The organism is Micromonospora sp. NPDC005215, assembly GCF_040607915.1.
In the GTDB taxonomy this organism is placed as follows: domain Bacteria; phylum Actinomycetota; class Actinomycetes; order Mycobacteriales; family Micromonosporaceae; genus Micromonospora.
This window is the reverse complement of record NZ_JBEXHQ010000058.1, coordinates 1-44,338: the sequence shown is the minus strand read 5'-3', so window position 1 is coordinate 44,338 and position 44,338 is coordinate 1. Positions and strand designations below refer to the sequence as shown.

The following is a 44,338-nucleotide window of genomic DNA, read 5'->3' as shown; positions in this document are numbered from 1 at the left end:
ACGCGACCGTTGCCGGCGGCGGTGGTGAAGGTGCCGGCGGCCCTGGTGGGAATCTCCGCGTCGGTCGGGATGCCCACTCCGGGCGGTCAGGCTTGATCCCTGCGTGGGCACGGTCGGCCGCAGCCCCGTGCGTGGGGACCTGGCTGACTTCCCGCCGGCTTGAGGAATCTCAGGGGTGACCGCCTCGGCATAGGCGCTGATGAGGGCGGCGGCTGCCGCATGCGGGTCTTCGGCTCGCATGAGGGAGCCCAGTACGGCTACTCCGGCGGCTCCTGCGTGGACGCAGGCGGTTACCTGTTCCGGGGTCTCAACCCCGCCCAGGGCCAGCACGGGCACCGGGCTCACCTCGATCAAACTGCGCAGCCCCGCGACCCCCAGCGCCGGGCCGTAACCCGGTTTGGTCTTCGTCGGCCAGACCGGGGAGAGGGTGGCGTAGTGCTCGGTGGTCAGGTGGTTCAGCTCGGTCTGGTGGTGGCAGGAGCGGCCGACCAAGCCGTGGGTCGGCGGCGGGTACGGGCCGGCGGCGGGCAGGTGGACGGCGTCGCCGCCGAGCGGGTCGGGGCCGGCCACGATGAGGGTTCCGCCGACGTCGGCGAGGATCGCGCGCAGGTCGGCGGCGAGGGCGGCGCGCTCGACGCGGGGCAGGTCCTTCTCCCGCAGCACCACCCAGCGCACTCCCCCGGCCACCACCCCCGCCACGACCTGGTCGAGCGCGCCGCGCGCGACAAGCCGGTCGGTCAACACGACAACACCGGACGGCGGCGTCACAGTTCCGGTCTCCCCTCGTCGGGAGTGGATGCGAGCGCGTGGAAGCGCCGGGCGATCCGGCCGGCGCCGGCCGCGAGCCGGCCCGCCTCGACCGCGTACCGCATCGCGGTGGCCATCGCCACCGGGTCCGCGGCCCGGGTAACCGCGCTGGCCAGCAGCACCCCGTCGCAGCCCAGCTCCATGGCCAGGGCCGCGTCGGAGGCGGTGCCGATGCCGGCGTCGAGGATCACCGGCACGTCGACGCCCTGCCGGATGAGCCGGATGTGGTGCGGGTTGCCGATGCCGAGCCCCGAACCGATCGGGGAGCCGGCCGGCATCACCGCGGCACAGCCCACGTCGGCGAGTCGGCGGGCGAGCACCGGGTCGTCGCTTGTGTACGGCAGCACGGTGAAGCCGTCGGCGACCAGTTCCTCGGCGGCGCGGAGCAACTCCACCCCGTCGGGCAGCAGGGTCCGCTCGTCGCCGATCACCTCCAGCTTGACCCAGTCGGTGTCGAACGCGTCCCGGGCCAGCCGGGCCACCTTCACCGCCTCGGTCGCGGTGTGGCAGCCGGCGGTGTTGGGCAGCAGCCGTACCCCGCAGCGGTCCAGCAGGTCCAGCAGCCCGCCAGCCGTGCCCGGGGCGGTGTCCACCCGGCGCAGGGCCACTGTGACAAGCTCGGTGCCGGACGCCCGGATCGCCTGTTCCAGTACGTGCAGATTGGCGGCACCACCGGTGCCGAGGATCAGCCGCGAGGTGAACGTCTCCCCACCCAGCTCGAACGACACGCCGCTCACCCGCCCTGCGCCGCGGTGAGCACCTCGACGCGGTCACCGTCGCGCAGCGCGGTGGTCGCCCAGCCCGCCCGGGGCACCACCTCGCCGTTGACCGCGACGGCCACCCCGCGCGGTTGCGGGGCGACGGCCCGGACCAGGTCGGCCACCGACACCTCACCCGGGACGCTTCGTCCGGCCCCGTTCACCGTCAACTCCACAGGTCCCCCTTCGTCGTCGGTTCGGGCTCGCCGCCGGCCGCCGCGCCGGCGAACCGGTCCGGTCGGAAGGGCGCGAGCAGCGGATCGGGTCCGCCGGTGCACACCAGGTCCGCGATCAGGTCGGCGGTGATCGGGGTGAGCACGATGCCGTGCCGGTGGTGACCGGTGGCGGCCAGCACGTCCGGCCGGCCCGGCAGCGGTCCGAGGATCGGTGCGTTGTCCGGGGTTCCTGGGCGCAGCCCGGCGACCGCCTCGACCAGGTCGTACTCGGCCAGCTCGGGCAGCAGGTCCACGCCGGCGCGGAGCAGACGCTGCACGGCACCGGCGGTGACAGTGGTGTCCGACCGTTCCTCGACCGTCGCGCCGAGCACGACCTCGCCGTCGGCTCGGGGCACCAGGTAGACGTGCTCGCCGTCGGCGTACCCCCGGATCACGTGCCGGAAGCCCGGCGAGCCGCCGTCGGGCGCGCGGAGCCGGAGGATCTGGCCCTTCACCGGCCGCACGGGCAGGCCGGTGAGTGTGGCGGCCCCGCAGCCGGCGGCGACGACTGTGACGTGCGCGTCCACATCGGACAGGCGCGCGACCGCCTGCGGCACCAGCACCGCGCCGGCCCGCTGCGCGGCAGTGCGCAGCGCCGGCACCAGCAGTCGAGGATCGACCTGGTGGTCGGTGGGCGCGAGCGCGCCGCCACGCACCCGCGGGGCGAGCGCCGGCTCGCGGTCGCGCAGCTCGCTGGGGCGCAGCGGGGTCACCGGCAGGCCCAACCCCTGCTGGTACGCCCAGAGCCGACGCGCCTCGGCCAGGTCGTCGCCGGTCAACCCGACAAGCAGGGTGCCCTCGGTCCGGTAACCGATGTCGACGCCTGTCGCTTCGGCCAGCTCGTCGGCGAACGTGGGCCAGCGGGCGGCGGACGCCAACAACAGCTCGGTCAGCTGCCGCTCACCGAAGTACGCCTCGGCGACCGGGGCGAGCATGCCGGCGGCCACCGCCGACGCCCCCGAGCCGGGTGCCGGATCGTGCACCACCACCCGCAGCCCCCGGGCGGCGCAGCGCCAGGCGATCGCCAGCCCGATCGGTCCCGCACCGACCACCGCCACGTCCGGCCGGGGCCGGTCGATCGACGGGGACCGGTCGGTCAGCACGTCAGGGCCTGGATCAGCGTGGCGGTCGCCTGCGCCGGGTCGGCGGCGGCGGACACCGCACCGACCACCGCCACCCCGTACGCCCCGGCGGCCCGCAGCTCCGGCACCCGGGCGGCGGTCACGCCGCCGATCGCGATGACCGGCACGTCGACGGCGTCGACGACAGCGCGGACGCCGGCCGGTCCGATCGGGTCCGGCAGGCCGGGCTTGGTGCTGGTGGGGTGGCATGGGCCGACGCCCAGGTAGTTGGCTCCCGCCGCGACGGCCTCGGTCGCTGTCTCCGGCGCGCGGGCGGTGGCTCCCAGCACACCGGTGGGGCCGAGCACCCGACGGGCGGCGGCGACCGGCAGGTCGTCCGCTCCGATGTGCCCGCCGGCCGCGCCCACCGCCAGCGCCACGTGCAGCCGGTCGTTGACCAGGCAGGTCGCGTCGTACGACACGCAGAGCGCCAGCACCCGCCGGGCCAGGTCGTACGCCTCGCGGTCGGTGGCGGAGTCCTCGACCCGGACCTGCACCACCAGGTCGGCGCGGGCCACCGTGAGGGCGGCCCGGACCACTGTGAGCGGGTCCCGACCGGGTCGGGTGTCGGTGATCAGATGCAGTCGCCCCAGGGACGGCACGGCAACGCTCCTCCCTGCGCCGGCATTATCCGGATCAGGTTCGACGGTCGGGGGCTGTCAGCCCCCCTCTCAGCCCGGTACACCGGGCTCCCGTGGGTTACTTGCGTGTCACCGTACGACAGATCCGCCGGTCTGCCAAGGCGAGATTCGGCGGTGACCGTCGGGCCGGAACGCACCGAATCGAGCTAGATCTGTGGGGCGGTTCATACGGTCCTGTTCGGAATGTCGCCTGCCGTTGCAGAACCGTTACCCGCCGGCATCTTGCCGGACATTGAACCAGCCGAATTAATTTGTTCAGCGATTCGACAAAATGTCGGTGGGGGCACCCTGGCACGGTGTGACCACCGGCTCCATCAGGGACGGCCTTCGGCGAGCCGACTCCCCCGAGCTCTGTCACTACGACACAGGAGGCGGCGTGTCCCGTTCTCGTCGTGCCCGCGTACCCATCACCGCAACCCTCATCTCCCTGGCCCTCGCCTCGACGACCCTGTTCGGCACGCCCGCGCAAGCCGCGCCGGCCGCCGCACAGGTCCCCCCGCGGGAGGCGGCGGCCGGAACCCCGGTCACCCAGGTGGCGCCGAAGGCGCCCCGAAAGGCCGCCGACGATCCCTTCTCGGTCCTGGTCTTCTCCAAGACCGCCGGCTTCCGGCACGACTCCATCCCCACCGGTGTCGCCGCCATCCAACAGCTCGGCGCCAGCAACGGATTCACAGTGGACACTTCCGAGGACGGCGCCGCATTCAGCGACGCCAACCTGGCGAAGTACAAGGCCGTGATCTGGCTCTCCACCACCGGTGACGTCCTCAACGCCGAGCAGCAGGCGGCGTTCGAGCGCTACGTGAAGGCCGGCGGCGGTTACGTCGGCATCCACGCCGCGTCGGACACCGAGTACAGCTGGGCCTGGTACGGCGACCTGGTCGGCGCGTACTTCGCCAACCACCCGCAGAACCAGCAGGCCACGGTCAAGGTGGAGGATCACGCCCACCCGTCCACGGCCGAACTGCCGGACCGCTGGTCCCGGTTCGACGAGTGGTACAACTTCCAGACCAACCCGCGGCCGGACGTGCACGTGCTGGCCAGCCTGGACGAGAAGAGCTACACCCCGGGCGCGGGCGCGATGGGCGCCGACCACCCGACCTCCTGGTGTCAGGACTTCGACGGTGGCCGCTCCTGGTACACCGGCGGTGGGCACACCCGGGAGTCGTACGCCGAGCCCGAGTTCCTGTCCCACCTGCTCGGCGGCATCCGGACCGCGGCCGGTGTCGCGGACGCCGACTGCGGCGCCTCCAAGACCTCGAACTTCGAGAAGGTCTCGCTGGACAGCAACACCAGCAACCCGATGGAGCTGGACATCGCCGGAGACGGGCGGGTCTTCTACATCGAGCGCGACGGCCGGGTGCAGATCATCAAGCCGGACACCGGCAGCACCGTCACCGCCGTCGACCTGGACGTCTTCACCGGCAACGAGGACGGTCTGATCGGCATCCGGCTCGACCCGGACTTCGCCACCAACAAGTGGGTGTATCTCTACTACGCCCCGAACGACAACGTCACTCGCAACCTGCTCTCCCGCTTCACTGTGACCGGCGACACCATCGACCCGGCCAGCGAGAAGCAGGTCCTGCGGGTCGACACGCAGCGCAACACGTGCTGCCACGCCGGTGGCAGCATGACCTTCGACAGCGCCGGCAACCTCTACCTGGCCACCGGTGACAACACCAACCCGTTCGAGTCGAACTCGTACGCGCCGCTCGACGAGCGGGCGGGCCGCCAGGACTACGACTCGCAGCGCACCTCGGCGAACACCAACGACCTGCGCGGCAAGGTGATCCGGATCCACCCGGAGGACAACGGGACGTACACCGTTCCGACGGGCAACCTGTTCGCGCCGGGCACCGAGAAGACCCGTCCCGAGATCTACGCGATGGGCTTCCGCAACCCGTTCCGGATCGGCACCGACCCGAAGACCGACACGCTCTTCGTCGGGGACTACGGACCGGACGCCAACACTGACAACCCGAACCGGGGCCCGCGGGGCCTTGTCGAGTGGAACATCGTGACCCCGGGCAACTACGGCTGGCCGTACTGCACGGGAACGAACGAGGCGTACAACGACTACACGTTCCCGTCCGGCCCGAGCGGCGCGAAGTTCGACTGCGCCGCGCCGGTCAACAACTCGCCAAACAACACCGGCCTGACCAACCTCCCACCGGTCGTCCCGGCCACCGTCGACTACGGCTACGCCGGTGACGCGCGGTACCCGGAGATCGGTGGCGGTGGCGCGCCGATGGGCGGCCCGGCCTACCGGTACGACGCCAACCTCAACTCCACCCGCAAGTGGCCGGCGTACTACGACGGCAAGGCGCTGCTCGGCGAGTGGAACCAGAACAAGATGTACACGATGCAGGTGACCGCCGACGGCAAGTCGCTTGTGGACATCAACCAGTTGCTCACCGGCATGAGCATGATCCGGCCGATGGACTTCGAGTTCGGCCCGGACGGCGCGTTGTACCTGATCGAGTGGGGCAGCGGCTTCGGCGGCAACAACGACAACTCCGGCATCTACCGGATCGACTACACCGCCGGTGACCGCGCGCCGATCGCGGCGGCGTCCGCCAACCCCACCTCGGGGCCGGCACCGTTGACCGTCACCTTCTCCAGCGCCGGCTCCCGGGACCCGGACGGTGGCGCGCTCACCTACGCCTGGGCCTTCGGCGACGGGCAGACCTCCACCGAGGCGAACCCGACGCACACCTACGCGACGGCGGGCAACTACACCGCCCAGCTCACCGTGACCAACCCGAAGGGCCGTACCGCGGTGGCCAACGTGCCGGTCACCGTGGGCAACACCGCACCGACGGTGACCATCGAGTTCCCGCCGGACGGTGGCTTCTTCAACTGGGGTGACCAGGTCCGTTACACGGTCAAGGTGACCGACCCGGAGGACGGGCAGATCGACTGCGCCAAGGTGAACCTCCAGGTGCTGCTCGGTCACGACGAGCACGCCCACCCGCTGGAGCAGCACACCGGCTGCACCGGCACCGTCCAGACGTCGCTCGCCTCCGGGCACGGCGCCGAGGCGAACGTCTTCGCGGTCTTCGAGGCCACCTACACCGACGAGGGTGGTGCCGGCGGCGCCGGCGCGCTCACCGGCCGGCAGATCGAGGTCCTCCAGCCCAAGCAGAAGCAGGCCGAGTACTTCACCGCCACCGGACGGGCATCGGTGAGCACCGGCGGCGGAGACGCCGGCGTGCAGCGGGAGGCCGGGGCCGACACCGCCGGTGGCGGCCAGAGCATCGCGTTCATCGAGGACGGTGACTGGTGGTCGGTCGCTCCGGCGGACCTGACCAACATCACCGAGATCCGGTTCCGGGCCGCCTCGGCCGCCGCTGGCGGTCGGATCGAGGTCCACGCCGGTGCGGTTGACGGACCGGTGGTCGCCACGGCCGTCGTGCCGTCGACCGGGGCGTGGCAGACGTACACGGACGTGAGCGCGCCGGTCACCGGTGCCGCGAGCGGCTCGCTGTACTTCGTTGCCCGCGATCCGAACGGCGGAACGGGTTCGCTGTTCAACGTCAACTGGATGGACTTCGTCGGCCGCGGTGTCACCGAGAACGCGCCGCCGGTGGTCAGTGCCACGGCCACCCCGGCCACCGGCACCGCACCGGTCACCGTCGCCTTCGACGGCACGGCCACCGACGCCGAGGGCGACACCCCGCTGACGTACGCCTGGGACTTCGGTGACGGCGGCACGGCGACCACAGTGGACGCCAGCCACACCTACACCAACCCGGGCACCTTCACGGCCACCCTCACGGTGACCGACAGCAAGGGCGCCAAGGCGTATGCCACGGTGCCGGTGCGGGCGAACGCTCCGGACACGTCCTGCCTCGGGGCGCGTTCGGACGACTTCAACGGCAACAGCCTCGACAAGGCCCGCTGGACGAGCGTGGTCCGGGAGAACCAGCTCTACTCGCAGAGTGGCGGCGCACTGCGGCTGCCCACCGGGGTCGGTGACCTCTACGGGGCTCGCAACGACGCCACCAACCTGGTGCTCCAGGCGGCCCCGACCGGCGCCTGGGAGATGACCACCAAGGTCACCCTCCCGGTGACTGCCAACTACCAGCAGGCCGGCCTGCTGGTCTACGGCGACGACGACAACTACGCCAAGGTGGACCTGCTCTACAACGGCAGCCGTCGGGTGGAGTTCATCCGGGAGACGGCGGCCACGCCGCGCAACGACGCCGCCGATGCCACCAACGCACCTGCCGGTGACACCGTGTACCTGCGGATCACCAGCGACGGGACGAACCTGACCGCGTCCGCCTCGGGCGACGGGCAGACCTTCACCCCGGTCGGCCGTTCGGCCGCGCTCGCCGGCATCACCAACCCGCGGATCGGGGTCTTCGCCCTCAACGGCGGCACCGAGGCGCCGGTTGTCGACGCCGCGTTCGACTCGTTCCAGGTCACGCCGGACGCCCCGGCCGGCCCGGTCGACCCGTCGGACGAGTTCACCGGCAGCTCGCTGGACAAGTGCCGGTGGGACGCCATCACCCGGGAGGACCCGAACGGTTACCGGGTCACCGACGGCGCGCTGCGGATCGACGTGCCCAACGGTGACATCTACGGCACCGACAACACCGGGCCGAAGAACTTCATCCTCCAGACCGCGCCGTCGGGCGACTGGACCCTGGAGACGAAGGTCGACGGCAGCCTGCTGAACGAGCAGTACCAGCAGGCCGGTCTGCTCGTGCAGGCGGACGACGACAACTACCTGAAGTTCGACTTCATCGCGGACAACCAGGCCGGCTCGGCGGTGACGCGGCGGATCGAGTTCCGCAGCGAGATCGCCGGGACGGTACAGCAACCGCAGCCCGACGTGACCAACCTGACCGATGCGGTGTGGCACCTGCGGCTGGCCCGCACCGGCGACACGTTCACCGCGTCGTACTCGGCGGACGGGACGACCTGGACCGCGCTGGAGGCACTGACCAACAGCGCGGTGGGGGCCACCCCGAAGGTCGGGCTGTTCACCCTCGGCGCCAACCAGACGGCGTCGAAGACCGCCTCGTTCGACTACTTCCGGCTCAGCACGGAGGTAGCCGACGAGACCGCGCCGGTCACCACGGCGGCGGTTTCCGGCACCCCGACCGACGGGTGGTACACCGGGCCGGTGACGGTGACGCTCACCGGCGCCGACGAGGCTGGCGGTAGCGGGCTCGCCGGTACGGAGTACCAACTCGACGGGGCCACCACCTGGACGGCGTACACCGCTCCGGTGGTCGTCACCGGAGACGGCGAGCACGAGCTTCGGTTCCGCTCGACGGACAAGGCCGGCAACGTGGAGGAGACGAAGACCGTCTCGGCCAAGATCGACGCAACCGCGCCGGTGACCTCGGCGACGTTCGCTCCGGCGAACGACGCCGGCTGGCACAACGGGACGATCCCGGTCGTGCTGACCTCGACCGACGCCGGTTCCGGCGTGAAGACGGTGGAGTGGTCGCTGGACGGTGGCGCGTGGACGCCGTACACGACGCCGGTCGCGGTGACCGGTGACGGGCAGCACGAGCTGCTGTACCGCTCCACCGACAAGGCGGGCAACGCCGAGACGCTCAAGTCGGCGATCCTGAAGATCGACGGCACCAAGCCGACGCTGCTCGTGTCCGGAATCGCCGACGGCCAGCTCTACGGAGACAGCCAGGATGTTCGGGTGTCCTGGCAGGCTGTCGACCCGACCTCGGGCATCGCGACAGTGGTCGGCAAGTTGGACGGCCAGGCGTACGCCAGCGGCACCTTGCAGGCCATGTACGAGCTGCCGCTCGGCCTGCACGAGTTGACAGTGACCGCGACCGACAAGGCGGGCAACGAGACCACCTCGGCGGTACGGTTCTTCGTCACCACCTCGTTCCGGGACATGCAGAACCTGCTGGACCGGTTCAAGGCGACGGGTCGGCTCTCGGCCAAGGCGCACAAGCAGTTGACGGCGAAGCTCGACGCGGCCCGTCAGGCCGAGGCGGCCGGCAACGACAACAAGGCGATCAAGCAGTTGACCGCGTTCCGCACGCTCGCCGCCGACGCCACACTGGTGGCTGAGGCGGAGGTCCGGGATGTCCTGGTCCGGGACACCGACGCGATGATCGTTCGGCTTGGCGGCGCGGCCAGCAAGGCCGGCGTCAAGGCGAACGACGGCGAACCGGTCAAGGGCACCGGGCGGCTCGGTGGCGATGCCACCCGGCTGGCACCCGGTCGCCAGCTCTGATCCGACGAGGCCCCTTCCCGACGCTGCGGCGTCGGGGAGGGGCCTCCCTCATTCGTAGTTGAGGAGATGTCCGTGACGGTTATCCGCAAGGTGTTGGCCGCCGTGTTCGCCGGACTGGCCCTGACCCTGTTCTCCGCTGCCCCGGCGGCCGCCCAGGCCGAAAAGATCAAGCTGACGGTGGCCGGCGACGGGGCGGTGGGGGTCACCATCCAGGCCACCTACGCCGATGGCCGGCGGCTGGACCGGGTGGTGCGGTTGGTGCTCACCGGCACCGGCCCGGACGGGCAGAAGGTCGGGCCGGTGCAGTTGGAGCCGCAGCCGGAGGGGCAGGGCTTCTACAGCAGCGGCCCGGTGCTCACCGCCGGTACGTGGAAGGTGACTGTGAACTCCCCCGCTCCACTGCCGGGCGAGGCCACCGCCACGGTGCAGGCCCGTGCCGCGCAGTCTCCGCCGGCACCGAAGCCGGTCGCGGTGACCAGGCCCACGGACGGAGGCGGGGCGGGCGGCTGGTGGCCGTTCGCGGCGGCCGGCCTGGTCCTCGTCGCCGCGGCGATGGGGGTGGCCATGCTGTTCGGCCGCCGCCGCACCACTACCTGATCGACCGGCGTTTCACCAACCGGGCCGGGCCGCGACGAGCGGCCCGGCCCGGTGTCGTCTGATCAGGAGGCAGTGTCATCGCGGCTCAGAGGATGGCGCGCAGTGCCGCCAGGTCCTCGTCGCTGGGCTCCCAGGTGCCGGCAGCGGCGTTGGCGTGCACCTGCTCGGGCGTGGTGGCACCGGCGATCACCGAGGTCACCGCTGGCTGGGCGGCCAGCCCACCGATCGCTACCTGGAGCATGGTCACACCCCGTTCGGCCGCGTACGCCTCGATCGCCTCGATGGTGTCCCAGTCGGCTGCGGCGAGCCGCTCCGCGTACCGGCCACCGCCGGAGAGCCGGCTGCCGGCCGGCGGCTGACCCGAGCGCTTGTACTTGCCGGTGAGCAGCCCGTTGGCGAGCGGGAAGAACGGCAGCATGCCGAGGCCGAACCGCTCGCAGGCCGGGATGATCTCGGTCTCCACCGAACGCTCCAGCAGGCTGTAGTGGTTCTGCGCGCTGATGAAGCGGGCCCGGCCGTTGGACGAGGCGACCCAGTCCGCGTCGGCGATCTGCCAGCCGGCGAAGTTGGAGTTGCCCAGGTAACGCACCTTGCCGTCGCGGACCAGATCGTCCAGGGCGGCCAGGGTCTCGTCGATCGGGGTGCCCGGGTCGGGCTCGTGCATCTGGTAGAGGTCGATGTGGTCGGTGCCGAGCCGGCGCAGCGACGCCTCCACCGCGCGGGCGATGTAGCGCCGCGAACCGCGGGCCCCGAAGTCCGGCCCGTTGAGGCCGTTCATGTCCATGCCGAACTTGGTGGCCACCACCACGTCGTCGCGGCGACCCTTGAGGGCCTGCCCGAGCAGCTCCTCGGAGCCGCCCTGCGGTTCGCCGTAGATGTCGGCGGTGTCGAACAGGGTGATCCCGGCGTCCAATGCGGCGTCCACCACCGCTCGGGTGCCGTCGAGGTCCAGCTTGCGGCCGAAGTTGTTGCAGCCGATGCCGACCACGGACACCACGAGCCCGGAGTCGCCCAACCGGCGATAGGTCATGTCAGTCACGCGATCCACCCTATGCCGGTCTGGCGCGCCGTCGTCGAGGACCGGTCAGCCGACGTCCCAGACCGGCTCCGGGGTCTCCACCACCTCGCTGTCGCCTCGGAACAGCACGAACCGGTCAAAGGAGCGGGTGAACCAGCGGTCGTGGGTGACGGCGACGACCGTCCCCTCGAACGCGTTCAGGCCCGCCTCCAACGCCTCCGCGCTGGCCAGGTCGAGGTTGTCGGTGGGCTCGTCGAGCAGCAGCAGCGTCGCGCCGGACAGCTCCAGCAGCAGCACCAGGAAGCGGGCCTGCTGACCACCGGAGAGCGTGCCGAAGCGCTGGTCGCCCTGTGCGGCCAGCTCGTAGCGGCTGAGCACCCCCATCGCCGCGTGCCGGTCCATCCCGGTGCGGTGCTCGTCGCCCCGCCAGAGGATCTCGACAAGCGTCTTCGACATCAGCTCCGGCCGGTCGTGGGTCTGGGAGAAGTGCCCGGGGCGGACCCGGGCGCCCAGCCGGGCCGTACCGTCGTGGGCCACCGGCGCGAGCGCGCCGGCCCCGTCGACCGGCCCGTTGGCCGGGTCGGGGTCGGTGCCACCGCGGGCCAGCAGCCGCAGGAAGTGCGACTTGCCGGTGCCGTTGGCACCGAGCACCGCGACCCGGTCGCCGTACCAGATCTCCAGGTCGAAGGGGTAGGTCAGGCCGTCGAGCTCCAGCTGCTCGCAGATGACCGCACGCTTGCCGGTCCGCCCGCCACTCAGCCGCATCCGGATGTCCTGGTCCTTCGGGGGTACGGGCGGCGGCCCGGCCTCCTCGAACTTGCGCAGCCGGGTCTGCGCGGCCTGGTAGCGCGAGGCCAACCCGTCGTTGTACGCGGCTTTCTGCTTGTACATGAGCATCAGCTCGCGCAGTTTCTGGTGCTCCTCGTCCCAGCGTCGACGCAGCTCGTCGAGGCGGGCGTGCCGGGCCACCCGCGCGGAGTGCCAGCTCGCGAAGCCGCCCGGGTGCACCCAGGCGCTGCCACCCTCGACGGCCACCACCCGGTCGGCGCTCTGGGCCAGCAACTCCCGGTCGTGCGAGACGTAGAGCACCGACTTCGTCGACTCGCGCAGTCGTGCCTCCAGCCAGCGTTTGCCGGGCACGTCGAGGAAGTTGTCCGGCTCGTCGAGCAGCAGCACCTCGTCGGGGCCGCGCAGCAGCAGCTCCAACGCGAAGCGCTTCTGCTGACCTCCGGAGAGGGTGCGCACCGGCCGGTCCCGCACCGCGTCCCAGGTTCGGTCGAGCACGATGGTCGCCACGGTGTCGAAGAGCACCTCGGCGTCGTACCCGCCGGCCTCGCCCCAGGCCGCCAGCGCGTCGGCGTACGCCAGCTGGGCCTTGGCCGCGGCGTTGCTGAACTTGCCGTGGGCCTCGGTCGCCCGCATGGCCGCCTCGGTCTCGGCGAGCCGGCGGCCGGCGTCCCGCAGCGACGGCGGGGCCAGTGACAACGCCAGGTCGGCGAGCGTCGACTCGTCGCCGATCATGCCGATGAACTGCCGCATCACGCCCAGACCGCCGGACCGGGCGACCGCGCCGGTGTGCACCGGCAGGTCACCGGCGACCATCCGCAACAGTGTCGTCTTTCCCGCGCCGTTCGGCCCGACCAGGGCGACCTTGCTGCCCTCGCCCACCCGGAACGACACATCGGCGAAGAGTTCCCGACCGTCGGGCAGGATGTGCCCGACCGCTGCCACATCCACGTATCCCACGCCGGGATCCTGCCCCAGCGGGGGCGGGAGGGACATCCAATTACCGGGTGACCCGCAGCACCCGGAAGCCCTTCTGGCTGGCGTACCGCTCGACCTGCCAGCCCTGTTCGGTGATCCAGCGTTGCAGCGAGTCGCCGCCGAGGTGCCGGGCGACGACCAGCCAGCCGACGCCGTCGGGTGCGAGTCGGGGCAGCCAGCGCAGCAGCAGCTCGTGCAACTCGTCCTTGCCGATCCGAATGGGTGGGTTGGACCAGATCTGGGCGAACCGGGTGTCTGCCGGCACGTCGTCCGGCGCGCGAACCCGGACCCGGTCGGCGGCATCGACCCGGGCCGCGTTGGCGGCGGTCAGCTCGCGGGCGCGGGCGTTGACGTCGACCGCCCACACCGTGCTCGCCGGCGCCAGGTCGGCCAGCACGCAGGCGATCGGGCCGAACCCGCAGCCGAGGTCGAGCAGGTCACCGGCGGTGTCGGCGGCGGGCAGCTCGGCCTTGCGCAGGAGTACGGCGGTGCCGGGGTCGAGGCGGCTGGCGGAGAAGACGCCGCCGGCCGAGACGAGCCGGTAGTCGCGGTCGGCGACGGAGAACTCGACCTCGCGCGGCGGAGCGTCGCTGGCGGGCTGAGCGGTGAAGTAGTGGTCGCCGGTCACGCCGGCAATTCTCGCACCGGCCCGGGCCGACCATGACGCGACCCACGCGCACATTTCCCCGATATTACCCCCTAAAGGGACAATCACTCCTACTCTGGGCGACATGGTGTATCGGTACGAGTCCGATGAGGACGCTTTCGAGGAGTACCCGGAGCCCGGGTCCGACCTGTCGGTGTTCGGCGCTGGTCCGCCCCCGCCGGCCGGGCCCTCTCCGTCACGCTTCCCCACGCCGTCGCTGCCCCGGGCGAACCAGCTCGCACTGCCGTCGACGCAGCCAGCACCGACCCGTGCCGACACTCCGCCCGCCGCTCCCCGCAGCCAGGTCTACACCTCCGCCACCGCGGCGCAGCCCAGGGCCCGACGCGGCGGCGGCCGGCTGTGGCAGGTGCTGATCGGCGGCGCGGCCGTCCTGGTGCTGCTCGCCCTCTGCGGCCTCGGCGCCGCCGCGCTGCTCGACGAGCGCGACGGGCAACCGACGGCCGACCCGACATACCAGCCGAACGCCGCGCCGACGTCCGCCGCGGCGGAACGGCTGGCCCTCGATTCCCGAGAATCCGACCAGGCCCCGCTCACCGCCAAGGAACTCTTCCCCGGCAAGGAGCTGAAAGTCACCGACGGCCAGCCGAGCTACCAGGTGCTCAAGACACAGTCCAGCGGCAGCTGCGCCGTCGCCGCCACCGGCGAGGTCGCCGACCTGCTGACCCTCCTCGGCTGCAACCAGGTCGTCCGAGCCACACTGCGTACGCCCGACGGCGGCCACCTGGTCACCGCCGGGTTGTTCAACCTCACCGACAAGGTCAGCGCGGAACGGGCCCGGGACCGGGTCCGCCCACTCCTCGACGAGCGGCAGGGCCGGTTCCGTGGCCTCACCGCCGGCGACGGCGACGGCACCGGCGTGCTGACCAGCGCCCCCGCCCGGGTCGGCTGGCAGGTGCGCGGTCACTACCTGGCGTACGCGCTTGTCGTCCGCGAGGACGGGGCGACGATCAAGGCGGGCGACACCACGGTCCGCGAGATCCTGTTCGACATGATCGAGCTGCACCTCAGCCGGGGCGTCCTGCAACAGCGGGCCGACGGTGGCACCGCCGCCCAGCCGACACCGGAGCCCACCGCCAGCAGCGGCGACGGCGACCTGCCCGGCGAGTGAGCCCTCGCCACACCGTCGGCGGTCAGCCCTCGACCGGAACCCGCAGTCGACGGGTGAGGTTGGCCCGGCGGGCGTACTCCGACGGATCCGCGGGGTAGCCGACGGCGACCAGGGTCAACCCGTGCGCGGGCGCCACTGTCACCTCGCTGGAGCGCTCCTGTCGGGCGAGCAGGCTGCCCGGCCACTCGACCGGGCGGCGACCGTCCCCGGCCACCAGCATCGCCCCCACCAGGCTGCGCACCATCGCCTGGCAGAACGCGTCGGCCTGCACTGTCGCGACCAGGATGCCGTCCGGGTCGCGGCGCCAGTCCAGCCGGGTCACCTCGCGCCACGTGGTCGCGTTCTCCTTGCGCCGGCAGTACGCGGCGAAGTCGTGCTCACCGACCAGGCCGGTCGCGGCGGCATTCAGCGCGGCCAGGTCCAGCGGCTTCGGCCAGGCCAGCACCTCGTGCCGGCGTAACGGCTCCGCGCCGAAGGGCGCATCGGTGACCCGGTACTCGTAGCGCCGGAAGGTCGCCGAGAACCGGGCGTCGAAGTCGGCAGGCATCTCGGTCATCGCCCGTACGCGCACGTCGGTGGGGAGCAGCCGGGCCAGGCGACGCAGCAGCCGCCCCTCGTGCTGCCGCCACACGTCGACGGGCAGATCCAGGTGGCAGACCTGCCCGGTGGCGTGGACTCCCGCGTCGGTTCGCCCGGCGACCGTCAGCCCGGTGACAGTACCGGCACCGAGGACCAGGTCCAGGGTCTCGACGAGCACACCCGCGACGGTGCGGCGGGTCGGCTGGGCGGCCCAGCCGGAGAAGCTCGTGCCGTCGTACGAGACGTCCAGCCGCAGCCGGATCCGCTCGTCCACCTCGTACCTCCTGTTACGGATCGAGCCCGGCACCCCGTGAGGGGTGCCGGGCCCGAAACGACGCCCGAAATCAGGCCTTGTTCTCCTCGGTCGCGAGGTCGCTGTCCTCGCGCGCCGCAGCGCTGTCACCGGACGCCGACACCGGCGCCTCGGAGTCCTGGTCGGCCGAGGCCGACTGCGGGGTCTCCTCGGCCGGGGCCAGGGCCTCGACCTTGTCCTGCTGCGCGGCCTTGCGGGCCACGGTCTTCTTGTTCACCTTCGGCTCGGCGACCTGAAGCTCTTCCACCAGCTCGATGATCGCCATCGGCGCGTTGTCACCCTTGCGCGGACCGGTCTTCACGATCCGGGTGTAACCGCCGGGGCGGTTGGAGTACCGGGGCGCGATCTGGTCGAACAGGGCGTAGACGACGTCCTTGTCCTTGACGACACCCAGCACCCGCCGCCGCGAGGCGAGGTCGCCGCGCTTGGCCTTGGTGATGAGCTGCTCGGCCAGCGGACGCAGCCGCCGGGCCTTCGTCTCGGTGGTCTGGATCTTGCCGTGCTGGAACAGCGCGGTCGCCAGGTTGGCGAGCATCAGCCGCTCGTGCGAGGGGCTGCCGCCGAGGCGGGGGCCCTTGGTGGGCGTGGGCATTTTTGGTGCTCCTCAGTTGTGGCGGCAGCGCGGACTAGAGCTGCTCGGTCTCGCGGTAGTCGTCGGTGTCGTAGTCGGCCTCGCCGAAGGTGTCCACGACGTGCGCCGGGTCGAAGTTCGGAGCCGAGTCCTTCAGCCCGAGACCCATCCCGGCGAGCTTCATCTTGACCTCGTCGATCGACTTCTGACCGAAGTTGCGGATGTCGAGGAGGTCGGCCTCGGTACGCCCGATGAGCTCACCAACGGAGTTGATGCCCTCGCGCTTGAGGCAGTTGTAGGAGCGGACGGTGAGGTCCAACTCCTCGATCGGCAGGGCCAGGTCCGCCGCCAGCTGGGCGTCCTGCGGGGACGGCCCGATGTCGATGCCCTCGGCGGTCTCGTCCAGCTCCCGGGCCAGCCCGAACAGCTCGACCAGCGTCGAACCGGCGGAGGCCAGCGCGGTACGCGGACCCATCGACGGCTTGGTCTCGACGTCGATGATCAGCCGGTCGAAGTCGGTGCGCTGCTCGACACGGGTCGCCTCGACGCGGTAGGTCACCTTCAGCACCGGCGAGTAGATCGAGTCGACCGGGATGCGGCCGATCTCGGCGCCGGACTGCTTGTTCTGTGCCGCCGTCACGTAGCCCCGGCCCCGCTCGACGGTCAGCTCCATGTCGAGCCGGCCCTTGCCGTTGAGGGTCGCGAGCTTGAGGTCCGGGTTGTGCACCGAGACGCCGGCCGGCGGCTGGATGTCGCCCGCGGTCACGTCGCCCGGGCCCTGCTTGCGCAGGTACATGCTGACCGGCTCGTCGTGCTCGGAGCTGACGCACAGCTCCTTGATGTTCATGACGAGCTCGACCACGTCCTCCTTGACACCGGGGATCGTGGTGAACTCGTGCAGCACGCCGTCGATCTTGATCGAGGTGACCGCCGCACCCGGGATCGACGACAGCAGCGTGCGCCGCAGCGAGTTGCCCAGGGTGTAGCCGAAGCCCGGCTCGAGCGGCTCGATGGCGAACCGCGACCGGGTCTCGTTGATCGACTCCTCGGAGAGGGAGGGTCGCTGGCTGATGAGCATCTTTTCTCTTCTCTTCCGGGGCGCCCGCTATTTGACGCCCGCGACACAAACTGTTCCGGTGGCCCGCCCCGAAGGGCGGGCCACCGCAACGAGCCCGACTACTTGGAGTAGAGCTCGACGATCAACTGCTCCTGGACCTGCGTGTCGATGACCTGCCGGGCCGGGAGGGAGTGCACGAGCACCTTCATCTGGCTCGGGATGGCCTCAAGCCACGCCGGAACCGTCTTCGAGCCGGCCTGAGCCTGCGCGACGATGAACGGGGTGAGCTCCTTGCTCTTGCCCCGAACCTCGATGATGTCGTGCTCCTTGACGCGGTACGACGGGATGTCGACCTTCTTGCCGTTCACCGTGAAGTGACCGTGCTTGACCAGCTGGCGGGCCATGTCCCGCGAGTGGGCGTAGCCGGCCCGGTAAACGACGTTGTCCAGCCGCGACTCGAGGATCTGCAGGAGGACCTCACCGGTCTTCGCCTGCTTGCCAACGGCTTCCTCGTAGTAACCGCGGAACTGCTTCTCCAGCACGCCGTAGACGCGGCGGGCCTTCTGCTTCTCGCGGAGCTGGAGCAGGTACTCCGTCTCCTTGGTGCGGCCGCGGCCGTGCTGCCCGGGCGGGAACGGCCGGGACTCGAACGGGCACTTCGGACCATCGCACTTGCTGCCCTTGAGGAACAGCTTCATCTTCTCCCGCCGGCAACGGCGGCAGTCAGCACCGGTGTAACGAGCCATCTCTCTCTACCTCTCAGACCCGGCGACGCTTGGGCGGACGGCATCCGTTGTGCGGCTGCGGGGTGACGTCGGCGATCTGCCCGACCTCGAGGCCCACGGCCTGCAACGAACGGATGGCGGTCTCCCGGCCGGAGCCGGGGCCCTTGACGAACACGTCGACCTTGCGCATGCCGTGCTCCATGGCGCGACGCGCGGCAGCCTCGGCGGCCAGCTGCGCGGCGAACGGAGTCGACTTGCGGGAGCCCTTGAAGCCCACCTGGCCAGCGGAGGCCCAGGAGATGACCGCACCGGTCGGGTCCGTGATGGACACGATGGTGTTGTTGAACGTGCTCTTGATGTGCGCCTGCCCGTGGGCGACGTTCTTGCGTTCCTTGCGCCGGACCTTCTTGACAGCGGCTCCGGCACGAGCCTTCGGTGGCATAAGTCTGTGCGCTCCTAGTTGACTTTCCGGACTGGGTTGCGGCCTGGCCCACCTCGGCGGCGGCCGACCCCGTCATCCGGTTAAGAACTACTTACTTCTTGCCGGGCTTCTTCTTGCCGGCGACGGTCCGCTTCGGGCCCTTGCGGGTCCGTGCATTGGTCTTGGTCCGCTGGCCACGCACTGGCAGGCCCCGGCGGTGCCGGATGCCGGCGTAGCAGCCGATCTCAACCTTGCGGCGGATGTCAGCGGCGACCTCGCGGCGCAGGTCGCCTTCAACCTTGTAGTTGCCCTCGATGTGGTCGCGGAGCTGCACGAGCTCCTCGTCCGTGAGGTCCCGAGCGCGCTTGTCCGGCGAGATGCCGGTGGCGGCGAGTGTCTCCTGGGCACGGGTGCGACCGAGCCCGAAGATGTAGGTGAGCGCGATTTCCATCCGCTTCTCGCGGGGGAGATCCACGCCGGCTAGACGTGCCATGTGCGGGCGTACTCCTCGTGATGTGTGGCGGAGGTGTGGACCCGTCCCATCCCGCTACCGGCCGTCCCGTCTTTCCGACGCGGTGAGCGCCGGCGACCGGGATCGGTCGCTGCCCGAGCGGGCCCCGGCCTCCGACCGGGGGTCAACCACGATTGAGTACGCGCTGCGTACCGCTCGTGGCTGGAACGAGCTGGTGTTGTGCTGCCTGGATCTGCGGCCGGGACCGATCCGACCGGCCGTGTCACGGCCGGTGGGACTGAGTCAGCCCTGGCGCTGCTTGTGGCGCGGGTCGCTGCAGATGACCATGACCCGGCCGTGCCGGCGGATAACCCGGCACTTCTGGCAGATCCTCTTGACGCTCGGCTTGACCTTCACGGTTGCCTTACTTCCCATCTGGCCCGGGGACGCGCCATGCGCGAAGCCGGACGTCGAAGACGGACACGGACTTCCCGGCCGTCGTCAGGACTACTTGTAGCGGTAGACGATGCGCCCGCGGGTCAGGTCGTACGGCGAGAGTTCGACGACGACCCGGTCCTCCGGAAGGATGCGGATGTAGTGCTGCCGCATCTTGCCGCTGATGTGAGCCAACACCTTGTGGCCGTTCGCGAGCTCTACCCGGAACATGGCGTTCGGCAGAGGCTCGATGACCCGACCCTCGATCTCAATGGCTCCGTCTTTTTTCGGCATGTCCTCCGCTGTCCTGACGTCGATTGCTCCGGGCGACCCACAACGTCTTACACGGAAATCTGATCAGAATCAGAAGTCCGCGCCAGCCGCGGCTCCAGGTCCCACCGAAGCGCAGGGTGGGCATGCCGGAGTGGACGCTGTGCGCCGATCTGAAAGTCTACGCCGACCTGCACTCGCACGCCAAACCGGCCACCCACCCACCTCACCGACTCATGTCGATCATGAAGTTGTCGTCACGACACGCCGCTTGAGACGACGCTAACTTCATGATCAACGCGCGGCGTGGCGCGTCGGGGCGGGGTGGATCAGCCGACCGAGGGTGGGTTGTCCGGTTCGTTGGCGCGGAGCTCGCGTTTGCGCTCCCGCTTCACCCGCTTGCGCTCCCGCCGGCGCTCCCGCTCGATCGCCTGGCGCCGGGGCTCTCCCCCGGCCAACCCGCCCACCGTCCGGAGCAGCAGCACCACCCCCCACGGCCCGGCCACCCAGGCCGGCCAGAAGTAGAGCAGTTCCTGACTCAGCAGCGAGGTCACGCCCCAGACGGTCACCACGATAGCGAGCACCCTCAGGTACGGCCACCACACCTCGCCCAGCCAACGATTGGTGTCGCCGAGCGCGAACGAGGCGAGCCGACCGGTGGGCGGCTGGGCCGTCGGGCTGGCCGACCGCAGGGCCGGCTGCGACGGGGGCGGCATCGGTGGCAGGTCGATCAGCAGCGTGTCCAGCTCGGCGTACGTCCGCGCGGCGTAGGCCCGTTGCAACCGCTCGTCGTACTCGTGCAGGTCCACACGGCCCTCGTTGAGGGCGGCCCGCAGCCGTTCGGCCACCGCCTCGCGGTCCGCGTCTGCCGCTCGCATCCTGTCGCGCCCGTCCATGCCGGCAAGCATGCCACCGGCACGCCAGCCACGCCCTACCCCAGGGCTCGATCGATCAGGAAGCTACCGACCACAACCTCGTGACCCACGGCGGTGCGGGGCGGAGAACCTAGGGGGTGGTGGAGGCGGCGGGTTGGCGGGCGGTCACCAGGTCGCCCAGGCGGGCGCGGCCTCCGTCGAAGGCCGTGAGCACCCACACGCCGTCGGGCAGCAGCGCCATCGAGTGCTCGACGTGCGCCGCGATCGAGCCGTCCCGGGTGACGACCGTCCAGCCGTCGGCCAACTCGACAGTACGGGGAGACGCCATCGTGATCATCGGCTCGATGGCCAACGCCATGCCGGGCACCAGACGCGGGCCCTTGCCCGGCCGACCGTGGTTGAGCACGTGCGGGTCCTGGTGCATCTCAGTGCCGATGCCGTGCCCGCCGTAGCCGTCGACGATGCCGTACCGGCCGCCCTTGCGAACCGCGCTCTCCACGGCGTGCGAGATATCGGTGAGGCGGCCCTTGCCGCTGGCCGCGCCGCGGGCGGCGGCGGTGATGCCGGCCCACATCGCGTCCTCGGCGACCTGGGCCATTTTCAGCAGTGCCGGGTCGACGTCGCCGACCCCGACGGTGATGGCGGAGTCGCCGTGCCACCCGTCCAGCACCGCGCCGCAGTCGATGGAGATCAGATCACCGGCCTGAAGCACCTGCTTCGGCGACGGGATGGCGTGCACGATCTGCTCGTTGACCGAGGAGCAGATCGACGCCGGGAAACCGTGGTAGCCCTTGAACGACGGGACGCCGCCCGCGTCGCGGATTGTCGATTCGGCGATGGCGTCCAGGTCGGCGGTGCTCACACCGGGCGCGACAGCCTCCCGCATCCGGCGGAGCGCCTCGGCGACCACCAGACCGGCGGCCCGCATCTTATCGATCTGGTCAGGGGTCTTCAGCTGGATGTCCAGCTGGGGACGACGCATGGAGCGATTACCTTTCGTTGCCGAACAGCGGGGCACGTCATGCGTACCCCGCTGTTCGCACTCTATCCGCCGTGGTGCGGCGGGACCTCAGCCGCCGTACGACCGCAGTGCGTCGATGGCCCGGGTCGTGACGTCCTCCACCGGGCCGGTGGCGTCGATCCCGACCAGCTTGCCCTGAGCGCCGTAGTAGTCGACAAGGGGCGCGGTCTTCTCGCTGTACTCACGAAGCCGGGTGGCGATCGTCTCCGGCTTGTCGTCGTCGCGCTGGAACAGCTCGGCGCCACACCTGTCGCAGATGCCCTGGCGGGTGGTGGCGTCGAACTCGACGTGCCAGATCTTGCCGCAGCCCCGGCAGGTACGCCGACCGGAGAGGCGCCGGATCACCTCGTCGTCGTCGACCACCAGCTCCAGGACCAGATCCAGCGCGGTGCCCAGGTCGGCGAGGAGCTTGTCCAGGGCGGCCGCCTGCGGAGTGGTCCGCGGGAAGCCGTCGAGCAGGAAGCCCTCGCTGGCGTCGGGCTCGGCCAGCCGGTCCCGGACCATGTTGATGGTGACCTCGTCCGGGACCAGCTCGCCTGCGTCCATGTACCGCTTCGCCTCGATGCCGAGCGGCGTGCCCTGGGTGACGTTCGAGCGGAAGATGTCTCCGGTCGAGATCTTGGGTACCGACAGGTGCGCGGCGACGAACTCCGCCTGCGTGCCCTTACCCGCACCCGGCGGGCCAACCAGAACGAGTCTCATCTACCGCAGGAACCCTTCGTAGTTCCGCTGCATGAGTTGGCTCTCGATCTGCTTCACGGTCTCCAGACCGACGCCGACCATGATGAGCACAGCGGTGCCACCGAACGGGAAGTTCTGGTACTGCTGGCTGTCCAGCCAGATGAAGAAGAAGTTCGGCAGGATCGAGATGACGCCGAGGTAGAGCGCGCCCGGCAGGGTGATCCGGCTGAGGATGAAGTCCAGGTAGTCGGCCGTCGGCTTGCCCGGCCGGATGCCCGGCACGAACCCGCCGTACTTCTTCATGTTGTCCGCGACCTCGGTCGGGTTGAACGTGATCGAGACGTAGAAGTACGTGAAGAAGATGATCAGCAGGAAGTACACCGAGATGTAGATCGGGCTGTTCGGGGCGACCAGGTTGTTCTGGATCCACGCCTGGACCTTGCCCGGATCGTTCTGGTCGAAGAACTGCAGGGCCAGCTGCGGCAGGTAGAGCAGCGACGAGCCGAAGATGACCGGGATCACACCCGCCTGGTTGACCTTCAGCGGGATGTAGGTCGAGGTCCCGCCGTACATCCGCCGGCCGATCATCCGCTTGGCGTACTGCACGGGAATCCGGCGCTGCGCCTGCTCGATGAAGGTGACAGCGGTGATGACCACCAGGACCAGCGCGATGACCAGGGCGAACTTGCCCCAACCCTGGCTGGTCTTGATCTGCCAGCCCTCGCCGGGCAGCCGGGCCGCGATCGAGGTGAAGATCAGAACGGACATGCCGTTGCCGACGCCCCGGTCGGTGATCAGCTCACCGAGCCACATGACCATGCCGGTGCCGGCGGTCATGGTGATCACCAGGATGGCCAGGGTCAGCCAGTCCGGGATGCCGGTGCCGGTCGGGATGATCGGGAACTGGTCGCAGCGGTTCTGGAACAGCTGCCCCGAGCGGGCCAGGGCAACGAACGCCGAGGCCTGCAGCACACCGAGGCCGAGGGTCAGGTAGCGGGTGTACTGCGTGATCTTCGCCTGGCCGGCCTGGCCCTCCTTGCGGAGCTGCTCCAGCCGTGGGATCACGACGGTCAGCAGCTGCAGGATGATCGACGCGGTGATGTAGGGCATGATGCCCAGCGCGAAGACCGAGAGCTGTAGCAGCGCTCCGCCGGAGAAGAGGTTGAGCAGATTCAGCGGGCCCGTCGTGTCACCCGAGATGGAGTCGAGGCACTTCTGCACGTTGCCGTACGAGACGCCCGGGCTGGGGAGCGTTGCACCCAGCCGGTAGACCGCGATGATGCCTACTGTGAACAGCAGCTTCTTGCGCAGGTCAGGCGTACGGAACGCACTGAGAAAGGCGGACAGCAACTTCTTCCTCCTGCGCGAGGCGGGCCGCCGGTGATCCCTGGCGGGTGAGGGTGGATCACGAGCGAGTGCCCGCAATCCATGGCTGGGATGGGACTCTAACAGCCCGACCCCGGTCCGGGCAGATGCGCCCGACTACATAAATCGATTCCGATGTTACCGGGCGTTTGAGGCCCAGGCAGACCATGGCGCCCGTCAGTTGCTCACAACTGGACGGGCGCCATGGGCGGTACGCCTTACAGCTCGGTGGCGGAGCCACCGGCGGCAGCGATCTTCTCCTTGGCCGACGCACTGAACGCGTGCGCAGACACCTGGAGCGCCACACCGCCGAGGTCCCCGGTGCCGAGGACCTTGACCGGGTGACCCTTGCGGACCGCGCCGGACTCGACGAGCTCCAGCGGGCCGACCTGACCACCATTCGGGAACAGCTCAGCGAGTCGGTCCAGGTTGACCACCTGGAAGACCACCTTGAACCTGTTCTTGAAGCCCTTCATCTTCGGCAGTCGCATGTGGATGGGCATCTGCCCACCCTCGAACGCCGCCGAGATGTTCTTCCGAGCCTTGGAACCCTTGGTACCGCGACCAGCGGTCTTGCCCTTGGAACCCTCACCGCGACCCACACGGGTCTTCGCGGTCTTGGAACCTGGCGCCGGGCGCAGGTGATGCACCTTGATCGTCATTACTCGACCTCCTCGACCTTCACGAGGTGGCTCACAGTGAAGATCATGCCGCGGATCTCGGGCCGGTCCTCCTTGACCACCACGTCGTTGATCCGCTTGAGACCGAGCGAACGCAGCGACTCACGCTGGTTGTGCTTGGTCCCGATACCGGACCGGAGCTGGGTGACCTTCAGACGTGCCATCAGCGCGCCACCCCCGCACGCGACGCCAGCATGGCGGCCGGCGCGACGTCCTCCACCGGCAGGCCACGACGCGCCGCGACCTGCTCGGGGGACTCAAGCCCCTTCAGGGCCGCCACGGTGGCGTGCACGATGTTGATCGGGTTCGACGAGCCGAGGCTCTTGGAGAGCACGTCGTGGATCCCGGCGCACTCCAGCACGGCACGCACCGGACCACCGGCGATGACACCCGTACCGGCCGAGGCCGGCTTGAGCAGCACGACGCCAGCGGCGTCCTCACCCGTCACCGGGTGCGGGATCGACTGACCGATCCGCGGAACCTTGAAGAAGTGCTTCTTGGCCTCCTCGACACCCTTGGCGATGGCCGCGGGCACCTCCTTGGCCTTTCCGTAGCCCACGCCGACCGTGCCGTCGCCGTCGCCCACGATCACCAGGGCGGTGAAGCTGAAGCGACGACCACCCTTCACGACCTTGGCGACGCGGTTGATCGCGACGACCCGCTCAAGGTGCGGGGTCTTCTCGACGGGCGCGTTTCCGCGGCCGCCCTCACGGCGGTTGTCGCGGCGACCACCCTCGTTGCCACCGGACCCGCCGCCACGGCGCTGTTGACCTGGCATCAGCAGCCTTCCTTATCTCTCGTGACGGGGTTGTTAGAACTCGAGCCCGGCTTCGCGGGCGGCGTCGGCAAGCGCGGCGACTCGCCCCGCGTACCGGTTGCCGCCGCGGTCGAAGACGACCTTGGAGACGCCGGCGGCCTTGGCCCGCTCGGCGAGCAGTGCGCCCACCTTGCCGGCGAGGGCGCTCTTGTCGCCCTCCGCACCGCGCAGCGAGGCGTCCAGGGTCGACGCCGACGCCAGGGTGTGGCCCTTGGTGTCGTCGACGATCTGGGCGACCATGTGCCGCAGCGAACGGGTGACGACCAGGCGCGGACGCTCGGACGTACCGCTGACGTTCTTGCGGACGCGGAAGTGCCGACGCGCACGCCCAACGGCGCGCTTGGCGGCGACACCGCGGCGGCGCTTGAGCAGCGTGGCGCTCACTTCTTACCTGCCTTTCCGGCCTTGCGGCGGATGACCTCGCCCTGGTACTTCACGCCCTTGCCCTTGTAGGGCTCCGGCGGGCGGATCTTCCGGATGTTGGCGGCGACCTCACCGACCTGCTGCTTGTCGATGCCAGCCACGTGGAACAGGGTCGGCCGCTCCACCGTGAAGGTGATGCCCGCCGGGGCGGGGACGACCACCGGGTGCGAGAACCCGAGCGCGAACTCGAGGTCCGAACCCTTGGCGGTGACCCGGTAACCGGTGCCGGCGATCTCCAGGCTCTTGCGGTAGCCCTCGGTGACCCCGACGATCATGTTGGCAACCAGCGTACGGCTCAGGCCATGGAGTTCCTTGGCCTTGCGCTCGTCGTTCGGCCGGTTGACGCTCAGCTGCCCATCCTCAACCCGCTCGACCGTGATCGGCTCGGCGAGGGTGTGCTGAAGCTGGCCCTTGGGGCCCTTGACCTTGACGGTCTGCCCGTCGATCGTGATGTCGACGCCGGCTGGCACCGGGATCGACTTACGTCCAATTCGCGACATTTCTACCTGTCTCCCGTTACCAGACGAAGGCGAGGACTTCCCCGCCAACACTCCGCTTGCGGGCCTGCCGGTCGGTCAGCAGCCCCTGGGACGTCGAAATGATCGCCACGCCCAGCCCACCGAGCACCCGGGGGAGCCCGTCCGACTTGGCGTACACCCGGAGACCGGGCTTGGACACGCGCTTGATGCCGGCCAGGCTCCGCTCGCGGCTCTGGCCGTACTTCAGCTCGACGACCAGTCGCTTGCCGACGGCGCCCTCCTCGGGCTCCTCGACCGACCAGGTGGAGATGTAACCCTCTGCCTTCAGGACCTCGGCGATGTTCGCCTTGATCTTGGAGTAGGGCATCTTCACCTGATCGTGGTACGCCTGGTTGGCGTTACGCAGACGCGTGAGCATGTCTGCGATCGGGTCGGTCATCGTCATGGATTTCGTCAGCCTTTCTCGCCGGGGTTCCCGGGGCATCAGCCCCGGGCCTACGGCGAAGAGCAATACCTAATCGGTGCAGGAGTTCCCGGCCGACGGCCGGGACGCGGTCGCCCTTACCAGGAAGCCTTGGACACGCCCGGCAGCTCACCGCGGTGGGCCATCTCCCGGATGCAGATCCGGCAGAGCCCGAACTTGCGGTAGACCGCCTTCGGACGCCCGCACCGCTGGCAGCGGGTGTAGGCGCGAACCGAGAACTTCGGCTTCGCGGCCGCCTTGATGATCAGCGCCTTCTTGGCCATCTCAGTTCTCCTTGAACGGGAAGCCCAGGAGCTTGAGCAGCGCCCGTCCCTCGTCATCGGTCGTGGCGGTCGTGACCACCGTGATGTCCATGCCCCGCTGGCGATCGATCCGGTCCTGGTCGATCTCGTGGAACACCGACTGCTCGGTCAGACCGAACGTGTAGTTGCCGTGCCCGTCCAGCTTGCGCCCGTCCAGGCCGCGGAAGTCGCGGATACGCGGCAGCGAGATGGACAGCAGCCGGTCCAGGAACTCCCACATCCGGTCGCCGCGAAGGGTCACCTTCGCACCGATCGGCATGCCCTCGCGCAGCTTGAACTGCGCGATGGACTTGGTCGCCCGCCGCACCTGCGGCTTCTGGCCGGTGATCGTGGCGAGGTCGCGGACCGCGCCGTCGATCAGCTTGGCGTCGCGAGCAGCCTCGCCGACACCCATGTTGACGACGATCTTGACCAGCCGCGGCACCTGCATGGGGTTGCCGTAGCTGCGCTGCTCGCGCAGCTGGGCCACGATCTCGTTGCGGTACCGCTCCTTGAGGCGCGGCAGGGTCTTTTCGGTAGCCGTGGTCATCACAGGTCCTTACCGGTGCTACGCGCGATGCGGACCTTCTGGCCGTTGTCGTCGATCCGGTAACCGACGCGGGTCGGCTTGCCGTCGGAGTCCAGGACCTGCACGTTCGAGACGTGGATCGGGGCCTCCTGAGTGACGATGCCGCCGGTCTTGGCGCCACGCTGGGTGGTGCTGATGCGGGTGTGCTTCTTGACCCGGTTCACGCCCTCGACCAGGATCTTGTCCTGCCGCGGGTAGGCCTGAATGACCTTGCCCTTGGCACCCTTGTCCTTGCCGGCGATGACGACGACCGTGTCGCCCTTCTTGACCTTCACGGTCACAACACCTCCGGCGCGAGGGAAATAATCTTCATGAACCGCTTGTCCCGCAGCTCCCGGCCCACCGGGCCGAAGATGCGGGTACCACGCGGGTCCCCGCCGTCCTTGATGATGACGGCGGCGTTCTCGTCGAAGCGGATGTACGAGCCGTCCGGCCGACGCCTCTCCTTGGCCGTGCGAACGACGACCGCCTTGACGACGTCGCCCTTCTTCACACCGGCACCCGGGATCGCGTCCTTGACCGTGGCCACGATGACGTCGCCGATGCTCGCGTAGCGCCGACCCGAGCCACCGAGAACCCGGATGCACAGGATCTCCCGTGCACCCGTGTTGTCGGCGACGCGCAGTCGCGACTCCTGCTGAATCACGTCTATCTCCTATGTCTGCCGGTTCTCCGGCCGCCGTAGCGGCCGGAGCCTGGCGGAACCTACGCCCGACGCAACGCCGGGCGAACTCGAGCCTTCGCTACTTGGCCTTTTCCAGGATCTCCACGATCCGCCAACGCTTGGTGGCGCTCAGCGGCCGGGTCTCCATGATGAGAACCCGGTCACCGGTGCCAGCGGCGTTCTGCTCGTCGTGCACCTTCAGCTTGGCCGTACGGCGCATGATCTTGCCATACAGCGCGTGCCGAACCCGGTCCTCGACCTCGACGACGACGGTCTTGTCCATCTTGTCGCTGATCACCAGGCCCTCGCGGACCTTGCGGCGCGACCGCGCGGCGGCGGTGGCGGTCTCTTCGGTCATGATGCAGTCACCTCAGTCGGCGCGGCCGAGAGCCCCAGCTCGCGCTCACGCATGATCGTGTAGATCCGGGCGATCTCCCGACGGATGACCTGCAACCGCCGGTTGTTGTCCAGCTGCCCGGTTGCGGCCTGCACGCGGAGGTTGAACAGCTCCGCCTTGGCCTCCCGCAGCTTCGTGACCAGCTCCTCTTCGGAGAGCTCACGCAGCTCGGTCGCCTTAACGCCCGCTGCCATCAGGATTCACCCACTTCGCGCGTAACAATGCGGCACTTCATCGGGAGCTTGTGGATCGCGCGACGCATGGCCTCGCGCGCGGTCTGCTCGTTGGGGAAGGACATCTCGAAGAGAACCCGCCCCGGCTTGACGTTGGCGACCCACCACTCGGGAGAACCCTTACCGGAACCCATCCGGGTCTCGGCAGGCTTCTTGGTGAGGGCCTGGTCCGGGAAGATCGTGATCCAGACCTTGCCACCACGCTTGATGTGGCGAGTCATCGCGATACGTGCCGACTCGATCTGCCGGTTCGTCACGTACGCCGGCTCGAGAGCCTGGATCCCGAACTCGCCGAACACCACCCGGTTACCACCCTTGGACGCGCCACTGCGGTCCGGGTGGTGCGGCTTGCGGAAGCCCTTCGGGGGCTTGCGCGGCATCAGCATCTGTCAGCCCTCCTGCTGCGTTTCTGCCGGAGCAGCCACGGCGGCGACAGCTGCGCTGTCCACCGGCTCGCCGCTCGGCGTCTCGGCCTGCTGCGCGATGGTGGTCGCAGCAGCCCGCCCGGCCTCGGTGCCACCGGCCGTGGTGCCGGACGAACCCGACCGGCCACGACGCGGACGCTCGGGACGGTCGCCACGCTCACCACGACGCGGGCGGGACGGACCGGCCTCGGCCGGAGCCTCCCGGCCCGGGACGGCGTCGCCCTTGTAGATCCAGACCTTCACACCGATCCGACCGAACGTCGTGCGGGCCTCGAAGAAGCCGTACTCGATGTTGGCCCGCAGCGTGTGCAGCGGAACCCGGCCCTCACGGTAGAACTCGGTCCGGCTCATCTCGGCGCCGCCGAGGCGGCCCGAGACCTGAACCCGGATGCCCTTGCAGACCGGGTTCTTCATCGCCGACTGCATGGCCTTGCGCATCGCCCGACGGAAGCTGACCCGGCTGGACAACTGCTCGGCCACGCCCTGCGCGACAAGCTGGGCGTCCGACTCGGGGTTCTTCACCTCGATGATGTTCAGCTGAACCTGCTTGCCGGTGAGCTTCTCAAGCTCGCCGCGGATCCGGTCGGCCTCCGCACCCTTACGGCCGATGACGATGCCCGGCCGGGCGGTGTGGATGTCGACCCGGACCCGGTCGCGGGTGCGCTCGATGTCGACCTTGGAAATCCCGGCACGCTCGAGGCCCTTGGACATCATGCGGCGAATCTTGACATCTTCGCCGATGTAGTCCTTGTAGAGCTTGTCCGCGAACCAGCGAGACTTCCAGTCGGTCGAGATGCCGAGCCGGAACCCAGTGGGGTGAACCTTCTGACCCATTACTCGGCGTCCTCCGTCTTGCTCTGCGCTTCGGCCGGTGCGGCCTCCGTGGCCGGGGCGGCCTTCTTCGCCGCGGCCTTCCTCGGCGCTGCCGGCGCGACCGCTTCGACCGCCACGGTGATGTGGCAGGTGCGCTTGCGGATTCGGTACGCCCGACCCTGCGCCCGCGGCTGGAACCGCTTCATCGTCGGGCCCTCGTCCACGAAGGCCTCGCTGACGAGCAGCGCGTCGGGGTCCAGCCGCTCGTTGTTCTCCGCGTTGGCGATCGCGCTAGCGAGCACCTTGTACACCTGCTCGCTCGCAGCCTGCGGCGCGAACTGCAGCACCGTGAGCGCCTCCTTCGCGGGCAGGCCGCGGACGAGGTTGACCACCCGGCGCGCCTTCATCGGCGAGATGCGCACGTGCCGCGCAACCGCCCGCGCGCCCGGAAGCACCGGAGCGTCGCCCTTTCCTGGCATCGCTGTAACCCCTTGTTCCCTCTATCCGTATGCCCGCGGCGTCAGCGCCGACGGCTCTTCCGGTCGTCCTTCTCGTGACCCTTGAAAGTGCGGGTCAGCGCGAACTCGCCGAGCTTGTGCCCGACCATCGCCTCGGTCACGAACACCGGGACGTGCTTGCGTCCGTCATGAACGGCGATCGTGTGCCCCAGCATCTCGGGGATGATCGTCGAACGCCGCGACCAGGTCTTGATCACGTTCTTGGAGCCCTTGTCGTTCTGTACTTCCACCTTCTTGAGCAGGTGGTCGTCGACGAACGGGCCCTTCTTCAGGCTGCGAGGCATGTCTTATCTCCCTCAGCCGCGCTTACGCGTGGCGTAGCGGCGGCGGACGATCAGCCGGTCACTCGGCTGGCCCTTACGGCGGGTGCGGCCCTCGGGCTTACCCTGCGGGTTGACCGGGTGGCGACCACCGGAGGTCTTACCCTCACCACCACCGTGCGGGTGGTCGACCGGGTTCATGGCGACACCACGGACGGTCGGGCGCTTGCCCTTCCACCGCATCCGGCCGGCCTTGCCCCAGTTGATGTTCGACTGGTCGGCGTTGCCGATCTCGCCGACGCTGGCGCGGCAGCGCACATCCACCCGCCGGATCTCGCCGGACGGCATACGCAGGGTCGCGTACGCGCCCTCGCGGCCGAGCAGCTGGATACCGACGCCGGCGGACCGGGCCAGCTTGGCCCCGCCACCCGGACGCAGCTCGACATTGTGGATCGTGGTACCGACCGGGATGTTGCGCAGCGGCAGGTTGTTACCCGGCTTGATGTCGGCGCCCGGCCCGGACTCGACGCGGTCGCCCTGCTTCAGGTCCTTCGGCGCGATGATGTACCGCTTCTCGCCGTCGGCGTAGTGCAGCAGCGCGATGCGCGCCGTGCGGTTCGGGTCGTACTCGATGTGAGCGACCTTCGCCGGCACGCCGTCCTTGTCGACCCGCTTGAAGTCGATCAGACGGTACTGGCGCTTGTGACCGCCGCCGTGGTGCCGCGTGGTGATCCGGCCGTGGGCGTTACGCCCGCCCTTCTTCGGCAGCGGAACCAGCAGCGACTTCTCCGGCGTGGACCGGGTGATCTCGGCGAAGTCAGCGACACTCGAGCCACGTCGGCCCGGCGTCGTCGGCTTGTACTTACGGATAGCCATTGTCTACACCCCTCAGCTGACCGGGCCGCCGAAGGCCTCGATGCGGTCACCGTCAGCCAGCTTCACGATCGCCCGCTTGGTCGCCTTGCGCTGACCGAAGCCGGTCTTGGTGCGCTTGCGCTTACCCTGGCGGTTGAGCGTGTTGACCGTCAGGACGCGGACGTTGAAGATCTGCTGGATAGCGATCTTGATCTCGGTCTTGTTCGCGTCCGGGTGCACCAGGAAGGTGTACCAGTTCCGGTTCAGCTCGCTGTAGCTCTTCTCCGAGACGACCGGCGCCACGATGATGTCGCGCGGGTCGGCGATCGTGCTCACTTGCCACCCTCCTCGGTGGTCTCGGCGGGCACGCCCAGGAACTCGTCCAGGGCGTCCTTGGTGAAGACCACGTCGTCGGCCACCAGCACGTCGTACGTGTTCAGCTGGCCGGACTCGATCAGGTGCACGCGCGGCTCGTTGCGCAGCGACACCCAGTTCAGCTCGTCGGTGCTGCTCAGCACGACCAGGACCCGACGGGCCTCGGTGAGCTTGGTCAGCGTGGTCAGGGCCGCCTTGGTCGACGGCTTCTCGCCCGAGACGAACGCCTCGACGACGTGCACCTGCCCGGCGCGGGCCCGGTCGGAGAGGGCACCCCGCAGAGCGGCGGCCTTCATCTTCTTCGGGGTCCGCTGGCTGTAGTCGCGCGGCACGGGACCGTGCACGACGCCACCGCCGGCGAACTGCGGCGCGCGGATCGAGCCCTGCCGGGCGCGACCGGTGCCCTTCTGCTTGTACGGCTTCTTGCCGCCACCAGATACCTCGGCGCGGGTCTTGGTCTTGTGCGTGCCCTGTCGGGCCGCCGCGAGCTGGGCCACCACGACCTGGTGCATCAGCGCGACGTTGGCCTGCACGTCGAAGATGTCCGCCGGCAGCTCGACGGAGCTGCTGGTGGTGCCTTCGACGGTGCGCACGTCAACGGTGGTCACTTGGCCGCACCGCCCTTCTTCACCTTGATCTTGGCCGCGGTACGGACCAGAACCAGCGCGCCCTTGGGACCAGGAATGGCACCACGAACGAGCAGGAGGTTGTTCTCGGTGTCGATCGCCTGGATGGTCAGGTTCTGCACGGTGTAGCGAACGCCACCCATCCGACCGGCCATCCGGGTGCCCTTGAAGACACGACCGGGGGTCGCGCAGGCACCGATGGAACCGGGCGAACGGTGCTTGCGCTCGACACCGTGGCTGCTACCCAGACCGTGGAAGCCGTGCCGCTTCATCGGGCCGGCGTAACCCTTGCCCTTGGTCTTGCCGGTGACGTCGATGGTGACGCCGGCCGGGAACTCCTCGACCGTGACTTCCTGGCCGAGCGAGTATTCCCCCGCGTCCGTGGTGCGCAGCTCGACGATGTGCCGGCGCGGCGCCACGTCCGCCTTGGCGTAGTGCCCGCTGATCGGCTTCTTGACCTTGCGCGGGTCGATGGTGCCGTAGGCCAGCTGGACCGCGGAGTAACCGTCCTTCTCGGCGCTACGAACCTGGCTGATGACGCACGGGCCGGCCTCGACCACGGTCACGGGAACAACACGGTTGTTGTCCCAGACCTGGGTCATGCCGAGCTTGGCGCCCAGGATCCCCTTGACTTGCCTGTCCATTGTCCGGTCCCTACAGCTTGATCTCGATGTCGACGCCAGCCGGCAGGTCGAGGCGCATGAGCGAGTCGACCGTCTTCGGGGTCGGGTCGATGATGTCGATCAGCCGCTTGTGCGTGCGCATCTCGAAGTGCTCGCGCGAGTCCTTGTACTTGTGCGGCGAGCGGATAACGCAGAAACGGTTGATCTCCGTGGGCAGCGGCACCGGGCCCGCGACCTGCGCCCCGGTGCGCGTCACCGTCTCGACGATCTTCCGAGCCGAGGAGTCGACGACCTCGTGGTCATAGGCCTTGAGCCGGATGCGGATCTTCTGTCCCGCCATGGTGGCTTCTGTTCCTTCTCTCGATGCCGCTGTGTTGCGGGCGCCTGTGCCGGCTGGCACAGGCCCACTTCGCCGACCCCCGCGGTCGGGCGTGTCGCGCCCTCGGGCCGAGCTCCGCCCCGTGGTTCCGGAGTGGTGCTGACCGCGCGGAGAGTCAAGGCGCAGATCGCGTTACCGCGACCTGAACGCCGTGCGAGGGTGGTTGGCGACTGGGCCGCCAACCACCCCACGCTCGACTGTCTCGCCACCCGGAGGTTCAGCGAAAGCCGAACACAGGCGACGAACTGTCGTTACGCAACCTGACTAGTATGCCGCACGACCGGCGGCGGGTCTAATCGGGGTTACCTAGTTCACTTCATGATCTTGGTGACGAACCCGGCGCCGACGGTACGGCCACCCTCGCGGATCGCGAACTTGAGGTTCTCCTCCATGGCGATGGGCTGGATCAGCTTCACCGACATGGACGTGTTGTCGCCCGGCATGACCATCTCGGTGCCCTCGGGGAGGGTGACGACACCGGTGACGTCCGTGGTCCGGAAGTAGAACTGCGGGCGGTAGTTCTGGAAGAACGGGGTGTGCCGGCCGCCCTCCTCCTTGGAGAGGATGTAGACCGTCGCCTCGAACTCCGTGTGCGGGGTGTTCGAGCCCGGCTTCACGACGACCATGCCGCGCTCGACCTCGTCGCGCTTGGTGCCACGCAGCAGCAGGCCGACGTTCTCGCCTGCGCGGGCGTCGTCCAGGGTCTTCCGGAACATCTCGATCGCGGTGACCTTGGTCTTGAAGCTCTTCTCCTTGATACCGACGAGCTCAACATCCTCGTTCGGCAGGAGAACGCCGCGCTCCACGCGACCGGTGACGACGGTGCCACGACCGGTGATCGTGAAGACGTCCTCAACCGGCATCAGGAACGGCATGTCGATCTCGCGCTCCGGCTGCGGGATCGAGGTGTCGACAGCGGTCATCAGGTCCAGCAGCTTGCCGGTCCACTCGGGGTCACCCTCGAGGGCCTTCAGCGCCGAAACCCGAACGACCGGCAGGTCGTCACCCGGGTACTCCTGCGAGGAGAGCAGCTCACGGACCTCGAGCTCGACGAGCTCCAGGAGCTCCTCGTCATCGACCATGTCGCTCTTGTTGAGCGCCACGACGATGTACGGCACACCAACCTGACGGGCCAGCAGCACGTGCTCGCGGGTCTGCGGCATCGGGCCGTCGGTCGCCGCGACCACCAGGATCGCGCCGTCCATCTGCGCGGCACCGGTGATCATGTTCTTGATGTAGTCCGCGTGGCCGGGGCAGTCGACGTGCGCGTAGTGCCGCGCCTCGGTCTGGTACTCGACGTGCGCGATCGAGATCGTGATGCCGCGGGCCTTCTCCTCCGGCGCCTTGTCGATCTCGTCGAACGGCGTGTAGGGGTTCAGGTCCGGGAACTGGTCGTGCAGGACCTTGGTGATGGCCGCCGTCAGCGTCGTCTTACCGTGGTCGATGTGACCAATGGTGCCGATGTTGACGTGCGGCTTAGTCCGCTCGAACTTAGCCTTCGCCACTGGTGTCCTCCTGTGGACTTCTTGGTTCGTACGCCCGGCGCGCCGGTCGGCGCTTAGGACTCTGTCGACAGCCTTTCCGACCTGACGGTCGGAGAGCCTTTGTGGGTTCTGCGGCGATGAAGCCTACAGACCCGGTCTCACGCGATCCGATCGTGGTGGCCGCGGGCGGGTGAACCCTCCCGCGACCAACCACGAATCACCTGCTCAGGGCGTTACTCGCCCGTTGCCTTGGCGATGATCTCCTTCGCGACGCTCTGCGGAACCTCGGCGTAGGAGTCGAACTGCATGCTGTAGCTAGCCCGGCCCTGGGTCTTCGACCGCAGGTCGCCGACGTAGCCGAACATCTCCGACAACGGCACCAGAGCCCTGACGATGCGGGCGCCACTGCGCTCCTCCATCGCCTGGATGAGGCCGCGGCGGGAGTTGAGGTCACCGATGACGTCACCCATGTTCTCCTCAGGAGTGGTGACTTCAACGGCCATCATCGGCTCGAGCAACGCGGGATCGGCCTTGCGGGCCGCGTCCTTCATCACCATCGAGCCGGCGATCTTGAATGCCATTTCCGACGAGTCGACCTCGTGGTACTGGCCGTCCAGCAGGGTCAGCTTCACGCCGACCAGCGGGAAGCCCGCCAGGATGCCGTACTGCAGCGCATCCTGCGCTCCGGCGTCCACCGACGGGATGAACTCCCGAGGGATGCGGCCACCGCTGACGCCGTTGGCGAACTCGTAGGTCGGCGAGTCGTTGTCCAGCGGCAGCGGCTCGACGCTCACGATCACGCGGGCGTACTGGCCGGAACCACCGGTCTGCTTCTTGTGGGTGTACTCGACCTTGTCCACCTTGCGGCGGATGGTCTCGCGGTACGCCACCTGCGGCTTGCCGACGTTGGCCTCGACGTTGAACTCGCGGCGCATCCGGTCAACCAGGATGTCCAGGTGCAGCTCGCCCATGCCGGAGATGACCGTCTGACCGGTCTCCTCGTCCAGACGGACGCGGAAGGTCGGGTCCTCCTCGGCCAGCCGCTGGATGGCGGTGCCGAGCTTCTCCTGGTCGGACTTGGTCTTCGGCTCGATCGCCACCGAGATGACCGGCTCCGGGAACGTCATCGACTCCAGGATCACCGGGTTCGCCGGGTCGGAGAGCGTGTCGCCGGTGGTGGTCTGCTTGAGACCCTGCACCGCGATGATGTCGCCGGCCTGCGCCGACGGACGCTCTTCCCGCTTGTTGGCGTGCATCTGGTAGATCTTGCCGATCCGCTCCTTGCGGTCCTTTGTGGAGTTGACCACCTGGGAACCGGAATCGAGCGTGCCGGAGTAGACCCGGACGTAGGTGAGCTTGCCGAGGTGCTTGTCCGTCTGGATCTTGAAGGCCAGCCCGGAGAACGGCTCCGTCTTGGACGGCTTCCGCACCACCGGGGTCTCGCCGTCGGTGGCCGTGCCCTCGATCGCCGGAACATCCAGCGGCGACGGCAGGAAATCGACAACGGCGTCGAGCATGGGCTGAACGCCCTTGTTCTTGAACGCCGAGCCGCAGAGCACCGGGTTGGCCTTGCCAGCGATGGTGGCGCGCCGGATGGCGGCCTTGATCTCCTCGACGGAGACCTCTTCGCCTTCCAGGTACTTCTCCATCACCGCGTCGTCGACGTCGGCCAGGGTCTCCATCAGCTTCTCGCGCCACTCGGCCGCGGAGTCGGCCAGGTCGGCCGGGACCTCCTCGATCGCGTAGTCGTCACCCTTCTGGGTCTCCCCACGCCAGGTGAGCGCACGCATGCCGATCAGATCGACGACGCCGATGTGGTCGCCCTCGAGCCCGATCGGGATCTGGAGCACCAACGGGGTGGCGTTGAGCCGGTCGATCATCATCTGCACGCAGCGGAAGAAGTCGGCACCGGTCCGGTCGAGCTTGTTGACGAAGCACATCCGCGGGACGTTGTACTTGTCGGCCTGCCGCCAGACGTTCTCCGTCTGCGGCTCCACACCGGCAACGCCATCGTAGACCGCGACCGCACCATCCAGGACACGCAGCGACCGCTCGACCTCGACCGTGAAGTCGACGTGACCGGGCGTGTCGATGATCTGGATCGTGTGGTCTTTCCACTCACACTTGGTAGCAGCGGAGGTGATGGTGATACCACGCTCCTGCTCCTGCTCCATCCAGTCCATGACGGCAGCGCCCTCGTGGACCTCACCGATCTTGTACGTGATGCCGGTGTAGAACAGGATCCGCTCGGTGGTCGTGGTCTTACCGGCATCGATGTGCGCCATGATGCCGATGTTGCGTACCTTGGCGAGCGCGTCTGCGGCGGCCACTTCAATCCCTACTTATCGTCGTCTCGACACAACTGGTGGCGGTTCCGGCGCCCGGAGGCGCCGGAACCAGGGTGTTACCAGCGGTAGTGCGCGAAGGCCTTGTTCGACTCGGCCATCTTGTGCGTGTCCTCGCGCCGCTTGACGGCGGCACCGAGGCCGTTGCTCGCGTCCAGCAGCTCGTTCATCAGCCGCTCGACCATGGTCTTCTCGCGCCGGGCGCGCGAGTAGGTGACCAGCCAACGCAGGCCCAGCGTGGTCGCCCGGGTCGGGCGGACCTCGACCGGAACCTGGTAGGTGGCGCCACCGACGCGACGGCTGCGCACCTCGAGGGTCGGCTTGACGTTGTCCATCGCCCGCTTGAGGGTGACGACCGGGTCGGTGCCGGACTTCTCGCGGCAGCCCTCCAGGGCCGCGTACACGATGGACTCGGCGAGCTGACGCTTACCGCGGAGCAGGATCTTGTTCACCAGCTGGGTGACCAGCGGCGAGTTGTACACCGGGTCAGCGACCAGTGGCCGCCGCGGAGCGGGTCCTTTACGCGGCATGTCAGCTCTTCTCCTTCTTCGCGCCGTAACGGCTGCGCGCCTGCTTGCGGTTGCGGACACCCTGGGTGTCCAGCGAACCGCGAACGATCTTGTAACGCACGCCGGGGAGGTCCTTCACCCGGCCACCGCGCACGAGCACGATCGAGTGCTCCTGGAGGTTGTGACCGACGCCCGGGATGTAGGCGGTCACCTCGATCTGACTGCTGAGCTTCACGCGAGCGACCTTGCGCAGCGCCGAGTTCGGCTTCTTCGGGGTGGTGGTGTACACGCGGGTGCACACGCCGCGCCGCTGAGGGGAACCCTTCAGCGCCGGGGTCTTGGTCTTGGTCGTCTTCGCCTGGCGGCCCTTTCGGACCAGCTGCTGGATCGTGGGCACCGGGTTTCTCCGCTCCCTTCGGCCGCATTCGCGGCCGCGCCGTCGCTCGTTAGCCGGCCTGCTGACCGGCTCTCCTACATTCCGACCTGGGCCACCTCACGGAGGCCCCGGCACCCGCGGTCGGGCGTGTCGCCCGCTCCACGGTCCCGTTGCGGACGCTTACGCGTGCGATCGGGTTTGTGTCACCGGCGCGCGGGTCGCCCCGCCCCGGATCCTTGGCTTGTCGTGCCGCCGTCCGGAATCCGGAAACAGCGCACGCACGAGTTGCCCGGGCATGCCCGGGCACAAGGGGAAAGAGTACCTACCACAACCGCCCAGGTCAAAACGGAAGGGCCCGCCGACTGTCGCACACCCGCCGGCCGAATCTCGTCCTGCCCCGTCGCCCGCGATGGGCACCTACTGACACAAGTGTACCGGCTTCCCCGCGGGACCACCCGTCGCCCCCGGGCCGGACAGCGGCAAGGGGGTGCGAAAGCGGGTCAGGTGCCGGAGCCGACGGTGACCAGCCTCACGTCAGGGCGAGCAGCAGCGCCAGGCCGAGACCCAGGAGGCTGAGCAGGGCCCCCGCCGCGCCACAGCTGATTCCGGCCATCGCGAGCCCTCGGCCGGTGAACCGGACCGCAGGCGGCGCGGCCGGACGGCGGATCTGCCGCCGGCCGAGCAGACCGGTCACGACCGCCCCCACGCCGGCCAGCAACCCGAGCGCGGTGAACGCTCCGGAAGCCCAGGCCCCGCCCTCGTTCGCGAAGGCCACCCCGAAGCAGATGACCAGCAACGACACCAGGACCGACGCGATCCCGGCCACCAGGGCCCCGATGGCCAGCCCCGACGTGACCGGAGCCACATCCAGGTGTACGACGCCGAACGGGGTGCCCGGCACCGCCTCCACCCGTTTCGGCGGCCGGTGCTGGGCGTCGGTGGGTGGCGGAACCGGATGGCCCGGCATCCCAGCCCAAGCGGGCGCCGGACCGGACGGCGGACCCCAACCCGGCGGCACACCAGGCCCGGACGACGGCGGACCCCAACCCGGCGGCACACCAGGCCCGGACTGCTGCGGACCCCACCCGTAAGGCACACCAGGCCCAGACTGCGGCGGACCCCAACCCGGCGGCACACCAGGTCCAGACTGCTGCGGACCCCACCCGTCCGGCACACCAGGCCCAGACTGCGGCGGGCCCCACCCTGGCGGTGTCGGGGTGGGCACCCCGGAGGGCGGACCTGAGCCGGGCGGACTGGTCGTACCCCCGGCGGGGTGCGGCGCGGCAGAGGTCGGCGCGCCCCAACCCGGCGTGGACGCGGGTGGGTGCGGCTCGCTGCTCGGGTCCGGTTGCGGCCAGCCGGTGGGCTCGGACGGAGTCAGCTCGGACGGAGCCGGCGCAGCCGGCTGGCCGGCCGGCTCGTCCGCAGGGGGCCGCGCCGGATCCGTCACGAGGTCCTCCTGTCGAAAGGCCGCCGCCGCCGCACGGCGGACATCGGCCAGGCTACCGCCGGAGGTGCCGGCGCCATCGCCGGGCGCGGCGGCTCAGTCCATGTTCGCCGGGTAGTCGTGACCGAACGGCGCACCAGCCAACCGCACCACGCCGATCACCACCAAGGTCACCACGCTGACCGCGACCAGCACCAGGCCGGTCCAGGCCATCCGCTCCCCCCGCCGCAGCCAGCTGCCGCCGGTCAGGAAACCCCCCGAGGAGTACGCCTCACGGCGCGCCTGCCGGGCCAGTTGCAGTGCCACCGTCGCCGGCACCACCCCGCCGATGAACAACCCGGTCAACAGGCCGAGCAGCCCGAGGGCGAAGACCGCCCGAGCCTTCGTGGCGCGGGCCGGATCCGGGTCCAACGGGTGGCGCAGGCCCTGCTGCGCGACGGACACCTGCCCGGGTGCGGTCGTCATCCCCCCATCATGCCGAACTCGGACCGGAGGTGGGTGGGTCCGGACACGACGAGGCCCCCGGCGGATACCGGGGGCCTCGTCGTGTGCTTGGTGTTTAGCGGTACGACCCGAAGTCGAAGTCGTCCAGCGGCACAGCCTGCCCGCTGGCCGGTCCGAAGCCGTAGTCGGTCTCCGGGTACCCGGTCATCGAGTAGACCTTGGCCTTGGCCTCCTCGGTCGGCTCGACCCGGACGTTGCGGTACTTGCTGATGCCCGTACCGGCCGGGATGAGCTTTCCGATGATCACGTTCTCCTTGAGGCCGACCAGCGAGTCGCTGCGCGAGTTGATCGCAGCGTCGGTCAGCACCCGGGTGGTCTCCTGGAAGGAGGCCGCCGAGAGCCAGGAGTCGGTGGCCAGCGAGGCCTTGGTGATACCCATCAGCACCGGACGACCAGCGGCGGGCTCGCCGCCCTCCGAGACGAGCCGGCGGTTCTCCGACTCGAACAGCGCCCGGTCGACGAGCACACCCGGCAGGAACTCGGTCGAGCCGGAGTCGATGACCGTCACCCGCTTGAGCATCTGGCGGATGATGATCTCGATGTGCTTGTCGTGGATGAGCACACCCTGCGAGCGGTAGACCTCCTGGACCTCACTGGTCAGGTGGACCTGGACCGCCCGCGGACCCATGATCCGCAGAAGCTCGTGCGGGTCGATGGTGCCCTCGGTCAGCTTCTCGCCGACCGCGACGTGACCGCCGTCGTGGGTCCGGAGCTTGACCCGCTTCGAGATCTTGTCGTAGACGATCTCTTCGCTGCCGTCGTCCGGCACCACGATGATCTTCCGCGAGCGCTCGCCGTCCTCGATCCGGATCTTGCCGGGGGTGTCGGCGATGGGCGCCTTACCCTTCGGGACCCGAGCCTCGAAGATTTCCTGCACACGCGGCAGACCCTGGGTGATGTCCTCACCCGCGACACCACCGGTGTGGAAGGTACGCATCGTCAGCTGCGTACCGGGCTCACCGATGGACTGGGCGGCGATGATGCCGACCGCCTCGCCGATGTCGACCGACTTGCCGGTCGGCAGCGACCGGCCGTAGCAGGCCGCGCAGACACCCAGCTTCGACTCACAGGTGAGCACGCTGCGCACTCGGACCGTCTCCACGCCAGCGGCGACGATCTTGTCGACCCCGATGGAGTTGATGTCCTGACCGCGCTCGGCGACCACGGTGCCGTCCGGCCCCTTGATGTCGTCGGCCAGGGTCCGGGCGTGCACGCTGGTCTCGGCGTGGGTGTGGACGGCGAGCTTGCCGTCGAGCTTCTCGCCGATCTGCATCGGGATCGCCCGGTCGGTGCCGCAGTCCTCTTCGCGGATGATGACGTCCTGCGAGACGTCCACCAGACGACGGGTCAGGTAACCCGAGTCGGCGGTCCGTAGCGCGGTGTCGGCGAGACCCTTACGGGCACCGTGCGTGGAGATGAAGTATTCCAGCACGGACAGACCCTCCCGGTAGCTGGCCTTGATCGGCCGCGGGATGATCTCGCCCTTCGGGTTGGCCACCAGACCACGGATCGCGGCGATCTGCCGGAGCTGGAGCAGGTTACCGCGGGCACCCGAGTTGATCATCTTCCACAGGGGGTTCTCCTGCGGCAACGCGGTGTCCATCTCCTTGGCGACCTCGTTGGTCGCCTTGGTCCAGATCGTGATGAGTTCGCCGCGACGCTCCTCGGCGGTCATCAGACCACGCTGGTACTGCTTGTCGATCTGGTCGGCTTCCTTCTCGTACTTCGCCAGGATCTCCGCCTTGCGCGGCGGAGCGATGACGTCCTCCATGCCGATCGTCACGCCGGACCAGGTGGCCCAGTGGAAACCGGCCTCCTTGAGCCCGTCCAGGGTGGCGGCCAGCGCCACCTTGGGGAAGCGCTCGGCGAGGTCGTTGACGATCGCGGAGAGCTGACCCTTGCGGATCTCGTAGTTCACGAAGCGGTAGCCCTGCGGCAGCGTCTCGTTGAACAGCACCCGACCCAGGGTGGTCTCCACGGTCAGCGGGTCACCCTCGACCCAGCCCTCCGGGGCGGCCCACGCCCCGGCGCCGGCACCGTTGTCGACCTCGGTCACGCCACGCAGGCGGATCTTCACCAGCGCCTGCAGGTGCAGCTCGCCGTTGTCGAAGGCCATCCGCGCCTCGGCGTCCGAGCTGAACGCCCGACCCTCGCCCTTCTTCTCAGCGGCGGTGCGGTGGGTGAGGTGGTACAGACCGATGACCATGTCCTGGGTGGGCATGGTGACCGGCTTACCGTCGGCCGGCTTGAGGATGTTGTTCGACGACAGCATCAGGATCCGCGCCTCGGCCTGAGCCTCGGCGGACAGCGGCACGTGCACCGCCATCTGGTCACCGTCGAAGTCGGCGTTGAAGGCGGTGCAGACCAGCGGGTGGATCTGGATCGCCTTGCCCTCGACCAGCTGCGGCTCGAAGGCCTGGATGCCCAGGCGGTGCAGGGTCGGCGCCCGGTTCAGCAGCACCGGGTGCTCGCCGATGACCTCTTCCAGCACATCCCACACGACCGGGCGCTGACGCTCGACCATCCGCTTGGCGGACTTGATGTTCTGCGCGTGGTTGAGGTCGACCAGCCGCTTCATCACGAACGGCTTGAACAGCTCCAGCGCCATCTGCTTGGGCAGACCGCACTGGTGCAGCTTGAGCTTCGGGCCGACCACGATGACCGAACGGCCGGAGTAGTCGACGCGCTTGCCCAGCAGGTTCTGGCGGAACCGGCCCTGCTTGCCCTTGAGCATGTCGGACAGCGACTTGAGCGGGCGGTTACCCGGGCCGGTGACCGGCCGACCACGACGGCCGTTGTCGAACAGCGCGTCGACGGCCTCCTGGAGCATCCGCTTCTCGTTGTTGACGATGATCTCGGGCGCGCCGAGGTCGATCAGTCGCTTGAGGCGGTTGTTCCGGTTGATCACGCGGCGGTACAGGTCGTTCAGGTCCGAGGTCGCGAAGCGGCCACCGTCGAGCTGCACCATCGGGCGCAGGTCCGGCGGGATGACCGGTACGCAGTCCAGCACCATGCCGAGCGGCGAGTTGCGGGTGTTCAGGAACGCCGCGACGACCTTGAGCCGCTTGAGCGCCCGGATCTTCCGCTGACCCTTGCCGGACCGGATGGTCTCCCGCAGGCTCTCGGCCTCGGCGTCGAGGTCCATGTTCTGGACCAGCGCCTTGATCGCCTCCGCGCCCATGGAACCGGTGAAGTACTCACCGAACCGGTCGCGCAGCTCGCGGTAGAGCAGCTCGTCGGTGACCAGCTGCTTCGGCTCCAGCTTGCGGAAGGTGTCAAGCACCTCGTCCAGGCGGTCGATCTCGCGCTGGGCCCGGTCGCGGATCTGGCGCATCTCGCGCTCTCCGCCCTCCTTGACCTTGCGCCGGACGTCCGCCTTGGCACCCTCGGCCTCCAGCTCGGCCAGGTCGGCCTCGAGCTTGGCGGCCCGCTTCTCGATCTCCGAGTCGCGGCTGTTCTCGGACTGCCGCTTCTCGGCCAGGATCTCGTTCTCGATCGTCGAGAGGTCACGGTGACGCGACTCCGCGTCCACGCTCGTCACGACGTACGAGGCGAAGTAGATGATCTTCTCGAGGTCCTTGGGGGCGAGGTCCAGCAGGTAACCCAGCCGGCTCGGCACGCCCTTGAAGTACCAGATGTGGGTCACCGGAGCAGCGAGCTCGATGTGCCCCATCCGCTCACGACGGACCTTGGAGCGAGTCACCTCGACGCCGCAGCGCTCACAGATGATGCCCTTGAACCGGACGCGCTTGTACTTACCGCAGTAGCACTCCCAGTCCCGCTGCGGACCGAAGATCTTCTCGCAGAAGAGCCCGTCCTTTTCCGGCTTCAGGGTGCGGTAGTTGATCGTCTCAGGCTTCTTGACCTCGCCGTGCGACCACTGACGGATGTCGTCGGCGGTGGCGAGACCAATGCGCAGCTCGTCGAAGAAGTTGACGTCGAGCACTATGTCCCCTATGTCGTCGTCTGTACTGCTAATTCTCGGGTGGGGGATCGGGTCCCGCTGGATCGCCTTCGGCAGCGCCAGCACCTGGGTGCCGTCGGTGATGTCGATAGCGAAGAGCTGGTTGGC

General features: G+C 69.1%; 50 protein-coding genes, 2 pseudogenes and 1 riboswitch. Of the genes and pseudogenes, 3 read left to right on the top strand and 49 right to left on the bottom strand.

Annotated features, from left to right (window positions below; translation table 11 throughout):
* Positions 1-189: 189 nt before the first annotated feature.
* The 5 genes and pseudogenes from ABZU25_RS30340 to thiE all read right to left on the bottom strand — a co-directional run.
* Positions 190-768, bottom strand: a pseudogene (locus ABZU25_RS30340) (thiamine phosphate synthase); the annotation flags it as partial.
* On the bottom strand, positions 765-1,544 hold the full coding sequence (locus ABZU25_RS30335) for a thiazole synthase (RefSeq protein WP_355032762.1): 780 nt from the start codon (positions 1,542-1,544) through the stop codon (positions 765-767). The pseudogene ABZU25_RS30340 and the gene ABZU25_RS30335, both read right to left, overlap by 4 nt.
* The gene (gene thiS, locus ABZU25_RS30330) at positions 1,541-1,741 is read right to left on the bottom strand and encodes a sulfur carrier protein ThiS (RefSeq protein ID WP_355032761.1); all 201 of its coding nucleotides are present in this window, start codon (positions 1,739-1,741) and stop codon (positions 1,541-1,543) included. Before thiS ends, ABZU25_RS30335 begins: the two co-directional genes overlap by 4 nt.
* Positions 1,732-2,883 (bottom strand): glycine oxidase ThiO, encoded by a 1,152-nt coding sequence (thiO, locus tag ABZU25_RS30325; RefSeq protein ID WP_355032760.1) that lies wholly within the window; start codon positions 2,881-2,883, stop codon positions 1,732-1,734. The genes thiS and thiO overlap by 10 nt, the downstream gene beginning before the upstream one ends.
* A complete protein-coding gene (gene thiE, locus ABZU25_RS30320; RefSeq protein WP_355032759.1) occupies positions 2,877-3,503 on the bottom strand; it encodes a thiamine phosphate synthase in 627 nt (208 codons plus the stop codon). Before thiE ends, thiO begins: the two co-directional genes overlap by 7 nt.
* Positions 3,498-3,607: riboswitch (TPP riboswitch) on the bottom strand. It overlaps the preceding gene by 6 nt.
* A 311-nt stretch (positions 3,608-3,918) precedes the next feature.
* Here thiE and ABZU25_RS30315 point away from each other — a divergent pair.
* Positions 3,919-9,762: a ThuA domain-containing protein gene (locus ABZU25_RS30315; RefSeq protein WP_355032758.1), complete on the top strand. Its 5,844-nt coding sequence runs from the start codon at positions 3,919-3,921 to the stop codon at positions 9,760-9,762.
* 72 nt (positions 9,763-9,834) lie between these two features.
* A complete protein-coding gene (locus ABZU25_RS30310) occupies positions 9,835-10,359 on the top strand; it encodes a hypothetical protein (RefSeq protein ID WP_355032757.1) in 525 nt (174 codons plus the stop codon).
* Between the two features lie 85 nt (positions 10,360-10,444).
* Here the strand turns inward: ABZU25_RS30310 and ABZU25_RS30305 are convergent, their stop codons facing one another.
* The 3 genes from ABZU25_RS30305 to ABZU25_RS30295 are packed head-to-tail and all read right to left on the bottom strand — an operon-like array spanning position 10,445 to position 13,769.
* Positions 10,445-11,407: an aldo/keto reductase gene (locus ABZU25_RS30305; RefSeq protein WP_355032756.1), complete on the bottom strand. Its 963-nt coding sequence runs from the start codon at positions 11,405-11,407 to the stop codon at positions 10,445-10,447.
* Positions 11,408-11,443: 36 nt separating this feature from the next.
* Positions 11,444-13,123 (bottom strand): ATP-binding cassette domain-containing protein, encoded by a 1,680-nt coding sequence (locus ABZU25_RS30300; protein ID WP_355032755.1) that lies wholly within the window; start codon positions 13,121-13,123, stop codon positions 11,444-11,446.
* A 40-nt stretch (positions 13,124-13,163) separates the two neighbouring features.
* Entirely contained in the window at positions 13,164-13,769 is a 606-nt protein-coding gene (locus ABZU25_RS30295) for a methyltransferase (RefSeq protein WP_355032754.1), read from the bottom strand.
* A 103-nt stretch (positions 13,770-13,872) separates the two neighbouring features.
* On the opposite strand from ABZU25_RS30295, the gene ABZU25_RS30290 reads away from it, so the two are divergent.
* A complete protein-coding gene (locus tag ABZU25_RS30290; protein WP_355032753.1) occupies positions 13,873-14,916 on the top strand; it encodes a hypothetical protein in 1,044 nt (347 codons plus the stop codon).
* 22 nt (positions 14,917-14,938) lie between these two features.
* Here the strand turns inward: ABZU25_RS30290 and truA are convergent, their stop codons facing one another.
* From truA to ABZU25_RS30085, 41 genes and pseudogenes are all read right to left on the bottom strand, one after another.
* Complete coding sequence (truA, locus tag ABZU25_RS30285) at positions 14,939-15,769, bottom strand: tRNA pseudouridine(38-40) synthase TruA (RefSeq protein WP_355032752.1); 831 nt, start codon at positions 15,767-15,769, stop codon at positions 14,939-14,941.
* 70 nt (positions 15,770-15,839) lie between these two features.
* Positions 15,840-16,400: a 50S ribosomal protein L17 gene (gene rplQ / locus ABZU25_RS30280; RefSeq protein WP_355032751.1), complete on the bottom strand. Its 561-nt coding sequence runs from the start codon at positions 16,398-16,400 to the stop codon at positions 15,840-15,842.
* 34 nt (positions 16,401-16,434) lie between these two features.
* The gene (locus ABZU25_RS30275) at positions 16,435-17,457 is read right to left on the bottom strand and encodes a DNA-directed RNA polymerase subunit alpha (protein WP_007465227.1); all 1,023 of its coding nucleotides are present in this window, start codon (positions 17,455-17,457) and stop codon (positions 16,435-16,437) included.
* Between the two features lie 98 nt (positions 17,458-17,555).
* Positions 17,556-18,182, bottom strand: coding sequence for a 30S ribosomal protein S4 (gene rpsD, locus ABZU25_RS30270; RefSeq protein WP_030489600.1), 627 nt, complete (start codon positions 18,180-18,182; stop codon positions 17,556-17,558).
* Positions 18,183-18,195: 13 nt separating this feature from the next.
* A complete protein-coding gene (gene rpsK, locus ABZU25_RS30265; RefSeq protein WP_030329919.1) occupies positions 18,196-18,603 on the bottom strand; it encodes a 30S ribosomal protein S11 in 408 nt (135 codons plus the stop codon).
* A gap of 91 nt (positions 18,604-18,694) precedes the next feature.
* Complete coding sequence (rpsM, locus tag ABZU25_RS30260; RefSeq protein WP_355032750.1) at positions 18,695-19,075, bottom strand: 30S ribosomal protein S13; 381 nt, start codon at positions 19,073-19,075, stop codon at positions 18,695-18,697.
* A gap of 261 nt (positions 19,076-19,336) precedes the next feature.
* Positions 19,337-19,450 carry a 50S ribosomal protein L36 gene (rpmJ, locus tag ABZU25_RS30255; RefSeq protein WP_088952025.1) on the bottom strand — a complete coding sequence of 38 codons (114 nt, stop codon included), beginning with the start codon at positions 19,448-19,450 and terminating at the stop codon, positions 19,337-19,339.
* A gap of 90 nt (positions 19,451-19,540) precedes the next feature.
* Positions 19,541-19,762: a translation initiation factor IF-1 gene (gene infA / locus ABZU25_RS30250; protein WP_007073013.1), complete on the bottom strand. Its 222-nt coding sequence runs from the start codon at positions 19,760-19,762 to the stop codon at positions 19,541-19,543.
* Between the two features lie 305 nt (positions 19,763-20,067).
* The gene (locus ABZU25_RS30245) at positions 20,068-20,616 is read right to left on the bottom strand and encodes a DUF1707 domain-containing protein (RefSeq protein ID WP_355032765.1); all 549 of its coding nucleotides are present in this window, start codon (positions 20,614-20,616) and stop codon (positions 20,068-20,070) included.
* Positions 20,617-20,743: 127 nt separating this feature from the next.
* Positions 20,744-21,595 (bottom strand): type I methionyl aminopeptidase, encoded by an 852-nt coding sequence (gene map, locus ABZU25_RS30240; RefSeq protein ID WP_355032749.1) that lies wholly within the window; start codon positions 21,593-21,595, stop codon positions 20,744-20,746.
* 87 nt (positions 21,596-21,682) lie between these two features.
* Complete coding sequence (locus ABZU25_RS30235; RefSeq protein ID WP_355032748.1) at positions 21,683-22,336, bottom strand: adenylate kinase; 654 nt, start codon at positions 22,334-22,336, stop codon at positions 21,683-21,685.
* Positions 22,337-23,665 (bottom strand): preprotein translocase subunit SecY, encoded by a 1,329-nt coding sequence (gene secY / locus ABZU25_RS30230; protein WP_355032747.1) that lies wholly within the window; start codon positions 23,663-23,665, stop codon positions 22,337-22,339. It abuts the gene before it with no gap.
* A gap of 233 nt (positions 23,666-23,898) precedes the next feature.
* A complete protein-coding gene (gene rplO / locus ABZU25_RS30225; protein ID WP_355032746.1) occupies positions 23,899-24,342 on the bottom strand; it encodes a 50S ribosomal protein L15 in 444 nt (147 codons plus the stop codon).
* A complete protein-coding gene (rpmD, locus tag ABZU25_RS30220) occupies positions 24,342-24,524 on the bottom strand; it encodes a 50S ribosomal protein L30 (RefSeq protein ID WP_007465262.1) in 183 nt (60 codons plus the stop codon). Before rpmD ends, rplO begins: the two co-directional genes overlap by 1 nt.
* Positions 24,524-25,138 (bottom strand): 30S ribosomal protein S5, encoded by a 615-nt coding sequence (gene rpsE, locus ABZU25_RS30215; RefSeq protein ID WP_007465263.1) that lies wholly within the window; start codon positions 25,136-25,138, stop codon positions 24,524-24,526. Before rpsE ends, rpmD begins: the two co-directional genes overlap by 1 nt.
* Before the next feature lie 33 nt (positions 25,139-25,171).
* The gene (rplR, locus tag ABZU25_RS30210) at positions 25,172-25,561 is read right to left on the bottom strand and encodes a 50S ribosomal protein L18 (RefSeq protein ID WP_151488126.1); all 390 of its coding nucleotides are present in this window, start codon (positions 25,559-25,561) and stop codon (positions 25,172-25,174) included.
* On the bottom strand, positions 25,558-26,100 hold the full coding sequence (gene rplF, locus ABZU25_RS30205; protein ID WP_355032745.1) for a 50S ribosomal protein L6: 543 nt from the start codon (positions 26,098-26,100) through the stop codon (positions 25,558-25,560). Before rplF ends, rplR begins: the two co-directional genes overlap by 4 nt.
* Positions 26,101-26,116: 16 nt before the next feature.
* Positions 26,117-26,524 (bottom strand): 30S ribosomal protein S8, encoded by a 408-nt coding sequence (gene rpsH / locus ABZU25_RS30200; protein WP_124816396.1) that lies wholly within the window; start codon positions 26,522-26,524, stop codon positions 26,117-26,119.
* Between the two features lie 116 nt (positions 26,525-26,640).
* Positions 26,641-26,826, bottom strand: coding sequence for a type Z 30S ribosomal protein S14 (locus ABZU25_RS30195; protein ID WP_272613587.1), 186 nt, complete (start codon positions 26,824-26,826; stop codon positions 26,641-26,643).
* Between the two features lies 1 nt (position 26,827).
* A complete protein-coding gene (rplE, locus tag ABZU25_RS30190) occupies positions 26,828-27,394 on the bottom strand; it encodes a 50S ribosomal protein L5 (RefSeq protein WP_110563094.1) in 567 nt (188 codons plus the stop codon).
* Positions 27,394-27,714: a 50S ribosomal protein L24 gene (gene rplX / locus ABZU25_RS30185; RefSeq protein ID WP_355032744.1), complete on the bottom strand. Its 321-nt coding sequence runs from the start codon at positions 27,712-27,714 to the stop codon at positions 27,394-27,396. Before rplX ends, rplE begins: the two co-directional genes overlap by 1 nt.
* Complete coding sequence (gene rplN / locus ABZU25_RS30180; protein ID WP_007465279.1) at positions 27,711-28,079, bottom strand: 50S ribosomal protein L14; 369 nt, start codon at positions 28,077-28,079, stop codon at positions 27,711-27,713. Before rplN ends, rplX begins: the two co-directional genes overlap by 4 nt.
* Positions 28,080-28,176: 97 nt before the next feature.
* Complete coding sequence (gene rpsQ, locus ABZU25_RS30175; RefSeq protein ID WP_030489590.1) at positions 28,177-28,455, bottom strand: 30S ribosomal protein S17; 279 nt, start codon at positions 28,453-28,455, stop codon at positions 28,177-28,179.
* Positions 28,452-28,688, bottom strand: a complete 237-nt coding sequence (rpmC, locus tag ABZU25_RS30170; protein ID WP_007465283.1) for a 50S ribosomal protein L29 — start codon at positions 28,686-28,688, stop codon at positions 28,452-28,454. Before rpmC ends, rpsQ begins: the two co-directional genes overlap by 4 nt.
* Entirely contained in the window at positions 28,688-29,113 is a 426-nt protein-coding gene (gene rplP, locus ABZU25_RS30165) for a 50S ribosomal protein L16 (protein ID WP_053653940.1), read from the bottom strand. Before rplP ends, rpmC begins: the two co-directional genes overlap by 1 nt.
* 3 nt (positions 29,114-29,116) lie before the next feature.
* Positions 29,117-29,986 (bottom strand): 30S ribosomal protein S3, encoded by an 870-nt coding sequence (rpsC, locus tag ABZU25_RS30160; RefSeq protein WP_355032743.1) that lies wholly within the window; start codon positions 29,984-29,986, stop codon positions 29,117-29,119.
* Positions 29,986-30,444, bottom strand: a complete 459-nt coding sequence (rplV, locus tag ABZU25_RS30155) for a 50S ribosomal protein L22 (protein WP_007465297.1) — start codon at positions 30,442-30,444, stop codon at positions 29,986-29,988. The genes rpsC and rplV overlap by 1 nt, the downstream gene beginning before the upstream one ends.
* A 41-nt stretch (positions 30,445-30,485) precedes the next feature.
* Entirely contained in the window at positions 30,486-30,767 is a 282-nt protein-coding gene (rpsS, locus tag ABZU25_RS30150) for a 30S ribosomal protein S19 (RefSeq protein WP_007465299.1), read from the bottom strand.
* A gap of 12 nt (positions 30,768-30,779) precedes the next feature.
* Positions 30,780-31,619: a 50S ribosomal protein L2 gene (gene rplB / locus ABZU25_RS30145; RefSeq protein ID WP_110563095.1), complete on the bottom strand. Its 840-nt coding sequence runs from the start codon at positions 31,617-31,619 to the stop codon at positions 30,780-30,782.
* Between the two features lie 12 nt (positions 31,620-31,631).
* On the bottom strand, positions 31,632-31,934 hold the full coding sequence (gene rplW / locus ABZU25_RS30140; protein WP_007465304.1) for a 50S ribosomal protein L23: 303 nt from the start codon (positions 31,932-31,934) through the stop codon (positions 31,632-31,634).
* Entirely contained in the window at positions 31,931-32,581 is a 651-nt protein-coding gene (gene rplD, locus ABZU25_RS30135) for a 50S ribosomal protein L4 (protein WP_355032742.1), read from the bottom strand. Before rplD ends, rplW begins: the two co-directional genes overlap by 4 nt.
* On the bottom strand, positions 32,578-33,243 hold the full coding sequence (gene rplC, locus ABZU25_RS30130; protein WP_355032741.1) for a 50S ribosomal protein L3: 666 nt from the start codon (positions 33,241-33,243) through the stop codon (positions 32,578-32,580). The genes rplD and rplC overlap by 4 nt, the downstream gene beginning before the upstream one ends.
* A 10-nt stretch (positions 33,244-33,253) precedes the next feature.
* Positions 33,254-33,562, bottom strand: coding sequence for a 30S ribosomal protein S10 (gene rpsJ, locus ABZU25_RS30125; RefSeq protein WP_007073037.1), 309 nt, complete (start codon positions 33,560-33,562; stop codon positions 33,254-33,256).
* Positions 33,563-33,912: 350 nt separating this feature from the next.
* Positions 33,913-35,106, bottom strand: a complete 1,194-nt coding sequence (gene tuf / locus ABZU25_RS30120; protein WP_355032740.1) for an elongation factor Tu — start codon at positions 35,104-35,106, stop codon at positions 33,913-33,915.
* A 212-nt stretch (positions 35,107-35,318) separates the two neighbouring features.
* Positions 35,319-37,415, bottom strand: a complete 2,097-nt coding sequence (gene fusA / locus ABZU25_RS30115; protein ID WP_355032739.1) for an elongation factor G — start codon at positions 37,413-37,415, stop codon at positions 35,319-35,321.
* Positions 37,416-37,489: 74 nt separating this feature from the next.
* The gene (gene rpsG, locus ABZU25_RS30110) at positions 37,490-37,960 is read right to left on the bottom strand and encodes a 30S ribosomal protein S7 (RefSeq protein ID WP_007465317.1); all 471 of its coding nucleotides are present in this window, start codon (positions 37,958-37,960) and stop codon (positions 37,490-37,492) included.
* A gap of 1 nt (position 37,961) precedes the next feature.
* On the bottom strand, positions 37,962-38,336 hold the full coding sequence (rpsL, locus tag ABZU25_RS30105) for a 30S ribosomal protein S12 (RefSeq protein ID WP_007465318.1): 375 nt from the start codon (positions 38,334-38,336) through the stop codon (positions 37,962-37,964).
* Positions 38,337-38,844: 508 nt separating this feature from the next.
* A complete protein-coding gene (locus ABZU25_RS30100) occupies positions 38,845-39,225 on the bottom strand; it encodes a hypothetical protein (RefSeq protein ID WP_355032764.1) in 381 nt (126 codons plus the stop codon).
* 633 nt (positions 39,226-39,858) lie between these two features.
* Entirely contained in the window at positions 39,859-40,227 is a 369-nt protein-coding gene (locus ABZU25_RS30095) for a hypothetical protein (protein WP_355032738.1), read from the bottom strand.
* Positions 40,228-40,321: 94 nt separating this feature from the next.
* A complete protein-coding gene (locus ABZU25_RS30090; RefSeq protein ID WP_355032763.1) occupies positions 40,322-44,212 on the bottom strand; it encodes a DNA-directed RNA polymerase subunit beta' in 3,891 nt (1,296 codons plus the stop codon).
* Positions 44,213-44,260: 48 nt separating this feature from the next.
* Positions 44,261-44,338: pseudogene (locus ABZU25_RS30085) on the bottom strand (50S ribosomal protein L25); the annotation flags it as partial.

Excerpts from the sequence above, each read along its gene's own strand:
- ABZU25_RS30290 (WP_355032753.1), top strand. The coding sequence starts at position 13,873 with ATGGTGTATCGGTACGAGTCCGATGAGGACGCTTTCGAGGAGTACCCG.
- rplQ (WP_355032751.1), bottom strand. The coding sequence starts at position 16,400 with ATGCCCACGCCCACCAAGGGCCCCCGCCTCGGCGGCAGCCCCTCGCAC.
- ABZU25_RS30275 (WP_007465227.1), bottom strand. The coding sequence starts at position 17,457 with ATGCTCATCAGCCAGCGACCCTCCCTCTCCGAGGAGTCGATCAACGAG.
- rpsD (WP_030489600.1), bottom strand. The coding sequence starts at position 18,182 with ATGGCTCGTTACACCGGTGCTGACTGCCGCCGTTGCCGGCGGGAGAAG.
- rpsK (WP_030329919.1), bottom strand. The coding sequence starts at position 18,603 with ATGCCACCGAAGGCTCGTGCCGGAGCCGCTGTCAAGAAGGTCCGGCGC.
- rpsM (WP_355032750.1), bottom strand. The coding sequence starts at position 19,075 with ATGGCACGTCTAGCCGGCGTGGATCTCCCCCGCGAGAAGCGGATGGAA.
- infA (WP_007073013.1), bottom strand. The coding sequence starts at position 19,762 with ATGCCGAAAAAAGACGGAGCCATTGAGATCGAGGGTCGGGTCATCGAG.
- ABZU25_RS30245 (WP_355032765.1), bottom strand. The coding sequence starts at position 20,616 with ATGCGAGCGGCAGACGCGGACCGCGAGGCGGTGGCCGAACGGCTGCGG.
- map (WP_355032749.1), bottom strand. The coding sequence starts at position 21,595 with ATGCGTCGTCCCCAGCTGGACATCCAGCTGAAGACCCCTGACCAGATC.
- ABZU25_RS30235 (WP_355032748.1), bottom strand. The coding sequence starts at position 22,336 with ATGAGACTCGTTCTGGTTGGCCCGCCGGGTGCGGGTAAGGGCACGCAG.
- rplO (WP_355032746.1), bottom strand. The coding sequence starts at position 24,342 with ATGACGATCAAGGTGCATCACCTGCGCCCGGCGCCAGGTTCCAAGACC.
- rpmD (WP_007465262.1), bottom strand. The coding sequence starts at position 24,524 with ATGGCACGTCTGAAGGTCACCCAGCTCCGGTCCGGTATCGGGACCAAG.
- rpsE (WP_007465263.1), bottom strand. The coding sequence starts at position 25,138 with ATGCCAGGTCAACAGCGCCGTGGCGGCGGGTCCGGTGGCAACGAGGGT.
- rplF (WP_355032745.1), bottom strand. The coding sequence starts at position 26,100 with ATGTCGCGAATTGGACGTAAGTCGATCCCGGTGCCAGCCGGCGTCGAC.
- rpsH (WP_124816396.1), bottom strand. The coding sequence starts at position 26,524 with ATGACGATGACCGACCCGATCGCAGACATGCTCACGCGTCTGCGTAAC.
- ABZU25_RS30195 (WP_272613587.1), bottom strand. The coding sequence starts at position 26,826 with ATGGCCAAGAAGGCGCTGATCATCAAGGCGGCCGCGAAGCCGAAGTTC.
- rplE (WP_110563094.1), bottom strand. The coding sequence starts at position 27,394 with ATGACCACGGCTACCGAAAAGACCCTGCCGCGCCTCAAGGAGCGGTAC.
- rpsQ (WP_030489590.1), bottom strand. The coding sequence starts at position 28,455 with ATGACCGAAGAGACCGCCACCGCCGCCGCGCGGTCGCGCCGCAAGGTC.
- rpmC (WP_007465283.1), bottom strand. The coding sequence starts at position 28,688 with ATGGCAGCGGGCGTTAAGGCGACCGAGCTGCGTGAGCTCTCCGAAGAG.
- rplP (WP_053653940.1), bottom strand. The coding sequence starts at position 29,113 with ATGCTGATGCCGCGCAAGCCCCCGAAGGGCTTCCGCAAGCCGCACCAC.
- rpsC (WP_355032743.1), bottom strand. The coding sequence starts at position 29,986 with ATGGGTCAGAAGGTTCACCCCACTGGGTTCCGGCTCGGCATCTCGACC.
- rplV (WP_007465297.1), bottom strand. The coding sequence starts at position 30,444 with ATGCCAGGAAAGGGCGACGCTCCGGTGCTTCCGGGCGCGCGGGCGGTT.
- rpsS (WP_007465299.1), bottom strand. The coding sequence starts at position 30,767 with ATGCCTCGCAGCCTGAAGAAGGGCCCGTTCGTCGACGACCACCTGCTC.
- rplB (WP_110563095.1), bottom strand. The coding sequence starts at position 31,619 with ATGGCTATCCGTAAGTACAAGCCGACGACGCCGGGCCGACGTGGCTCG.
- rplC (WP_355032741.1), bottom strand. The coding sequence starts at position 33,243 with ATGGACAGGCAAGTCAAGGGGATCCTGGGCGCCAAGCTCGGCATGACC.
- rpsJ (WP_007073037.1), bottom strand. The coding sequence starts at position 33,562 with ATGGCGGGACAGAAGATCCGCATCCGGCTCAAGGCCTATGACCACGAG.
- rpsG (WP_007465317.1), bottom strand. The coding sequence starts at position 37,960 with ATGCCGCGTAAAGGACCCGCTCCGCGGCGGCCACTGGTCGCTGACCCG.
- ABZU25_RS30095 (WP_355032738.1), bottom strand. The coding sequence starts at position 40,227 with ATGACGACCGCACCCGGGCAGGTGTCCGTCGCGCAGCAGGGCCTGCGC.